50 protein-coding genes (2 of these 50 only partly in view) are annotated in these 57,032 nt (G+C 72.0%); 30 read left to right on the top strand and 20 right to left on the bottom strand.

Going from position 1 to position 57,032, the window contains the following annotated elements; all coding sequences use genetic code 11:
• From ACZ44S_RS01505 to ACZ44S_RS01465, 9 genes are all read right to left on the bottom strand, one after another.
• Positions 1 to 839, bottom strand: the 5' portion of a protein-coding gene (locus ACZ44S_RS01505; RefSeq protein ID WP_466923123.1) for an MFS transporter. Its footprint begins 385 nt before the window's first position; 839 of the gene's 1,224 nt are visible here — the first part of the coding sequence; the start codon lies at positions 837 to 839; its stop codon lies off the left edge, out of view.
• A complete protein-coding gene (locus tag ACZ44S_RS01500; protein WP_466923120.1) occupies positions 830 to 2,074 on the bottom strand; it encodes an ATP-grasp domain-containing protein in 1,245 nt (414 codons plus the stop codon). Before ACZ44S_RS01500 ends, ACZ44S_RS01505 begins: the two co-directional genes overlap by 10 nt.
• Positions 2,075 to 2,084: 10 nt before the next feature.
• Positions 2,085 to 2,861 carry a B3/B4 domain-containing protein gene (locus tag ACZ44S_RS01495; protein WP_466923117.1) on the bottom strand — a complete coding sequence of 259 codons (777 nt, stop codon included), beginning with the start codon at positions 2,859 to 2,861 and terminating at the stop codon, positions 2,085 to 2,087.
• Between the two features lie 521 nt (positions 2,862 to 3,382).
• Complete coding sequence (locus ACZ44S_RS01490) at positions 3,383 to 4,606, bottom strand: MFS transporter (protein ID WP_466923114.1); 1,224 nt, start codon at positions 4,604 to 4,606, stop codon at positions 3,383 to 3,385.
• Positions 4,606 to 5,928 (bottom strand): amidohydrolase family protein, encoded by a 1,323-nt coding sequence (locus ACZ44S_RS01485; protein ID WP_466923111.1) that lies wholly within the window; start codon positions 5,926 to 5,928, stop codon positions 4,606 to 4,608. Before ACZ44S_RS01485 ends, ACZ44S_RS01490 begins: the two co-directional genes overlap by 1 nt.
• An 18-nt stretch (positions 5,929 to 5,946) precedes the next feature.
• The gene (locus ACZ44S_RS01480; protein ID WP_466923108.1) at positions 5,947 to 6,639 is read right to left on the bottom strand and encodes a type 2 periplasmic-binding domain-containing protein; all 693 of its coding nucleotides are present in this window, start codon (positions 6,637 to 6,639) and stop codon (positions 5,947 to 5,949) included.
• A complete protein-coding gene (locus ACZ44S_RS01475; RefSeq protein WP_466923105.1) occupies positions 6,623 to 8,044 on the bottom strand; it encodes a phenylacetate--CoA ligase family protein in 1,422 nt (473 codons plus the stop codon). The genes ACZ44S_RS01480 and ACZ44S_RS01475 overlap by 17 nt, the downstream gene beginning before the upstream one ends.
• Positions 8,045 to 8,143: 99 nt before the next feature.
• Positions 8,144 to 8,731: an anthranilate synthase component II gene (locus tag ACZ44S_RS01470; RefSeq protein WP_466923102.1), complete on the bottom strand. Its 588-nt coding sequence runs from the start codon at positions 8,729 to 8,731 to the stop codon at positions 8,144 to 8,146.
• Entirely contained in the window at positions 8,728 to 10,197 is a 1,470-nt protein-coding gene (locus ACZ44S_RS01465) for an anthranilate synthase component I family protein (protein ID WP_466923099.1), read from the bottom strand. Before ACZ44S_RS01465 ends, ACZ44S_RS01470 begins: the two co-directional genes overlap by 4 nt.
• Before the next feature lie 331 nt (positions 10,198 to 10,528).
• Between ACZ44S_RS01465 and pdxR the strand changes: the two genes are divergently transcribed.
• The 6 genes from pdxR (at position 10,529) to ACZ44S_RS01435 (ending at position 19,229) form a co-directional block, all read left to right on the top strand.
• Positions 10,529 to 11,998: a MocR-like pyridoxine biosynthesis transcription factor PdxR gene (gene pdxR / locus ACZ44S_RS01460; protein WP_466923096.1), complete on the top strand. Its 1,470-nt coding sequence runs from the start codon at positions 10,529 to 10,531 to the stop codon at positions 11,996 to 11,998.
• A gap of 87 nt (positions 11,999 to 12,085) precedes the next feature.
• Positions 12,086 to 13,069 (top strand): hypothetical protein, encoded by a 984-nt coding sequence (locus ACZ44S_RS01455; protein ID WP_466923632.1) that lies wholly within the window; start codon positions 12,086 to 12,088, stop codon positions 13,067 to 13,069.
• A gap of 39 nt (positions 13,070 to 13,108) precedes the next feature.
• Complete coding sequence (locus tag ACZ44S_RS01450; RefSeq protein WP_466923093.1) at positions 13,109 to 14,956, top strand: HSP90 family protein; 1,848 nt, start codon at positions 13,109 to 13,111, stop codon at positions 14,954 to 14,956.
• Positions 14,957 to 14,958: 2 nt separating this feature from the next.
• Positions 14,959 to 18,078 carry a hypothetical protein gene (locus ACZ44S_RS01445; protein ID WP_466923090.1) on the top strand — a complete coding sequence of 1,040 codons (3,120 nt, stop codon included), beginning with the start codon at positions 14,959 to 14,961 and terminating at the stop codon, positions 18,076 to 18,078.
• A gap of 151 nt (positions 18,079 to 18,229) precedes the next feature.
• Positions 18,230 to 19,072, top strand: a complete 843-nt coding sequence (locus ACZ44S_RS01440) for a helix-turn-helix domain-containing protein (RefSeq protein WP_466923087.1) — start codon at positions 18,230 to 18,232, stop codon at positions 19,070 to 19,072.
• The gene (locus ACZ44S_RS01435; protein WP_466923083.1) at positions 19,038 to 19,229 is read left to right on the top strand and encodes a DUF397 domain-containing protein; all 192 of its coding nucleotides are present in this window, start codon (positions 19,038 to 19,040) and stop codon (positions 19,227 to 19,229) included. Before ACZ44S_RS01440 ends, ACZ44S_RS01435 begins: the two co-directional genes overlap by 35 nt.
• A 6-nt stretch (positions 19,230 to 19,235) precedes the next feature.
• Here the strand turns inward: ACZ44S_RS01435 and ACZ44S_RS01430 are convergent, their stop codons facing one another.
• Positions 19,236 to 19,895: a pirin family protein gene (locus tag ACZ44S_RS01430; RefSeq protein WP_466923630.1), complete on the bottom strand. Its 660-nt coding sequence runs from the start codon at positions 19,893 to 19,895 to the stop codon at positions 19,236 to 19,238.
• 62 nt (positions 19,896 to 19,957) lie between these two features.
• On the opposite strand from ACZ44S_RS01430, the gene fasR reads away from it, so the two are divergent.
• The 5 genes from fasR to ACZ44S_RS01405 all read left to right on the top strand — a co-directional run bounded on the left by fasR (position 19,958) and on the right by ACZ44S_RS01405 (position 24,936).
• The gene (gene fasR, locus ACZ44S_RS01425; protein WP_466923080.1) at positions 19,958 to 21,163 is read left to right on the top strand and encodes a fatty acid biosynthesis transcriptional regulator FasR; all 1,206 of its coding nucleotides are present in this window, start codon (positions 19,958 to 19,960) and stop codon (positions 21,161 to 21,163) included.
• Positions 21,164 to 21,252: 89 nt separating this feature from the next.
• Positions 21,253 to 22,176: an ACP S-malonyltransferase gene (locus ACZ44S_RS01420; RefSeq protein ID WP_466923077.1), complete on the top strand. Its 924-nt coding sequence runs from the start codon at positions 21,253 to 21,255 to the stop codon at positions 22,174 to 22,176.
• Between the two features lie 22 nt (positions 22,177 to 22,198).
• On the top strand, positions 22,199 to 23,200 hold the full coding sequence (locus tag ACZ44S_RS01415; protein ID WP_466923074.1) for a beta-ketoacyl-ACP synthase 3: 1,002 nt from the start codon (positions 22,199 to 22,201) through the stop codon (positions 23,198 to 23,200).
• A 102-nt stretch (positions 23,201 to 23,302) separates the two neighbouring features.
• On the top strand, positions 23,303 to 23,551 hold the full coding sequence (locus ACZ44S_RS01410) for an acyl carrier protein (protein WP_100591921.1): 249 nt from the start codon (positions 23,303 to 23,305) through the stop codon (positions 23,549 to 23,551).
• 113 nt (positions 23,552 to 23,664) lie between these two features.
• Positions 23,665 to 24,936 carry a beta-ketoacyl-[acyl-carrier-protein] synthase family protein gene (locus ACZ44S_RS01405; protein WP_466923070.1) on the top strand — a complete coding sequence of 424 codons (1,272 nt, stop codon included), beginning with the start codon at positions 23,665 to 23,667 and terminating at the stop codon, positions 24,934 to 24,936.
• A gap of 199 nt (positions 24,937 to 25,135) precedes the next feature.
• Here ACZ44S_RS01405 and ACZ44S_RS01400 read toward each other — a convergent pair whose 3' ends face one another.
• Positions 25,136 to 25,630: a DUF3145 domain-containing protein gene (locus ACZ44S_RS01400; protein WP_466923067.1), complete on the bottom strand. Its 495-nt coding sequence runs from the start codon at positions 25,628 to 25,630 to the stop codon at positions 25,136 to 25,138.
• Between the two features lie 211 nt (positions 25,631 to 25,841).
• On the opposite strand from ACZ44S_RS01400, the gene ACZ44S_RS01395 reads away from it, so the two are divergent.
• From ACZ44S_RS01395 to ACZ44S_RS01385, 3 genes are all read left to right on the top strand, one after another.
• Complete coding sequence (locus tag ACZ44S_RS01395) at positions 25,842 to 26,753, top strand: SGNH/GDSL hydrolase family protein (protein WP_466923064.1); 912 nt, start codon at positions 25,842 to 25,844, stop codon at positions 26,751 to 26,753.
• 14 nt (positions 26,754 to 26,767) lie between these two features.
• Entirely contained in the window at positions 26,768 to 27,739 is a 972-nt protein-coding gene (locus tag ACZ44S_RS01390; protein ID WP_466923061.1) for an aldose epimerase family protein, read from the top strand.
• A gap of 266 nt (positions 27,740 to 28,005) precedes the next feature.
• Complete coding sequence (locus tag ACZ44S_RS01385) at positions 28,006 to 29,250, top strand: pyroglutamyl-peptidase I (RefSeq protein ID WP_466923058.1); 1,245 nt, start codon at positions 28,006 to 28,008, stop codon at positions 29,248 to 29,250.
• Here the strand turns inward: ACZ44S_RS01385 and ACZ44S_RS01380 are convergent.
• From ACZ44S_RS01380 to ACZ44S_RS01365, 4 genes are all read right to left on the bottom strand, one after another.
• Positions 29,222 to 29,836: a LysE family transporter gene (locus ACZ44S_RS01380; RefSeq protein WP_466923055.1), complete on the bottom strand. Its 615-nt coding sequence runs from the start codon at positions 29,834 to 29,836 to the stop codon at positions 29,222 to 29,224. The two genes, ACZ44S_RS01385 and ACZ44S_RS01380, sit on opposite strands and share 29 nt — an antisense overlap.
• On the bottom strand, positions 29,833 to 30,621 hold the full coding sequence (locus ACZ44S_RS01375; RefSeq protein WP_466923052.1) for an EI24 domain-containing protein: 789 nt from the start codon (positions 30,619 to 30,621) through the stop codon (positions 29,833 to 29,835). The genes ACZ44S_RS01380 and ACZ44S_RS01375 overlap by 4 nt, the downstream gene beginning before the upstream one ends.
• A gap of 304 nt (positions 30,622 to 30,925) precedes the next feature.
• Complete coding sequence (locus ACZ44S_RS01370) at positions 30,926 to 31,345, bottom strand: organic hydroperoxide resistance protein (protein WP_466923049.1); 420 nt, start codon at positions 31,343 to 31,345, stop codon at positions 30,926 to 30,928.
• Positions 31,346 to 31,445: 100 nt separating this feature from the next.
• Complete coding sequence (locus ACZ44S_RS01365; protein ID WP_466923046.1) at positions 31,446 to 32,468, bottom strand: NADP-dependent oxidoreductase; 1,023 nt, start codon at positions 32,466 to 32,468, stop codon at positions 31,446 to 31,448.
• Positions 32,469 to 32,561: 93 nt separating this feature from the next.
• On the opposite strand from ACZ44S_RS01365, the gene ACZ44S_RS01360 reads away from it, so the two are divergent.
• Positions 32,562 to 33,011, top strand: a complete 450-nt coding sequence (locus tag ACZ44S_RS01360) for a MarR family winged helix-turn-helix transcriptional regulator (protein WP_466923043.1) — start codon at positions 32,562 to 32,564, stop codon at positions 33,009 to 33,011.
• 217 nt (positions 33,012 to 33,228) lie between these two features.
• Here ACZ44S_RS01360 and ACZ44S_RS01355 read toward each other — a convergent pair whose 3' ends face one another.
• Complete coding sequence (locus tag ACZ44S_RS01355) at positions 33,229 to 33,975, bottom strand: SCO2400 family protein (RefSeq protein ID WP_466923040.1); 747 nt, start codon at positions 33,973 to 33,975, stop codon at positions 33,229 to 33,231.
• 202 nt (positions 33,976 to 34,177) lie between these two features.
• Between ACZ44S_RS01355 and ACZ44S_RS01350 the strand changes: the two genes are divergently transcribed.
• From ACZ44S_RS01350 to ACZ44S_RS01315, 8 genes are all read left to right on the top strand, one after another.
• Entirely contained in the window at positions 34,178 to 35,341 is a 1,164-nt protein-coding gene (locus ACZ44S_RS01350; RefSeq protein WP_466923037.1) for a mandelate racemase/muconate lactonizing enzyme family protein, read from the top strand.
• Complete coding sequence (locus tag ACZ44S_RS01345) at positions 35,338 to 36,342, top strand: zinc-dependent alcohol dehydrogenase (RefSeq protein ID WP_466923034.1); 1,005 nt, start codon at positions 35,338 to 35,340, stop codon at positions 36,340 to 36,342. Before ACZ44S_RS01350 ends, ACZ44S_RS01345 begins: the two co-directional genes overlap by 4 nt.
• 113 nt (positions 36,343 to 36,455) lie before the next feature.
• Positions 36,456 to 37,424: a hypothetical protein gene (locus ACZ44S_RS01340; protein ID WP_466923031.1), complete on the top strand. Its 969-nt coding sequence runs from the start codon at positions 36,456 to 36,458 to the stop codon at positions 37,422 to 37,424.
• Between the two features lie 139 nt (positions 37,425 to 37,563).
• Complete coding sequence (chvE, locus tag ACZ44S_RS01335) at positions 37,564 to 38,676, top strand: multiple monosaccharide ABC transporter substrate-binding protein (RefSeq protein WP_466923029.1); 1,113 nt, start codon at positions 37,564 to 37,566, stop codon at positions 38,674 to 38,676.
• Positions 38,677 to 38,708: 32 nt separating this feature from the next.
• Complete coding sequence (gene mmsA / locus ACZ44S_RS01330) at positions 38,709 to 40,259, top strand: multiple monosaccharide ABC transporter ATP-binding protein (protein WP_466923026.1); 1,551 nt, start codon at positions 38,709 to 38,711, stop codon at positions 40,257 to 40,259.
• Positions 40,256 to 41,497, top strand: coding sequence for a multiple monosaccharide ABC transporter permease (mmsB, locus tag ACZ44S_RS01325; RefSeq protein WP_466923023.1), 1,242 nt, complete (start codon positions 40,256 to 40,258; stop codon positions 41,495 to 41,497). The genes mmsA and mmsB overlap by 4 nt, the downstream gene beginning before the upstream one ends.
• 53 nt (positions 41,498 to 41,550) lie before the next feature.
• Positions 41,551 to 42,705, top strand: coding sequence for an aldose epimerase family protein (locus ACZ44S_RS01320; protein WP_466923020.1), 1,155 nt, complete (start codon positions 41,551 to 41,553; stop codon positions 42,703 to 42,705).
• A gap of 157 nt (positions 42,706 to 42,862) precedes the next feature.
• Positions 42,863 to 44,632, top strand: coding sequence for a pyridoxal phosphate-dependent aminotransferase (locus ACZ44S_RS01315; RefSeq protein ID WP_466923017.1), 1,770 nt, complete (start codon positions 42,863 to 42,865; stop codon positions 44,630 to 44,632).
• Positions 44,633 to 44,682: 50 nt separating this feature from the next.
• On the opposite strand, the gene ACZ44S_RS01310 is transcribed toward ACZ44S_RS01315, so the two are convergent.
• Positions 44,683 to 45,105: a winged helix-turn-helix transcriptional regulator gene (locus ACZ44S_RS01310; RefSeq protein ID WP_466923014.1), complete on the bottom strand. Its 423-nt coding sequence runs from the start codon at positions 45,103 to 45,105 to the stop codon at positions 44,683 to 44,685.
• Between the two features lie 87 nt (positions 45,106 to 45,192).
• Between ACZ44S_RS01310 and ACZ44S_RS01305 the strand changes: the two genes are divergently transcribed.
• Entirely contained in the window at positions 45,193 to 46,020 is an 828-nt protein-coding gene (locus ACZ44S_RS01305; protein WP_466923011.1) for an NAD(P)H-binding protein, read from the top strand.
• A gap of 36 nt (positions 46,021 to 46,056) precedes the next feature.
• Here ACZ44S_RS01305 and ACZ44S_RS01300 read toward each other — a convergent pair whose 3' ends face one another.
• Together ACZ44S_RS01300 and ACZ44S_RS01295 are read right to left on the bottom strand one after the other, a co-directional pair.
• Complete coding sequence (locus ACZ44S_RS01300) at positions 46,057 to 46,791, bottom strand: PH domain-containing protein (protein WP_466923008.1); 735 nt, start codon at positions 46,789 to 46,791, stop codon at positions 46,057 to 46,059.
• A gap of 161 nt (positions 46,792 to 46,952) precedes the next feature.
• A complete protein-coding gene (locus ACZ44S_RS01295) occupies positions 46,953 to 47,600 on the bottom strand; it encodes a DUF4360 domain-containing protein (RefSeq protein ID WP_466923005.1) in 648 nt (215 codons plus the stop codon).
• A 296-nt stretch (positions 47,601 to 47,896) separates the two neighbouring features.
• On the opposite strand from ACZ44S_RS01295, the gene ACZ44S_RS01290 reads away from it, so the two are divergent.
• Entirely contained in the window at positions 47,897 to 50,653 is a 2,757-nt protein-coding gene (locus ACZ44S_RS01290) for a glycoside hydrolase family 35 protein (RefSeq protein ID WP_466923003.1), read from the top strand.
• Between the two features lie 33 nt (positions 50,654 to 50,686).
• On the opposite strand, the gene arfA is transcribed toward ACZ44S_RS01290, so the two are convergent.
• Positions 50,687 to 52,192 carry an arabinosylfuranosidase ArfA gene (gene arfA / locus ACZ44S_RS01285; protein ID WP_466923000.1) on the bottom strand — a complete coding sequence of 502 codons (1,506 nt, stop codon included), beginning with the start codon at positions 52,190 to 52,192 and terminating at the stop codon, positions 50,687 to 50,689.
• A gap of 221 nt (positions 52,193 to 52,413) precedes the next feature.
• On the opposite strand from arfA, the gene ACZ44S_RS01280 reads away from it, so the two are divergent.
• From ACZ44S_RS01280 to ACZ44S_RS01260, 5 genes are all read left to right on the top strand, one after another.
• Positions 52,414 to 53,649, top strand: coding sequence for an MAB_1171c family putative transporter (locus ACZ44S_RS01280; protein WP_466922997.1), 1,236 nt, complete (start codon positions 52,414 to 52,416; stop codon positions 53,647 to 53,649).
• 91 nt (positions 53,650 to 53,740) lie between these two features.
• On the top strand, positions 53,741 to 54,265 hold the full coding sequence (locus ACZ44S_RS01275; RefSeq protein WP_466922994.1) for a toxin: 525 nt from the start codon (positions 53,741 to 53,743) through the stop codon (positions 54,263 to 54,265).
• On the top strand, positions 54,262 to 55,446 hold the full coding sequence (locus ACZ44S_RS01270) for an MAB_1171c family putative transporter (protein ID WP_466922991.1): 1,185 nt from the start codon (positions 54,262 to 54,264) through the stop codon (positions 55,444 to 55,446). The genes ACZ44S_RS01275 and ACZ44S_RS01270 overlap by 4 nt, the downstream gene beginning before the upstream one ends.
• 31 nt (positions 55,447 to 55,477) lie before the next feature.
• Positions 55,478 to 56,677, top strand: a complete 1,200-nt coding sequence (locus ACZ44S_RS01265; protein ID WP_466922988.1) for an MAB_1171c family putative transporter — start codon at positions 55,478 to 55,480, stop codon at positions 56,675 to 56,677.
• On the top strand, positions 56,667 to 57,032 hold the beginning of the coding sequence (locus tag ACZ44S_RS01260) for an FAD-dependent monooxygenase (RefSeq protein WP_466922985.1). 1,041 nt of this gene lie beyond the right edge of the window; 366 of the gene's 1,407 nt are visible here — the first part of the coding sequence; the start codon lies at positions 56,667 to 56,669; its stop codon lies beyond the right edge, outside the window. The genes ACZ44S_RS01265 and ACZ44S_RS01260 overlap by 11 nt, the downstream gene beginning before the upstream one ends.

Genomic DNA, 57,032 nt, shown 5'->3' with positions numbered 1-57,032 from the left:
ACGAGCAGCAGCAGCTTGGTGCCGCGGCCCCGCATGCGCTTCTCCAGGAACAGCCCGAGGCCGACCACGACGACGCTGTTGATGGTGTAGACGGCGCCGACCAGGCCGGCCGACTGGTCCAGGACCGTGGTGACGGCGAGCGGCAGTGTGTATTCGAGGCCGATCAGCGGCACGACGTAGAAGAAGGAGACGAGCACCACCAGCAGGACGTCGTGGTGGCCGAGCGGCCCCGTGCGCGCCTTGTCCTTGCGGCTCCGGTCCCGGTGGGGACGGTCGCGGGGCACCCACAGGGCGATCAGCACGGCGCACGCCAGGCCGGCGAGGATGTTCCCCGCGAACATGATGTCGTACGAGTACGCCGCCGCGACGCCGCCGAGGAGCGGGCCGATGCCCATGCCGAGGTTGTTGCCGACGTAGTTCACCGTGTAGGCGAACGGCCGCTGTTCGGGCTCGGTCAGATCGGCGACCAGGGTGTTGGCCGCCGGTCCGAACATGCCCATGCCGACGAGGGCGATGAAGAGCAGTCCGGCGTACGTCCACGGGGGGCCGTCCAGCACGGCGAGGCCGAGATACCCCGCGGCGTTCAGCACCAGGGCGCCGAGCAGCGCGGTGCGCCGGCCGCGCAGGTCGCACACCGGCCCGCTCAGCAGGCTGCCCACGAGCAGGCCGGTGCTGCCCACGGAGATCAGCAGCCCGGCCTCGCCGGCGCTGAGGTCCTTGCCGCGCACCAGGTAGACGGCGAGCAGCGGGAAGACGAACATGCCCGCGCGGTTGATGAAGGAGGCGAGGAACAGCACCCGGAGGGCGACCGGGAGCTCCCTCAGCCGCGTCAGCCACATGAGGACGCCTGCCCGTCGTCCGCCGGCACGGTCTCCACGCGGAAGGCGTCCCGTACGGTCTTGAAGCGGGCCCGCACGTCCTCGAAGTCGGTGCCTTCGCACACGTACCAGCCCAGGACGTCGTTGGAGGCGGTCGGCGGGGCCAGGACGTCGCCGACCCCCTTCCACACGTCGGCGTCCAGGACCTTCTCCAGTGCTTTCAGTTCCTCGGGGCCGGTGATGGCGGTGATGCGTCCGTACCGGTCCGAGGCCAGGTACTCGGTGCCGATCTCGGGGCCCAGCCGTGCCTCGGTGCGGTGCGCCGGGTCGAGTTCCAGCCGGCACCACTCACCGGCGAGGTTGATGCCGCGGCCGGCCTCGATCGCGGGGACGATGGAGCCGCCGCCGGCCCGGGCGCCCGCCTCCCCGAAGACGACGTCGCCGTCGTCGAGGAGGAAGAACTCGGCGTGCACCACGCCGGTGCCGAGGCCGAAGCCGCGCAGCACCACGGTGTTGAGGTCGAGGATGCGCCGCTCGGCCGGTGACAGGTCGTACTTGCGGGAGACGGTGCCGCCCGGTTCGTCGCGGTACTCCAGGATGGAGTACGTGTAGCGGGAGAGCTGGGCGAAGACGGGCTCGCCGTCCTTGAAGAGCGAGTCGACGTGGTACTCCGTGCCGCGGACGAACTCCTCGACCCGGTACTCGTGCCGGTCGTCGCCCATCTCGTCCCAGACGCGCTCCAGCGCCTCGGGGCCGTCCACCCGGTAGGTGCGGCCGCAGGCCCATCCCGCGTACGGCTTGACGACGATGGGGTAGCCCACCTCGGCCGCGAACTCGGTGACCGCGCCGACGGTGTCCGGGCGGCAGGACCGGGCGACGCGCACGCCCAGTTCCTCGGCCCGGCGGTGCATCACGTTCTTGTCGCGGAAGTTGAGCGCCTGGTCGGGGGTGAGGCCCGGGATGCCGTGGTCGCGCCGGGCGCGGGCGGCGGGCAGCACATCGCCCTCGAACAGCGGGAAGACGCGCTCGACGCGGTGCTCGGCGACGATGCCGTCGACGGCGGCGCGTACGGCCGCCGGGTCGTCGAGGTCGGCGTGGTACTGCGCGAGGCCGTCGGCCTCCGGTGCCTGCCACCCGGTGGGCAGCAGCACCACGGTGGACACGCCGAGACCGGCGGCGGCCTCCACGACACTGCGGAACTGGGCGGCGTAGCGTCCGGCGGCGGGCCGGTAGACCACCAGGATCGAACGGTTCATGACCTTCTCCTCATCCACGCGTCGCGGTCGAAGGGGCTGCGAACAGCTCCACCCGGGTGGTGGTGCCGTCGAGGATCCGGGGCGGTTCCCAGGCGGCGCCCAGGTCGGTGAGCGCCTCGGTGAGCCGCCCGAGCGTGTCCTCCACCTCGCCCCGGCCGCCCTCGTGCGCGGACTCGACGGTGAGCAGCAGCCTGCGCCGTCCGAGGTCCGTCCTGACCACGTCGCCCTGCCGCCAGTTCCAGCGCCGTGAGTGCGCGCGGTCCCGGGCGTCGGCGTAGACGACCTCGCCGGGCTCGGGGTGCTCGGGGGCGTCGGGCGCGCCGAGCGGCAGATGGACCTCGCCGCCGTGGGCGAGCCGCACGGTCAGCTCGTCCTCGATGTCGCCCACGTCGCAGGAGGCCACGGGGAGCCGGCTCTCCAGGGACACCGCGTTGCACAGGTCCACCAGGGAGTTGATGCGCGGCAGCCGGTCGCCCCTGGCCACCCGGCGCAGCACCGACTCGGCGGCGCAGGGGAACCGGTTGGGGTTGACGCCCATCTCGCGGTAGGCGTAGCGCCAGGCGGCGATGGACACGAGGGCGGAGACGTCCGCCTTGGAGAGCTCCGCGGCGTGCAGGGCGTCCTCGGCGGCGGTCAGCCGGTCCGCCACCTTGGGGGCGTCCGCGACGACGTCGGCGTCCGGTACGGCGATCAGGCCGAGGACGTAGCCGGGCACGCGCTCCCGCAGTCGCGTGTCGACGCCGACGGCGAGGGGGCGGGCATCCGGTTGGGGGCGGTCGCTGTCCATGGGGTGTGGTCCTTCGTTCTCGGAAGTTTCGGAGGCCGGGCCTTTGATGACGGATCGACAGTAGGGAGCGGTCGGGTGGCCGGCGGTGGCCAATTGCGGAGCAAAGCGTGAGGCCACTTGCGGTGCCCGACCTGTGCTCGGACACGGAGTCCCGCACCCGTCACGACCGCCGGACCCGCCGCCACCACCACGCACCGTCACCGCCCCCGCCGCGGCACCGCACACGCCCAGCACACCCGCGTCCCGCCGGGGCGCGGCGGCCCGCCCGTCCGCACCGCGCATCTCCGCCACGGCGGCGAGCCGGCACCGGGACGCCCGCTCCGTACCGGCGCGGAGCTCGTGCCGGTACGGACGCCCGACGCCCGTGCAGCCGGGGCGGCGTGGCCCGGCGCGCGGTCGGCGCCCGCCTGCGAAGCCCGGCGTGCACCCCACCCGCAGCCCGCAGGCGCCGGGCTGCGCCACGCTCCCCGCCCAAGCCCCGCCCCGGGAGCTCAGAGGAACCGGGAGGGCCGTCGTCGCGGTCAACCGGGCTTTCGAGCGGGCTCGGGGGAGGCGCGACCGGTGTCGGTGGAGGGGGAGGGAGACCGGGTGCGGAGTGCGGTCACCGCCGTCAGGAGACCGACCGCCACCAGTGCCGCGCCGAACTGACCGAGGCGGTCCACCCCGTGCGTCTCGCTGTGGCTCAGCACCCGCCCGCCGAGGAAGCCGCCCAGGGAGATCCCGGCGAAGGTCGCCGACGAGTTCAGGGAGAGCAGGAGCGGTCCGGAGGCCGGTGCGATGGTGAACAGCCGGTGCTGCTGCGGCGGCTGGGTGGCCATCGCCGTCACCCCCCACGCCGCCATGGCCACGACGGCCGTGGTCAGGGAGTCCCGGGTCAGCGGCAGTGTCACGAGGACGGCGGCGAGTCCCGCGAGGGCGGCGGCCAGCACCGGGGCCGGGCCCCAGCGGTCCGTGGCGCGCCCGCCGGCCACCGTGCCGCCCACCGCGAAGACGCCGAAGACGAGCAGCAGCAGGGCGAGCACGGTGCCGTCGCCGTCGGTCGCCGGGGCGAGGACGGCGCCGATGTACGTCAGCGCCAGATAGCCGCCCGTCATGAACGCCAGCGTCGTGAGCACCGTGCTCAGCACCCGCGGGTCCCGCACCGGCGCGAGGCGGGCCGCGAGCCCCGGCGCGGCGGGCAGCCGCACGTCGGGCAGCCCGAGGGCCACGGCGACGGCGCACACCGCGCCGAGGCCGGCCAGCAGCCAGAACGTGGCGGCCCAGCCCAGGTCGGCGGCGAGCCAGGTGCCGAACGGCACTCCCGCGAGGGTGGCCGCCGAGAGCCCGCCGAGCACCACCGCCATGGCCCGCCCCCGGCGTTCGGGGGCGGCCAGGGCGGCGGCCGACGCGGAGGCGGCGGGAACGTAGAGGGCGGCCCCGGCCGCGGTCAGGACCCGCGCGGCGAGGAGGGCGCCCAGCCCGTCGGCGAGTGCGGAGGCCGCGTTGCCGACGGCGAACACGGTCAGCGAGACGACCAGGACGCGGCGACGTTCCAGGCGTCCGGTGAGCGCTCCGAGCACGGGCGCGAGGACGGCGTAGGTGAGCGCGAAGAGCGTGCTCACCCAGCCGGCGTCGGCGAGGCTCGCGTCGAGGTCACGGGCGACCTCGGGCAGCACCCCGGACACCACGAAGGTGTCGGTGCCGATGGCGAACGCGCCGACGGCGAGCAGCGGCGTCACGGGCAGCACGGCGCGGGTCCCGGCCATCACGCGGCTCCCGCGGGGGCCGGGGCCCCGTCGACGTCCGTGCCGCGTGCGGCGCCGGTCCGGAAGGGCTCGGCGCTGCCCGCGACCGGTTCCCCGCCGAGCAGCACGAGTTCGATGCCGCCGGGCCGGCTCAGTACGGAGATGTCCTCGGCCGGGTCGTCACCCGTCACGACGAGGTCGGCCAGGCGTCCGGCCTGCACCGTGCCCGCGTCGTCGCCGCGTCCCGCGAGCCGGGCCCCGTTCGCGGTCGCCCAGGTGAGGACGGTCGGTGCCGGGATGCCCGCCATCGTGACGTACAGCTCGAGTTCCTTGGCGTAGGTGCCGTGCGGGGTCCAGGCGAAGCCGAAGTCGTCGCCCGCCACCACCGGGATGCCGCGCTCCGCCATGATCGGCAGGATGCGCAGGGTGTTGGCCACCTCGGCCTCGAACTCCAGCGTCTCCAGGTACTCCGTGGTCTTGCCGTGCCGCGTCCCCGTGGTCAGCAGCATGTGCGGCTGGTAGAGGCTCGGTACGACGAACATCCCGTGCTCGGCGATCGCGTCGAGCGCCGCGTCGTCGGCGTAGGTGGCGTGGTCGATGACGTCGACGCCGGCCGCGATGGCGTTGCGGATGCCCTGGAGTCCCCGGGAGTGGGCGCGGATCCGGGCCCCGTGCTCGTGGGCGGTGCGCGCCGCGATCACCAGTTCCTCGGCGGTGAAGAGGAGTTCGTGCGAGCGGCCGTTGGGGAAGGTGTCGTCGCCCGAGGAGAAGACCTTGACGATCTCCGCGCCCTGCGCGATCTCCCCGGCGACGTACTCCGCCATCTCCTCCGGGGTGTCCGCGAGGCGCATCAGGTCACTCGGGATCCGCTTCCTGACCTCGGGGTTGCGGCGCTCGGGCGGCCCGGACACCATCAGGTCCCGGCTGCACGGGGTGATCCGGGGGCCGCGCAGCTCCCCCGCGTCGACGGCGCGGCGCAGCGCCATGTCGATCCCGGCGACCGAACCGGCGCCCACGAAGGCGGTGTAGCCGAGGGCCAGCAGGTTCTCCGCGTTGCGCGCGGCGGCGAGGGTGACCTCGGGGACCGAGTGCTTGAAGAGCATCTCGCGCCCGTCGAGGATGTTCAGATAGGCGATGTGGGTGTGCCCGAGCGTCATGCCGGGCATCACCGCGCGCCCGTCGAGGTCGAGCACGTCGATGCCGGGGGTGTGCAGCGGGGCGAGTCCTTCGGGCAGTACGGCCTCGATGCGGTCGCCGTCGATCAGCACGCTGTGCCGCGGCAGGGAGGGCCGGCCCAGGCCCTCCTGGACCGTGGCGCGGTGGAGCAGGGTTCTGCGTGACACGTCGAATCTCTCCTGTGTTCAGGGTTGCCGGTTCGCGGTGAACGGCTCCTCGTGCTCCCGGGAGCGTTCGAAGAGCGTCCAGAGGATCTCCGCGCCGGGCCGGGTCGCCACCCAGCGCAGTCCGTGCGCCCGCACTCCGGGGGCGTTGGTCACCGCGAGCCGGGCGCCGCCGCCGGCGACGATCTCGGCCGCGTGCTGGGTGGAGGACGCGTCCACCCAGTGGACGTCCCGGTCCCGCAACGCCGGCGGCACCACCTCGGCGTAGATCCGCCGGACCTCCCACATGGCGGCGACGGACAGCGGTCCGTCACCCGGCGGGACCCGGTCTGCCGCTCCGGCGGCGATGCCGTACTCCGGTGTGGCCCGCGGGAAGAACGCGCGCAGGCGCAGATCCGGGTGCCAGTGGAAGCGGGTGAGGCCCGCGTAGGCGCTGGGTACGAGGGCGAAGTCGAGTCGTCCCTCGAGGAGGTGGTCCAGCACCTCGTCGAAGGTGCGGAACAGCCGCACGCTCAGGCCGTGCCCCGCCGCGAGGAAGCGCGCGGTCAGGTCGCTGGAGGTCCCCTCGGGGCCGAGTGTCCCGAGGACGGCCCCCGGGCGCGCCGCCCATCTCTCGGACAGCTCGCTCCAGCGGGCGGCGTACTCGCTCGCCAGGGTGCGGGGCAGCGGCACCGCCCGGGCGGATCCGGCGGTGAGGTCAGTTCGTGTAGCCACGGTTCGCCGCCATCCGCTGTGCCACCGAGGTCTCGTGGTCGGTCGCCGTGCGCCGGTCCACCACACGGGCGGCCTTCCAGCTCACGAACGCGCCGGTGCTGACGATCGGGTCGAGTCCGTCGCTGAGTTCGACCGTGACGGGCACTCCGAGGGCGTTCGCGGTCCGCGCGCGCACCTCGTCGGCGACCGCCTCGGGGTCGGCGGTGAGAGCCGACAGGAGTTCCAGGCGTACCGTGAGCCGGTCCTGTCCGGTGTCGTCCTGCTCGATGACGACCTGGTACCCGGCGGACCCGGTGACCCCCGTCATCACGGCGGTCTCGATCTGGCCGGCCGTGAACCGCCGGCCGCCGAGGTCGATCCGGTCCAGGGTGCGCCCGACGATCCGTACGAGGTCTCCGGGCATCTCGCAGTCGCAGTCGGACTCCGTCACGGACACCGCGTCACCGGTGCGGTAGCGGACCAGCGGCTTCACCCCGTCCATCAGCATGGTGAGCGTCAACTCGCCCGTTCCTCGGGGGCCGTGGGACTCGCCGGTCTCGGGGTCGACCACCTCGACGACGTAGTTGGTCTGGGAGAGGTGCATGCGCTTGTTGCGGCAGGCGGTCGCGACGACGAACGCCTCCTGGGAGCCGTAGAGGATGTTGTAGACGTCCGCGCCCCAGACCGTCTCCAGGTTGTGCGCGAGGGCGGGCGTGCACATCTCGCCGGTGACGAAGAGCAGCTTGACCGCGAAGTCCCGCCGCAGGTCGTAGCCGTAGTGCTCGGCGGCCTTGGCGAGGGTGAGGGCGACGCCGGGCGTGCAGCAGACGACCTCCAGTTCCAGGTCCTTCATGAGCTGAAGGGCCTTCCGGAAGCCGATGACGGGGGAATAGGGCCAGATCTTGGCGTTCATGGAGCCCGTGTTGCGGGCGATGTCGCCGAGCGTGTCGCCGAACGAGTGCACCTCGGTCGGCCCCATCAGGCCGATCCGCGGGGCGTGCGTGCCGAAGTGGTGCCGGAAGATCGAGGCCCAGGACTCGGTGACGTGGGCGTTGCTGGCGACGATCTCCCGCCCGTCGCGGGGACAGGGCGTGGCGCGGCCCGTGGTGCCGGTCGTCTCGTAGAAGAACAGGGCCTCGGCGAGCGGCCGGCTGAGGACGTCGAGCATCTCCTCGCGCAGGTGGGCCTTGGTGGTGAAGGGCAGGGCCGTGAGGTCGTCCGGGGTGACGGCGGACAGGTCGGCCTGTTTCAGGTGCCGTGCGTAGAACGGTGACCGGGTGCTGACCTGCTCCAGCACCGTGGCCAGCTGGCTGCGGCGCCAGGCGTCGAGGTCCGCCTCGCTCAGGGTGCGGGCGTAGAAGGCGCGGTGCACGGCGAGGTACCGCGCGGCGAACTCGGCCGCGGGTCCGTGCGTGGGAAGCCACATGGGCGTGGGGTCCTTTGCTTGGTTCGATGGTGATGCCGCGCGCGGGCACGCCGGGGCGTCCCAGCGGCCTGCGGGAGTGCGGGTGGTGGGGCGCGGCCCCTAGCGGAGGGCGCCGGCAGCGGCTGCGGCGCGGGTCAGGAAGGTGCCGAAGAGCCGCATCCCGTCCTGGGTCATGACGCTCTCCGGGTGGAACTGCACCCCTTCGACGTCGAGGTCCTGGTGGCGTACGCCCATGACGCAGCCGTCGTCCGTGGAGGTGGCCGTGACCACGAGCGGCGCGGCCGGCCGTGCGATCACCAGGGAGTGGTAGCGGGTGGCCGTCAGCGGGCTCGGCGCCCCGGCGAAGACGCCCTGCCCGTCGTGCTCGACCGGGCTGGTCTTGCCGTGCATCAGCCGCTCGGCGACCGTGATCCGCGCCCCGTAGGCGAGGCCGATGGCCTGGTGCCCCAGGCACACCCCGAGCAGCGGGACGCGCCCGGCGAAGGCGTGCACCAGCTCGACGTGCCCGGAGTCCCGCGGGTGCCCGGGTCCCGGCCCGAGGACCACCGCGTCGGGCGCCGACGCCACCAGCGCCTCGACGGAGCGGGTGCGGGAGCGCACCACGTCGGTCCGTGCGCCGAGGCTGAGCAGGTACTGGTCGATGATGTGGCTGAAGCTGTCGTACGCGTCCACCAGCAGGACCCTCATGCGAGCAACTCCTCGCCGGTCAGTGCCCAGTGGGCGGCGCTCATCTTGGCCAGCGTCTCGCGCCATTCGGCGGCCGGCTCGGAGTCCGCGACCACCCCGGCCGAGGCCTGGGTGCTGTAGCGGTCCCCGTCGTGGACGACGGTGCGGATGCACAGCGCGAGGACCGCGAAGCCGCGTACGTCGACGAGGCCGAGGGCGCCGGCGTAGATGCCGCGCGGCCCGTCCTCGATGTCGTGGATGATCTCCATGGCGCGCAGCTTGGGCGCGCCGGTCATGGTGCCGGCAGGGAAGGTCGCGCAGATGGACGCCCAGACGTCGACGCCGTCACGGATCCGGCCCGAGACCGTCGACACCAAGTGGTGGACGTAGGCGAAGCGTTCCACCTCCATCATCGTGTCGACGCGCAGCGTGTCCGGCTCGCACACCCGTCCGATGTCGTTGCGGCACAGGTCGACGAGCATGACGTGCTCGGCCTGTTCCTTGGCGCTCGCCCGCAGTTCCGCGACCCGGCGGGCGTCCTCGGCGGGGTCGGCCGCCCGGGGCGTGGTGCCCGCGATGGGCCGCATCGAGAGGGTGCCGTCCTGGATGCGCACGAACAGCTCGGGGCTGGCCCCGATGACCGTGCGGCCCGCCCAGGGCACGAGGTACATGTACGGCGAGGGGTTGCGGTGGCTGAGCCGCCGGTAGACCTGGAGGGGCGTCAGCTCGCTCTCCACGTCGATGCGGTGGCCGATCTGGATCTGGTAGCTGTCGCCGACCCCGATGTGCTCCAGGCACCGCCGGGCGCGGCGGGTGAACGTCTCCTCGTCCACCGTGTCGCGCACCGAGCGGGGCTCGGGCGCGTCCGGGACCGCCGCCCGCGCGGCGCCCCGTGCCCGGGCCCGGTCCAGGGCGGCGGGCAGGTCCGGTGCCGGGCCGCCGAGCCGGGGCCCGCGGGCGGCGAGACGGCGGAGTCCGCCGCCGCGCAGGTCGTACCAGAGGGTGTCCTCGAAGAGGGTGAGCGTGCACCGCGGCAGGTCCGCCCCGGGCCGCGGGGCGGGCAGGTCCTCCATGGCCCAGGCCGCCTCGTAGGAGAGGGTCGTGAGGAACCCGAAGGCGAAGGTGCCGGTGGGCACGTCGGTGTCGACGTCGAACACGTCCTGTACGGCACGCAGCACCCGCCACACCGTGTCCGGGCCGGCCAGGGGCCAGCTGCGGATGCCGTCGTCACCGGCCGGCGGGCGGCCGGTGACGGCCGTGACGGCGGCGGTGAGCGCCTCCCCGAGGCCCCCGGACGCCACGAGTTCCACGCGGTCGGCGTGGACCCGCAGTTCGGCCAGCCGTCCGCAGCCGACGGCGGCGAAGTGGCGGTCCTGGTCGGGTCCGTCGAGGCTCTCGAAGAGATAGACGTCGTCCGGTGTCCGAATGGCGGACAATTCCTCGTAGAGATTGAGGGCGTCCACGTAAGGAATTTCGTCGGACGTCACCCGAACCGCGATTTTCTCCGTCCGTGCGGGTGCCGCGCGCCCAGAATGGTTTCCTCCGGATCGGGGTGGTCCCTGCTCGCCCGATTCCTGCGGCAACACCGCGGCCGATTCCACCGATACCAATGACACAACGCTTGCCTTTCGATCGCCAGGATCGCAGGGGGCGTCGAAGAATTGGTCCTCACACACCTGTGGGAGCGCCCCTCCGCCGGGCGCAACACCGCACATCGCACGCTCCGGACGGCATCGTCCGGATCCCCCCTGCCACACCGGCCACCGGACCTGAACCGGCGCCGAATGCGCGTGCGAGGCAACTCCATCAAATGTTTCAATGCCCCGGCCATACCACTTCGTTGCTTCAAGAGGAGACCACTTGTCGCGGCACATCGCGCTCACGGTGGACCGGGATTCGCGGCTTCCCCTGGCCCTGCAGATACGCGACTCACTCCGTGCGTTGGTTGAGAACGGAACTTTAAAGCCTGGAACTCGAATACCCTCCAGCCGTCAGCTCGCCCTCGACATCGGGGTTTCCCGGAGCGTCGTGGTCGAGGCGTACGACCAGCTGACGGCCGAGGGGTATCTGACCGGCCGCCGCGGTTCGGGCACCTCCGTCACCGCGCACACCGGGGCGGACGCGGCCGCCTCCGCCCTCGCCCCGCTCCCCGAGGAACCGGCCCCCGGCGCCCGGTGGGACCTGCGCACCGGCCCCACCGACACCGTGGACTTCCCCCGGACGGAGTGGCTGCGCTGCGCGACCGCCGTGATCGGCGGGGCCGGCCGCCAGGAGCTCGGGTACTCCCCGCTCGCCGGAGTCCCCCACACACGGCGTGTCCTGACCGGATATCTGGGCCGGGTGCGCGGGGTCCGCGGCCGGCCCGAGGATCTGATGATCACCTCCGGTTTCGCCCAGGGCCTGGCGCTGGTCTGCCGGGTGCTGCTCGACCGGGGGCACACCGCGCTGGCGGTCGAGGACCCGGGCCACCCCGGCGAACGCGAGTTCATCGGGCAGTCGGGGCTGCGGCCCGTCGGCATTCCCGTCGACGAGGACGGGCTCGACGTGGAGCGCCTCGAGGCCAGCGGCGCACGGGCCGTGCTGATCACCCCGGCCAACCAGTTCCCGACCGGGGTGCGCCTGAGCCGGGAACGCCGCGAGCGGCTCGTCGCCTGGGCCCGCGAGGTCGACGGCTATGTGCTGGAGGACGACTTCGACACCGGCTTCCTGGATCCCGCCGACCGGCTGCCCGCCCTGCAGAGCCTCGCTCCGGACCGCGTCGTCTACGCGGGCAGCGCCAGCAAGACCCTCGCCCCGGCGTTACGGCTGGGCTGGCTCGCGGGTCCGCCGGAGCTCATGGCCTCGGTCGAACACGTGCGCGCCGGCTGGGACATCGGCTGCTCGGGGCTCGAACAGCTCACGTTCGCGCGTTTCATCGACACCGGCGCCTTCGACCGCCACCAGCGCAGGCTCCGCACCGAGTTCCGCCGCCGTCGCCGCACCGTCCGCGCCCACCTGGACACCCAGCTGCCCGGCGCCTGGCTGCCGGGCGGCGCCGGCGGGCTGCAGGCGTACGTCCGGCTCCCGTCCCACATCGACGAACAGGCCCTCGTCCGCGCCGCCCGCCGCCGCTCGGTCCTGCTGCGCGGCGGACGCGACTACTCCGTGTCCGCCGCCGGGAGTCCGCCGGCCCTCGTCATCGGCTACGCGAAGGCGAACTGCGCGGCCCTGTGCCGCAGCCTCGCGGAGGTGGGCGCGGCGTACCGGGAGCAGGAGCAGCCACCGTATTCCGTGGCCCGGCCGGCATGAACGGCATGTGAAAACTCCGTGGATGCGATGTCGGTGGCGCACCTTATGCTGCACCGGATGATCACGCGGGACCAGGGGAGGCGCGGCATGTTCGACAAGCTGTTCGGCAGGGGTGAGGAGAGACCGGCGGCGCATCCGTACGCTCTTCCGGTCCCCCGCAGGAAGAACGGGATCTACCCGCTCCGCGCGCTCGGGGACACCCGCGTACTCGCGCTCGTGGAGGCGGCCGACGCAGGGGACTGGGAGGCGGTCAAGGCCGCGCTGACCCCCTTCGACCTCGGCCGCGACCATCACGTCCTCGGTGAGCTGGCCGACCTGGACGGGGTGCAGGACTGGATCGGCCGGGCCGTCGAGGAGGACAAGGAGCACCGGGCCGAGGCGCTGCTGATATCCGGGGCGCGACATGTCGTCTGGGGCTGGGAGGCCCGCACCGCCGAGCGTGCCGTGAACGTCACGCAGGAGCAGTGGAGGATCTTCCGCGAGCGGCTGCACATCGCCGAGGAGCATCTGTTCGAGGCCGCCGAGCTGCGGCCGGAGTGGGTCACACCGTGGCGCCGGCTCCTCACCTCCGCCCGCGGTATGTCGCTGGCCCGGGCCGTCAAGGAGACCCGGCTGGACGCCGCCCTGCGCCGCGACCCGCTGGACCTGGAGAGCCACCTCGAGTGGGTCTCGCAGTTGCAGCCGCGCTGGAGCGGGGAGCCCGGTCAGGCCCTCGCGTTCGCCCGTGAGGCGTTCGCCGGCGCGCCCGAGGGGCATCGCCTCGGCTGTGTGATCGCCATGGCACACATCGAGGACTGGGTGGAGTCGGACGACTGGGACTGCCTCGACACACCCGCCGTCCAGGACGAGTTGAGGGAGGCCGCCCGGCGCAGCATCCTGCACCCCGCCTACGAGCGGCGCCCGGGCTGGCAGCACGACTTCCACATGTTCGCCATGGCCCTGTCGCTGGCCCAGGAAAGCACGGTCGCCCGGCGCGTCTTCCACGAACTGGACGGCGCCTACACCTCGTGGCCCTGGACCTACTTCGGCGATCCCGAGAAGCAGTTCGCCCGCAGACAGCGCCGCGCCTGAGCCGCCTCCCTTCCCTCCCCCTCACCTCCGGACCGTCCCATGACTCTGCCCGACACCAGCCCGCACCCGGCCGGCGCCGACCGCACCTTCCAGGTGGATCTGCGCGGCCTCGTCGATCTCCTCTCCCACCACCTCTACTCCAGCCCCCGTGTCTACCTGCGCGAACTGCTGCAGAACGCGGTGGACGCGCTGACCGCCCGGCACGCCCTCGAACCGGCCGCCCCCGCCGGCTCCTTCGGCATCCGGCTCTACGCCGACGGCTCCGCGGTGCGCGTCGAGGACGACGGCGTCGGTCTCACCGAGGCCGACGTCCACACCTTCCTCGCCACGATCGGCCGCAGCAGCAAGCGTGCGGAGCATGTCGCCGAGCAACGCGCAGATTTCATCGGCCAGTTCGGCATCGGTCTGCTCTCGTGCTTCCTGGTCGCGGACGAGATCCACGTCGTCAGCCGGTCCGCCCGTACGCCCGAAGCGCCCGCCGTGGAGTGGCGGGGTCGCGGCGACGGCAGCTACACCGTCCGTGCACTGCCCGCCTCCGCCCGCCCCCGGCCCGGCACCACCGTCACGCTGACGCCGCGCGCCGACGCGGGCGAGTGGACCCGGCCGGCGCAGGTGCACGCTCTGGCACGGCACTTCGGGTCCCTGCTGCGGCATCCGGTGACCTTCGACGACGGCACGGGCGGCGCGGGTGCCCAGGTCAACCCGGAGGCCGCGCCCTGGGAGCGCACGTACCCGACCCCGGGGGCCCGTTCCCGAGCGCTGGCCGCTTACGGCGAGGAGGTGTTCGGGTTCGCGCCACTGGACACCATCGAGCTGGACCTGCCGGCCGTAGGCCTCAAGGGCATCGCGTGCGTGCTGCCCGAGGCGGTGCCGGCCGGGCGCCGCCACGGCCACCGGGTGCACGTCAAGGGCATGCTGCTGTCCGAGCAGGCCGAGGAGATCCTGCCCGAGTGGGCGTTCTTCGTGCGCTGCGTCGTCGACGCCGAGAGCCTGCGCCCGACCGCGTCCCGCGAGTCCCTGTACGAGGACGACACCCTCGCCGCAGTGCGCGACGCCCTCGCCGAGCGGCTGCGCGCGTGGATCGCCCGCGCCGCCGCCAGCGACCCGGATCTGCTCGGCCGCTTCCTCAGGACCCACCATCTGGCCGTGAAGTCGCTCGCGGTGCACGATGACGAGATCCTGCGGATGCTGCTGCGGTGGCTGCCGTTCGAGACCACCGACGGACACTGCGCCCTCGACGAGTTCGCGCGCACCCACCGCACCGTGCTCGTGACCTCGAGCGTGGAGGAGTTCCGGCAGGTCGCGGCGATCGCCTCGGCCGCCGGGCTCGGCGTCGTCAACGGCGGCTACACCTACGACCGTGAACTGGTCCACCGGCTGCCCGAGATCAGGCCCGAGGTCACCGTCGCCGACCTGGACCCGGCGACCCTCACCGCCCACCTCGACCCCGTCGACCGGGAGACGGAGCTGGCCGCCGCGGCCTATCTCGCCCAGGCCCGTGACGCCCTCGCCGTCTTCGACTGCGACGTCGCCCTGCGCACCTTCCAGCCCGCCTCCGCGCCCGCGCTCCTGGTCGACAGCCGGGAGGCACGGCACGAACGCACCCGCTCCCAGCTCGCGCGCGAGCAGGAGGGCGGCCTGTGGGGCGACATCCTCGGCGCCCTGCGCCAGGAGGCACCGCGGGCCCAGCTCATCCTCAACCAGCTCAACCCGCTGGTCCGCACCGCCGTCGCCATCGACGAGCCCGAGCTGGCCCGCACCAGCGCCGAAGCGCTCTACGGGCAGGCCGCGCTGCTGTCCCGCCGTCCGCTCAGGCCCGCCGAGTCGAGCCTCATCAACCGCTCCTTCCTCGACCTTCTCGCCCACGCCCTCCGCAAGGACAGCTGACGATGCCGACGACCGCACCCCAGACCACCGACGAGCTGTACCAGGCGCTCCAGGCGAACGACGAGCGCCCCTACGGCCGCACCCGCACCATCACCGCCGAGGAGCTCGTCGACGCGGCCGAGCAGTTCGAGGAGACCGTCCCGCTCGTCCACGCGTTGCTCGAACTCCAGGAGGCGTACACCTACGGCTCCGAGCCGCGGAAGTCTCCCGTCGTCTTCGCCCGGCTGCTCACGCTCTTCGACGAGCGGCCCGACGTCTTCGACGAGCGCCTGCGCCACCAGCTGTTCTGGCGTTTCAAGTGGGTTGCCAACGCCCTGCGCGCACTGCCCGAGATACCGCTGGCGAGCCTGCGCACGTGGCTGACGGAGATGCGCGACCGGTACGAGAAGGCCGGCCTGGACCTCCAGCCCTACTACGGGCAGGCGTACCAGCTCGCCGCCCACGTCGGCGAGGACACCGCGCTCGCCTACGAGTTGTGGGCGGGCCGCTCCCGCAGCCGGCTCAGCGACTGCGAGGCCTGTGAGACGTGCGAGCGTGCCCTGTACCACCTCGCGGCGGGTGACGACGAGCGGGCGCTGCGCGCCTGGGAGCCGGTCCTGGCCGGGAAGGAGTCCTGCCAGGAGGAGCCGGCCCGCTCCGTGTCGTACGCGCTGCTGCCCCTGGTGCGGGCCGGCCGCGCCGACGAGGCACGCGGACTGCACCTCGCCGGCTACCGCGGCTGCCGTCGCAACCCCTCGATGTGCGGGGAGGTCGGCCGGCACCTGGAGTTCTGCGCGCTGACGGGCAACGAGGCACGAGGCCTGGAACTGCTCGCCGAGAACCGGAACCTGTTCGACGAGGTGGACTCGCCCCGGGACCTGTTCGACTTCCTCACCGGCGTGGAGGTCCTGCTCCAGCGCGTCGAGAAGCTCGGCCACGGTGAGCTGCCCGCCGCCGGGTTCGCGGGGCGCGCCTGGACGGCGGCCGGACTGCGCGCCGAGGTGCGGGAGCGCGCCGAAGACCTCGCCGCCCGTTTCGACGCCCGCAACGGCACGACGGCTCACGCCGACCGCCGCCGGGCCCGCCTCGACCGCGCCCCACTCCTGGACGCCCTGGAGCTGACCCTGCGCACCCGGGGCCTGGCCGACGTGGCCCCGGCGGCACCGGTCGCCGCACCGACCTCCGGCGCTCCCGAGACACTGCCGGAACTGATCACCAGGGCACGCGAGTTGAGCGAGCAGGGCCATCCGGACTCCCGGTCCCGCTGGGCCCACCTGCGCACACTCGTCACCGCCCGCGACTACAGCCACCCCGACGACCCGGCCGTGGGCCCGCTCGTCCAGCTCCGCGCGGACCTGCTGTCCGACGAGGCGAGCCGGGCGGGCGAGCGGGACGACTTCGCCGAGGCGGCCGCCCTCCACGAGGAAGCCGCGGCCCTCTACGACGACTCCGCCAAGCCGGGCCACGCCACCCTGTCCCGCGCCCACGCCCTCCTGGCCACGGCAGAACTCCCGGCACAGGGGGGCGCCGATGCCCCTGGAGCACAGGGCACCACCGCCGGAACGCAAGGTGACGCCGCCGGGACGGCGGAGGGCGGCGCCGTCTCCTCCCGGACACACAGCCCTGGCGCCACTGGCGCGAGCGGCACCGACGCGCACGGCGCGAACGCCTCCGCCGCCGCGGAAGCGGAGGACGCCGGCGCCGCACAGGCGCAGAGCGACGCCGCCGCCGAGGCGAAGGCGGCCGCGTTGGGTGCCGCACACTCCGGCATGGTTCGGCTGCACGAGGAGGCGTCGGGGCTCGCGCCGGAGCAGGAAGCCCGGCTGCTGCGGCTGCGGGCGACCGCTCTCGGGCTGCGTCTGCAGGCGTCGGGGAGCGAGGAGCACGTCGCACCGGTCCTCGCCGAAGCGGATCTGCTGCTGTCCTTCGCCACCCGGCACGACATCGCCGCCCAGATCTCCGGGGCCCTGCTGCTGCGGGCCACGACACTCGCCCTCTCCGGCGACCTGCCGGGCGCGCTCACCGAAACCGAAGCCGTCCTCGAACGGCTGAGGGCCCACGGCCCGGCCTGGCACCTGCCCCGTGCGCTGGCCCTGCGCGCCCGGCTGCACTTCGCCCGCCAGGACGCGCAGGCCGCGTACACGGACCTGTCCGAAGGCCTGCGGCTGGCCGCCGCATGGCCGGCCGACGTGGTCGACGCCTCCCGTCTCCACGCCGGTCTTGCCGAGGCCTGCATGCGCCTGGGCCGGCCCGACGAGGCGCTGCGGCACATGACGCGTTCGGCGGAGCTGGACCTGCGCCACGGCAGCAGATTCGACGCGTTCTGCTCCTACAGCCAGGCGGCCCAGCTCAGCCTCGACCTCGGCCGTGTCGAGGAGTGCATAGCGCTGCTGGACTCCCTCCTCACCGAACCGGACGTCACCGACGAAATGCTGGACGACCGGCTCGTCGCCCAGCTGCGCCTGACCCGCGCCCGCGCACTGCACGCCGGGGAGGACCTCAAGGCCGCCACAGCGGAGTTCGTCGCCCTCGCCGCCGAGTCGGCGGGCTGGGACGACGACCCGGGCAGCCACGCCATGATCGCCGCGGAGACGGCCGTACTCCTCGGTGAGTCCGGTGAGTTCGGCCGCGCCCGCAAGGCCGTGGACCAGGCCGTCGCCGCCCACGCCCGCGACCCGCGCTACGAGAACCTCAGCAACGCCCTGCGCGAACTGGCCCGTCTCCAGGCCCATCAGCAGGGCCCGGAGGGGCTCTCCGGCGCCCTCGCCTTCCTCAGCGACGCGGGCGCCATCGCCGACGAGGCCCGCGCAGCCGGGTACGAGGCCCAGGGCCGCCCACTGGATCCCGCGCTGGCCTACGAGTACGGCAGGGTCAACGCGTACTGCGGCGCCTACGAGGCCGCCCTGACCGCGCTGGACAAGGCCCTCACCCTGCTCGGCGCCCCGGACCCCGGCCCGGACCGGGCCGGCGAGTGGGCCGAGTGCGTACGCCTCGCAGCCGCTGTGGAGGGCATCTACCTGGAACGCCCGGCCCCCGCCCTCGCCCGCCTCGACACGGCCGTCTCCCGCCTGGCCGCACTCGGCCACACCGAGGAGACCGAGTCACTGACAGCGCTGGCGGAACAGCTGCGCGACGAGGGCTGACGCGGTCGCCCTGCGGTGCCGTGCGGCGACGAACCGCACGGCACCGCGTGCTGACCAGTTGCGTCATTCACCCCACTGCTGGACAACGCTGCGCTTACGCTCGACCACGGAACGAAACGGACGCCGTGAGGCGTTGAAGCGAGGTGCCGCCGTGGTCAACATCCAGTCGCTCGACCCCACCGCTTCCCCGCTCGACTACTACGGCTGGGAACTGCGCCGCCAACGCGAGGCACACGGCCTCAAACAGAGCCAGCTCGGCGACATCATCTTCTGCACCGGGTCGTTGATCTGCCAGATCGAGACCACGAAGAAGGTCCCGACCCGCGACTTCTCCGAACGCGTGGACGCGGCGCTCGGCACGGACGGCCTGTTCTCCCGCCTGATCGGCCTGGTGCTGCGCAGCCAACTTCCCACGTGGTTCCAGCCGTACGCGGAGATGGAGGCGAAGGCGGCATACATCTCGACGTATCAGGCGCAGTTGGTCTACGGGCTGTTGCAGACGGAGGAGTACGCGCGGGCGGTGCTGGCTACGGGCAAGCCGGAGCAGCTCGACAGTCTGTTGGGCGCCCGGCTGGAACGTCAGCGCATCCTGGGCTGGGAGAAGCCGCCCCTGACGTTGGTGATCCTCGATGAGGCCGTGCTGCACCGACCGATTGGCGGAGAAGACGTCATGCGGCGCCAACTGGGACACCTGTTGAAGTTCACCACCCATCGCTGGATGCGCATCCAGGTGCTGCCGCTGTCCAGCGGCGAACATCCCGCGCTCGCTGGAGCGTTCAACATCCTGCGCTTCGATGACCACCCCGACGTCTTCTACACGGAGGACATGATGTCCGGCCACATGACGGCCAACCCGGAGACCATCAAAGAGGCCAATCTCAATTACGCTCACCTGCAAGCGGCTGCCCTGTCCGTGAAGGACTCGGCCGCGCTGATCGCCCGCGTAATGGAGGAACGCTATGCAGACCGGACCGAGCGAGACCCAGTGGCGTAAGTCCAGCTATAGCGGTCCCAACGGCGGCGACTGCGTCGAGGTCGCCGACGGGTGCCCCACCGGTGCCGTCCCCGTCCGTGACGGCAAGAACCCCTCCGGGCCGGTCGTGACCGTCGGTGCCGGCGCCTGGCAGGCGTTCGTCGACGGTCTGCGGTAGCCGCGGTCACCGGTCCCGCATCTCCCACAGCAGCAGTTCCGCCGGGGCGTTCACGGCCACCGCATCGACGCCCTGCGCGTCCGTGATGCGGGCCGCGTCGCCCGGGGCCAGTGGCTCGCCGTCCAGTGCCACCTCACCGCGTACGACGTGGGCGTACACGTACGCCCCGTCCGGCACCGCCGTCCGCTCCCCCGGCGCCAGGCGGCGGACGTGGAGCATCGCGCCGGCCTCCGGGAGGGCGTACGGGGTGGAGTCGGCTATGCCCCGGACGACCTCGTAGGAGGGGTCGCCGCCGGGCTCGAGCGGAGCCAGCCACATCTGGAGGAAGGTGAGGGGGGCCGGGCCGGCGTTGCGTTCCACGTGGCGGACGCCGGACGCGGCGCTCAGGCGCTGGACGTCGCCGGGGCGGATCACCGTCTCGTGGCCCGTGGAGTCGCGGTGGGTCAGCTCGCCCTCCACCACCCACGTGACGATCTCGGTGTGGCTGTGCGGATGCTCGTCGAAGCCGGCGCCGGGGGCGAGGCGCTCCTCGTTGCAGGCGATCACCGCGCCGAAGCGGAGGTTGCCGGGGTCGTAGTGGGGGCCGAAGGAGAAGGCGTGGCGGGTCTCGATTCCGGCCGCCGGATCGCCGCCCTGATAGCGCTCGCGAGCGCGCCGTACGTCCATCACATGGACCACGGTAGGCCCTGGGGCACGCCCTCCCGTCCGGATAAGGCAGTCTTGTCCCCGTGCCCGAACCCGAAACCAGCACCAACGAAGCCTCCGCACGCCCCGCCCATCCGCATGCCGCGACGCTGAAGCGGCTGGAGCGGTCGTCCGGCAGCCTCGCCGCGCAGGCGATCGCGCGGATGGACGAGACGCTGCCCTGGTACCGGGCCATGCCCCCGGAGAACCGTTCCTGGATCGGCCTGGTCGCGCAGGCGGGCATCGCCGCGTTCACCGAGTGGTTCCGGCGCCCCGACGCCCCGCAGGCCATCTCCACCGACGTCTTCGGCACCGCGCCGCGTGAGCTGACCCGGGCGATCACGCTGCGGCAGACCGTGGAGATGGTGCGCACCACCATCGAGGTGATGGAGTCCGCCATCGACGAGGTGGCGGCGCCCGGCGACGAGAACGTGCTGCGTGAGGCGCTGCTGGTGTACGCGCGGGAGATCGCCTTCGCCACGGCCCAGGTGTACGCGCAGGCCGCCGAGGCACGGGGTGCCTGGGACGCGCGCCTGGAGTCCCTGGTCGTGAACGCCGTGCTCAGCGGCGAGGCCGACGAGGGGGCCGTGTCGCGGGCCGCCGCGCTGGGCTGGAACTCGCCCGAGCATGTGTGCGTGGTGCTGGGGACCGCCCCCGACGGTGACTCGGAACTGACCGTGGAGGCGATCCGGCGGGCGGCACGGCACGCCAAGCTGCAGGTGCTGACCGGGGTGCTCGGGGACCGGCTCGTGGTGATCGCGGGCGGCAGCGACAATCCGCTGGGAGTCGCGAAGTCGCTGATCGGACCGTATGCGGCGGGACCGGTGGTGGCCGGTCCCGTGGTGCCGGACCTGCTGGCCGCGACCCGGTCCGCGCAGGCCGCCGCGGCGGGCCTCAAGGCGTGTTCCGCGTGGCAGGACGCCCCGCGCCCGGTGCTGGCGGACGATCTGCTTCCGGAGCGTGCGATCGCCGGAGACCCGTCCGCGCGTGAGCAGTTGGTGGAGGAGATCTACAGACCGCTGGAGGAGGCCGGGGCCGCCCTGCTGGAGACGCTCAGTGTGTATCTGGAACAGGCGAGCAGTCTCGAGGGCGCGGCGCGCATGCTGTTCGTGCATCCCAACACCGTTCGTTACCGGCTTCGACGTGTGACAGACGTCACCGGATGGTCACCCTCCGATGTACGCTCTGCCTTCACGCTGCGGATCGCGCTGATCCTGGGGCGTCTGGTCGATGGCGATCTTCAGCCCTAGCGTTTTGTCGAGGCCCCACAAAACCCCCCTCCGTTCTTCGTCCTTGTCCTCACGGGCGGCCGTGGCCGTCCCCAAGAGAGAGTGTGAGAGTGCTCGTACTCGTCGCTCCCGGCCAGGGCGCCCAGACGCCCGGCTTCCTGACTGAATGGCTCGAACTCACCGGTGCCGCGGACCGCGTCGCCGCGTGGTCCGACGTCATCGGACTCGACCTCGTCCACTACGGCACCAAGGCCGACGCGGACGCGATCCGTGACACGGCCGTGGCGCAGCCGCTGCTGGTCGCGGCCGGGCTGCTGTCCGCCTCGGCACTCGGTGCCATCACGGACGTCGCGCCCGGGGCCGTCGCCGGTCACAGCGTCGGTGAGATCACCGCCGCCGCCTTCGCGGGCGTCCTCGACGAGACCGCCGCACTGTCCCTGGTCCGCAAGCGGGGTCTGGCCATGGCCGATGCCGCCGCGATCACGGAGACCGGCATGGCGGCGCTGCTCGGCGGCGACCCCGAGGTGACCCTGCCGCATCTGGAGAAGCTGGGCCTGACCCCGGCGAACATCAACGGCGCGGGCCAGATCGTCGCGGCCGGCACCAAGGAGCAGCTCGCCGCGCTGGAGGCGGACAAGCCCGAGGGTGTGCGCCGGGTGGTCCTGCTCAAGGTCGCCGGCGCCTTCCACACCCCCCACATGGGCCCGGCGGTCGACGCGCTGGCGACGGCCGCCGAGGCGCTGACGCCCGGCGACCCGAAGATCACCTACGTGTCGAACAAGGACGGCGAGGCCGTCACCTCCGGCACCGAGGTGCTGCAGCGCCTGGTCGGCCAGGTCGCCAACCCGGTCCGCTGGGACCTGTGCATGGAGACCTTCAAGGAGCTCGGCGTCACCGCCCTCCTCGAGGTCTGCCCCGGCGGCACCCTGACCGGCCTCGCCAAGCGCGCGCTGCCCGGCGTCAGGACGCTGGCTCTGAAGACCCCCGCCGACCTCGACGCGGCCCGCGAGCTCATCGCCGAGCACGCCGCCTGACCGCCCTAAGGAGCCGACCCGCATGGCGAAGATCAAGCCCAGCAAGGGCGCCCCGTACGCGCGCATCCTCGGCGTGGGCGGCTACCGGCCCACCCGGATCGTGCCGAACGAGGTGATCCTGGAGACGATCGACTCGTCCGACGAGTGGATCCGTTCCCGCTCCGGCATCGAGACCCGGCACTGGGCCTCGCCCGACGAGACGGTCGCGGCGATGTCCATCGAGGCGTCCGGCAAGGCGATCGCGGACGCCGGGATCGACGCCTCGCAGATCGGCGCCGTCGTCGTCTCGACCGTCTCGCACTTCAGCCAGACCCCGGCCGTCGCGACGGAGATCGCCGACAAGCTGGGCACGGACAGGGCCGCCGCCTTCGACATCTCGGCCGGCTGCGCGGGCTTCGGCTACGGGCTCACGCTGGCCAAGGGCATGGTGGTCGAGGGGTCGGCGGAGTACGTCCTGGTCATCGGCGTGGAGCGGCTGAGCGACCTGACCGACCTGGAGGACCGGGCCACCGCCTTCCTGTTCGGTGACGGCGCCGGCGCGGTGGTCGTCGGCCCGTCCAAGGAGCCCGCGATCGGCCCGACCGTGTGGGGCTCGGAGGGCGACAAGTCCGAGACCATCAAGCAGACGGTGCCGTGGACGGACTACCGCGACGGGACCGTCGAGAAGTTCCCCGCGATCACGCAGGAGGGCCAGGCGGTGTTCCGCTGGGCCGTGTTCGAGATGGCGAAGGTCGCCCAGCAGGCGCTGGACGCGGCCGGGATCACCGCGGACGACCTGGACGTCTTCATCCCGCACCAGGCCAACGTGCGGATCATCGACTCGATGGTGAAGACCCTGAAACTGCCGGAGCACGTCATGGTCGCCCGTGACATCCGCACCACCGGCAACACCTCGGCCGCCTCGATCCCGCTCGCGATGGAGCGGCTCCTGGCGACCGGCGAGGCGAAGAGCGGCGACACCGCGCTCGTCATCGGCTTCGGGGCGGGTCTCGTCTACGCCGCAACGGTCGTTACCCTCCCCTAGGCACTCCGTGCCGGATGATCGGATCCGTCACGGGCACCGCAGAACCCGCCGCCCACGCGGCACGCACCACAACCGCTGGAATCACAACGAAGGAGCGCCACCATGGCCGCCACTCAGGAAGAGATCGTCGCCGGTCTCGCGGAGATCGTGAACGAGATCGCCGGCATCCCGGTTGAGGACGTCCAGCTGGACAAGTCCTTCACCGACGACCTGGACGTCGACTCGCTGTCCATGGTCGAGGTCGTCGTCGCCGCCGAAGAGCGCTTCGACGTCAAGATCCCGGACGACGACGTCAAGAACCTCAAGACGGTCGGCGACGCGACCGACTACATCGTCAAGCACCAGGCCTGAGCCCTGCCGGGCCTTCCGTCCGTACGGGAGGCCCGTCGGCCGGGCACCCCGGCCCCGCCACCCGGCGGTGGCGCCGTACGAATCCTCGTAGATCCGTTGGAGAAAGCATTCCGATGAGCCCGACCAATCGCACCGTGGTCGTCACCGGTATCGGCGCAACCACACCGCTGGGTGGCGACGCAGCCTCTACCTGGGAGGGACTGGTCGCCGGGCGTTCCGGCGTCAAGGCCCTGGAGCAGGAGTGGGCCGCCGAGCAGGCGGTCCGTATCGCGGCACCGGTGGCCGTGGAACCCACCGAGGTCATCCCCCGGCCGCAGGCCCGCCGCCTGGACCGCTCCGCGCAGTTCGCGCTGGTCGCGGCCAAGGAGGCGTGGGCCGACGCCGGTTTCGAAGCCAAGGCCGGCGAGGACCCGAGCATCGACCCGGACCGGCTGGGCGCGGTCATCGCCTCCGGCATCGGCGGTGTGACGACCCTGCTGGACCAGTACGACGTGCTGAAGGAGAAGGGCGTACGCCGCGTCTCCCCGCACACCGTCCCCATGCTGATGCCGAACGGCCCCTCGGCGAACGTGGGCCTGGCCGTGGGCGCCCGGGCGGGCGTGCACACCCCGGTCTCGGCCTGCGCGTCCGGCGCGGAGGCCATCGGCTACGCGATCGAGATGATCCGCACCGGCCGCGCCGACGTCGTCGTCGCGGGTGGCACGGAGGCGGCGATCCACCCGCTGCCCATCGCCGCGTTCGGCAACATGATGGCGATGTCCAAGAACAACGACGACCCGCAGGGCGCCTCGCGTCCCTACGACGTCGCCCGCGACGGCTTCGTCATGGGCGAGGGCGCGGGCGTGATCGTCCTGGAGTCCGCCGAGCACGCCGCGGCGCGCGGCGCCCGCGTCTACGCGGAGGCGGTCGGCCAGGGCATCTCCGCCGACTCCCACGACATCGTGCAGCCGGAGCCGGAGGGGCGCGGCATCTCGCACGCCCTGCAGAACCTGATGGACCGGACCGATCTGGACCCGGCCGAGATCGTGCACGTCAACGCGCACGCGACGTCCACCCCGGCGGGTGACATCGCCGAGCTCAAGGCGCTGCGGAAGGTGTTCGGGGACGACGCGGACCACTTCGCGGTCTCCGCGACCAAGTCGATGACGGGTCATCTGCTCGGTGGCGCGGGTGGTGTGGAGTCGGTGGCGACGGTGCTGGCGCTGTACCACCGGGTGGCTCCGCCGACGATCAACGTCGAGAACCTCGATCCGGAGGCGGAGGCGAACGCGGATGTCGTCCGTGGCGAGGCGCGGAAGCTGCCCGTGGACGGGCGGATCGCGGCGTTGAACGACTCGTTCGGGTTCGGTGGGCACAACGTGGTGCTGGCGTTCCGGTCCGTGTGACCGGGGTCGAGTGAGGGAGGGCCCCCGCCTGGGTCGGCGGGGGTCCTTTCTTGTGCGGTGGGGGTGCGCACGGCTCTTTTCGCCCCCGCCGCCCCTTCCCGTCCCGTCCCTGGGGGCTTCGCCCCCAGACCCCCTTTTGCGCCCACGCGGCGGAGCCGCATGTCGATACAGCCTCGCGCCCCTGTTCCCCTGACGCTTCTCAGACGACCTGGTGGAGCCAGCGGACCGGGGCGCCTTCTCCCGCGTATCTGAAGGGTTCCAGTTCGTCGTCCCAGGGCTTGCCGAGGAGTTTGGCGATCTCGGCTTCCAGGTCGGTCTCTTCCGTCTGGGAGCGGACCAGGGCGGCGCGCAGGCGGTCCTCGGGGATGAGGATGTCGCCGTGAATGCCGGTGACGGCGTGGAAGATGCCGAGGTCGGGGGTGCAGCTGTAGCGCTCGCCCTCGACGGTGGCGCTGGGCTCGGCGGTGACCTCGAAGCGGAGCATCTGCCAGCCGCGCAGCGCGGAGGCGAGCTTGGAGGCGGTGCCGGGCCGGGCCTGCCAGGAGAACTCCGAGCGCCAGGTGCCGGGGGCGGCCGGCTGGCGGATCCAGTCCAGGCTGACGCGCGTGCCGAGCACTCCGGCGACGGCCCACTCGACGTGCGGGCACAGCGCGCGGGGCGCGGAGTGCACGTACAGAACTCCACGAGTCGTCACCGGAACCTCCGGGCTGAGCGGGTCGTCTTGAGGGCGAGGCTACCGTGCGACAGGGCAAGGAGTGTGACGTACCGTCCGTCACGGTGCCGGGAAACCTCCGCCATTCACCCGGCAGGACGCCTGTGCGGGTGCGGGAAGTTGCCGTGGACGGGCGGGAACTCCCGTGCGTTGTTAAAGGTTGGGGGGACACCGACACGCGGGGAGGCGACGGATGGAGCAGGCGACGCGGAGGGGGACGCGCCGTTCACGGGCCGTGCTCGCCGTGGTGACGGCCGCCGCGCTGGGCGTGGCGGGCTGTGACGCCGTCGGCGGCGACTCCCCCGCCCCGTCCGGCACGGAGGCGAAGCACGGGCGGCCGTCCCCGAAGCCCACCCCCGTGTGGGACACCTCCCCGGACTCGGTCGCCGCGGTGGGCGACTCCATCACGCGGGGCTTCGACGCCTGCTCGGTGCTGTCGGACTGTCCCGAGGTGTCGTGGGCGACGGGCGGCAGCGAGGAGGTCGACAGTCTCGCCGTACGGCTGCTGGGACGGGCGGGGGCCGCCGAGCGGAGCTGGAACCTCGCGGTGACCGGCGCCCGGATGGCGGATCTGCCGGGCCAGATGGCGCGGGCGGTGGAGCGCTCCCCGGAGCTGGTGGCGGTGATGGCCGGGGCGAACGACGCCTGCCGGGACACCACGTCGGCGATGACGCCGGTGGCCGACTTCCGTGCCGACTTCCGGGCGGCGATGCGCATGCTGCGCGAGGCGCTGCCCAAGGCGCAGGTGTATGTGGCGAGTGTGCCGGATCTGAAGCGGCTGTGGTCGCAGGGGCGGACCAACGCGCTGGGCAAGCAGGTGTGGAAGCTGGGCATCTGCCCGTCGATGCTGGGCGACGCGGACGCGCTGGACGCGGCGGCCACGCAGCGGCGCGAGACGGTGCAGAACCGGGTGGAGGACTACAACAAGGTGCTGGAGGAGGTGTGCGCCGAGGACCGCCGCTGCCGCTTCGACGGGGGCGCGGTGTACGAGTACCGCTTCGGCACCGAGCAGCTGAGCCGCTGGGACTGGTTCCACCCCAGCGTCGACGGACAGGCCAGGCTGGCCGAGATCGCGTACCGGACGGTCACGGCTCCGAAGTGGTGACTATTGTTTCGCACATGAACGAACTCTTCGGCACACTTCCCAACGGCACGCCGGTGCACCGTTGGACCCTGCAGCGGGCGGGCGTACGGGTGAGGATCCTGTCGTACGGCGGGATCGTCCAGGACGTCGAGGTGCCGGACCGGGACGGGCGGACCGGGAACGTGGTGCTGGGGTTCTCCGACCTGGACGGCTATCTCCGGCATCCGGAACCCTTCCTGGGCGCCCTCATCGGCCGGTACGCCAACCGGATCGCCGGCGCCCGCTTCCCGCTCGACGGGGTCACCCACACCCTGGAGCCGAACGACGGTCCGAACTCGTTGCACGGCGGTGCGCGCGGCTTCGACAAGCGCGTGTGGGCCGCCGACCCGGTGGAGCACGGGCTGCGCCTCTCCCTGGTCGCCGAGCACGGGGAGGAGGGCTTCCCGGGCCGGCTGGAGGTCTCGGTCACGTACACGCTCGACGAGCGGGGCGCGCTGGGGATCGCCTACGAGGCGGTGACGGACGCTCCGACCCATGTGAACCTGACGAACCACTCGTACTGGAACCTGGCGGGCTCCGGCAGCGCGTCCGGGCACGAGCTGCGGCTCGCGGCCTCCCGCTACACGCCGTCCGATGCGGAGCTGATCCCGACCGGCGAGCTCGCCGACGTCTCCGGCACCCGCTTCGACTTCCGCGAGGCCCGCAAGGCGGGCACCGGGTACGACGACAACTTCGTGCTCGACAAGGGGGTCACGGCGACGCCCGTGGACGTGGCCGAGCTGTACGACCCGGCGACCGGCCGCGTGCTGACGGTGGCGACCACGGAGCCCGGGATGCAGCTCTACACCGCGGACCACATCGGGGAGCCCTTCACCCCCGGGGCGGGCATCGCGCTGGAGACGCAGCACTTCCCCGACTCGCCGAACCGGCCGGAGTTCCCGAGCACGGTGCTGCGGCCGGGTGAGGTGTTCCGTTCCGGGACGGTGTACGGCTTCGCCGTGCGGTAGCCCGCCAGCCGCCGCACACATGAGCCCCGGTCCGGGGTCAGGGTCCCGGGCCGGGGCTGCTCATGTGGGCACTGCCCGAACCGACGGTAATCGCTTCCGCCGGCCCGCGGCCCCTGATCAAGCTGCCCGCTTGAATCCCGTACGAACCCTTCACATCCATTCCGTCCGTCCGGTCCGAGGGCGCCCATGGCGTGGACCACTCCCCTCACGCGATACTGCGGCCTCCGGCATCCGGTACCCCACGACGACGGAAGGCCCCAACCCCCTTGACTTCGCTACGTGTTCGCATCGGTGTCCTCGGCCTGGCCCTGCTGACCGGTCTCGCCGCCCCCACCACCGCAGCGGCCGGCACAGCCGCTCCCCCCACCGTCGAGGAACGCCGCCTCGACGGGGCCGCCCCGCAGGAGATACTCCGCCGTTCCGGATTCGCCGACGCTGCTCCGGACCTCGCCCGCGCCCTCGACCGCGCACGCTCCTACGCCCAGGCCCGGCGCGCCGTCGACCGGGAGGGGACGCAGCTGTGGCGCAGAGCCGTCGACCGGGCGCAGGGGCGCGGGCCGGCGGGCGGTGACCTCAGCCGGGACGACGACCGGCCGCTGTACTGGGCGCGGCTCGGCATGACCCGGGAGCTGCGCACCTGGCAGCCGGACTTCCGGCTCGGCGACGAGCAGCGGGCGCGGCTGCTCGACGCGCTGGAGCGGACCTCACGCGGTCAGACCGCCGTCCACTACCCCCACCGCACGGGAACGAAGCGGATCCTCGTGACCGGCTTCGACCCGTTCACCCTGGACCGCGACATCCGCATCTCCAACCCGTCGGGCGCGGTCGCGCTCGCCCTCGACGGCACGGTGATCGAGACTCCGCAGGGCCCTGCGCGCATCGAGACGGCGGTGTTCCCGGTGCGCTGGCGGGACTTCACCGAGGGCACGGTGGAGCGGGCCCTGCGGCCGCACCTGCCGAAGGTCGACCTGTTCACCACCGTGAGCCAGGGCCGGGTGGGCCGCTTCGACATCGAGCGGACCAACGGGGCCTGGCGGGGCGGCTTCGGGGACAACGAGAACACCGGCCGCACGGAGACGATCCCGGTCGCCGACCCGGCCACACAGCCGCAGTGGACGTCGACCACGCTGCCGTACGCGGAGATCGTCGCCGCGGACACCGGGCGCTTCCCGGTGTACGACAACACGAGCGTGACCGAGATCCCGGCGGGCGGCACGGAGGCGGTGGTCCGTCCCGAAGGGCCGACTCCCGGCTCCACCGCCCGTGCCGGTGGGGGCGGGGACTACCTCTCCAACGAGATCGCCTACCGGGCGACCCTGCTGCGGGACCGTCTCGGCCTGCACACCGCACTGCCGGGCGGCCACGTACACACGCCCGTCCTTCAGTTCGGCGCCGGCAACACCACGGAGATCACCGACCCCGAGTTCGTACGGAACCGGCTCGACATCATCGACCAGGTGCGGTCGATCGTGACCGTCGCGATCAGTGCGACGGAGCGAACGCGAGGCTGACGCCGAGGCCGGCCAGAGCGGTCCCGATCACCTTGTTGAGGACCTTCTGGCCGCGCAGCATCAGGCCGCGCATCCGGTCGTGGGAGAAGAACACCGCGACCACGCCGAACCACAGCAGGTGGGCCAGCGACATGAACAGGCCGTAGCCCACCTGCTGGGGCACCGGGGTACCCGGGCTGACGACCTGGGCGAAGGTCGAGACGACGAAGAGGGTCGTCTTCGGGTTGAGCACGTTGGTCAGGAAGCCGGTGCGCAGGGCCGCGGAAGGAGTCAGGCCGGTCCCGTTCTCCAGGTCGACGGTGACCTCGCCCCGAGCGCGGAAGGTGCGCACGCCGATGTACACGAGGTAGGCCGCGCCGGCCAGCTTGATGACGGTGAAGAGAAAGGCGGAGGAGGCGATCAGCAGCCCCACGCCGAGCATGGTGTATGTGACGTGCACCAGGACTCCGGCGGCGACTCCGAGGGCGCCGAGGAGTCCGGTGCGCCGGCCGTACAGGTAGCTGTTGCGGACGACCATGGCGAAGTCGGCGCCCGGGGCGATCACGGCCAGGACGGTGATGACGGCGACGGCGAGGACCTCGCTCACGAGGTGACGTCCTCGGACTCCTCGGAGCCGTCCCCGGCCGTCTCCTCCCCGAGCAGGTCGCGCGCCATCAGCGTGGCCCCGGCGACCGCGCCCGGCATCAGGAACACGGCGACGAACGGGATGATGAACGCCACCGCCAGGGGTGTGCCGAAGCCCCAGACGAGGGTCTTGCGGGAACGCAGCAGTGCGAGCCGCTCCCGCGCCTCGACCGCGCGCCGCTGGAGGGCGACGGAGGTGAGCTCCTCGGTCAGGAAGAACCCGGTGACGAAGAAGCCGACCACCGGTACGACGGTCTGCCCCACCACCGGGACGAACCCGAGCGCGAACAGCAGCACGCCCCAGACCAGGGCACGCGCAACGATGCGGAGGCTGTCGCGCGCGGAGATCCACAGCTCGCGCATCAGCGGCAGACCGGACACGGGCGCGGTGCCGTCGGGCGAGACGTCGCGGTCGACCTTCTCGGAGAGGTTCTCGTAGAACGGCTGCCCGACAAGGAGGGTCACCGCGGTGAACGTGACGACGGACATCAGCAGTCCGAGGGCGAACAGGACGGCGGTGAGAAAGCCGCGGAACAGGCCTGACCAGGGGCTGGACCAATCATCGGCGAAGGGCGTCGCCCAGGTAACAAACTCCGCACCCCACAGAGCCAGTGCGACCAGTGCGGCCGCGTAGAGGACCAGGGTGATCAGCCCGGGAAGCAGTCCGAACCCGAACTGCCTGCCATGCCGGCCGACCCACTGCTGGCCCTTCACGAGGTACCGGAAACCCACCCCAAGATCGCGCATGGGTGCACCCTATCGGGGCCGGCGTGAACGGCCGCCGACGGCGGGGAGGGGACGGGGCGGGGGTGCCCGCCCTCAGCGACTGGCGCGTCCGCACCCTTGCCCTCTCCAGGCGACCCCATCGCGCCGATCCGAGGACGGACACCCCCGCCCCGGCCCCGCACCACCCACCGGCCGTGGGCACTACGCACACCCCCACCGCACCCGCAGTGGCGCCGCAGGCATACGACCACCGGACCGCGGCCGACGGACAAGGGCCGCACCCCACGTCCAAGGATGCGGCCCTCCGCCTGCGCAACGACGCGGGTCAGCTCAGCGTCACGGTGATGTTGCCGCGGGTCGCCTTCGAGTACGGGCACACCTGGTGCGCCTTCTCGACGAGGCCGCGCGCGGTGGCGGCGTCCGTGTCCGGGATGGTCGCCACGATCTCGACGATGATCCCGAAGCCGTCCGCGTTCTTGCCGATGCCGACCTTCGCGGTGACCGTCGATCCGGTGATGTCGGCCCCCTCCTGGCGTGCGACCACGCCGAGGGCGCCCTGGAAGCAGGCGCTGTAACCGGCGGCGAACAGCTGCTCCGGGTTGGTCCCGGCGCCGCTGCCGCCCATCTCCTTCGGCGGGGCGACCACCAGGTCGAGCGTGCCGTCATCGGTGGCCACACGTCCGTCGCGACCGTTCTCGGCGGTCGCGACGGCGGTGTACAGGACGTCGGTCTGCTGGATGGGCATACAGTGCGTTCCTCCTCGGTCCGCCGCGACTCGCGCCCACGATCGCGACAGCTTCGGAAGAAAGTTACCGCATGACGGAAAGTCCGGGAAGCGGGTGTCGTCAGAGCTTGACGATCATCTTTCCGGTGTTGTCGCCGCGCAGGACCCCGAGGAACGCCTCGAGGTTGTTCTCGATGCCCTCCACGACGGTCTCCCGGTACTTGAGCTCGCCCGAGCGCACCCAGGGCCCGACCTCCCGCACGAACTGCGGCTGGAGGTCGTAGTGGTCGCCGACGAGGAAGCCCTCGATGCGACCCCGGGTCTGGATCAGCCGGGCGAGGTTGCGCGGGCCGGGGGCGGGCTCGGTGTTGTTGTAGACCGAGATCATTCCGCAGACCGCGATACGGCCGTCCCGGTTGAGGCTGCCGATGGCCGCCTCCAGGTGGTCGCCGCCGACGTTGTCGAAGTAGACGTCGATCCCGTCCGGGGCGGCTGCGCGCAGCTGCTCGCTCACGGGGCCGTTCTTGTAGTTGAACGCGGCGTCGAAGCCGTACTCCTCGACGAGGAGCTTCACCTTCTCGTCGGAGCCGGCGGAGCCGATCACCCGCGAGGCACCCTTGAGCTTGGCGAGCTGCCCGACCTGGCTGCCGACGGCGCCCGCGGCACCGGACACGAAGACGGAGTCGCCCTCCTTGAAGGAGGCGGTGCGCAGCAGTCCCGCGTAGGCGGTGAGGCCGGTCATGCCCAGCACGCCGAGGTACGCGGAGAGGGGCGCGGCGTCGGGGTCCACCTTGACGGCGTTCTTCGCGTCCACGACGGCGTACTCGCGCCAGCCGAAGAAGTGCAGGACGTGGTCGCCGACGGCGATCCCCTCGGCGTTCGAGGCGACGACCTCGCCGACGGCGCCGCCCTGCATGACCTTGCCCAGCTCGAACGGGGCGACGTAGGACTTGGCGGCACTCATCCGGCCGCGCATGTACGGGTCGACGGAGAGGTACGCGTTCCGTACGAGCACCTGACCCTCGGCCGGGGCGGGGATCTCCGTCTCGACGAGGGCGAAGTCCTCGGGCTTCGGCCAGCCGACGGGCCGGCTGAGCAGATGCCACTCGCGGCCGGTGGTGGGGGGCGTGGGGGCGTCGGACATGACCTGGCACCTTTCCTCGGGATACTTCAGCACCTGAAACAACCATGCGACTGAACATTTCAGGATGTCAAGTAAGCGGGTACCCTGGAGAGCATGGCCACACCACCGCACACCGCACCCAGCCGCCGTCCTGACGCGCTCACCCTCGAGGTCGTCGAGCTCATCGGCTCCGTGGTGGCCCGGTACCACGAGGAGTACGAGGAGGCGGCGGCGGGTCATGCGCTGACGGGTGCCCAGGCGAGGCTGCTGAGCCTGCTGTCCCTGGAGCCGCTGCCCATGCGGAAGCTGGCCCAGCGGTTGAAGTGCGAGCCGTCGAACGTCACCGGCATCGTCGACCGGCTGGAGTCGCGGGGGCTGGCGGAACGGCGGCCGGACCCCGCGGACCGACGCGTGAAGCTGGCGGCCGCGACGGCTGAGGGGCGGCGGGTGGCGCGGAGCCTGCAGGAGTCCCTGCGGTTCGCCCGCGAGCCGCTTGCGGGGCTGTCGGAGGGGGAGCGGGTGGCGCTGCGGGACGCCTTGCGCCGCATGCTGGCAGCGGACTGAATGCCTGCGGCGCAGCTCTCCCTCCGGTGGGTGCTTGGGTAGCGCCCACGGTAGGTGGGTGGTGCGGGGGCTCTCCGCCGCTTCCGCGGGCAGTCGTGCCGCTGGGGCGGCACGGGTGGGCGCGACGGCACCCCGCCTGCGCCGGGCTGCGCAAACACCCCCCGGCCCACACCCACGCGGCCAGCGTTCAGGCGCCGGGCGCGCTAACCACGTCGGCTCACGTGCACCACCACAGGAACCGGTCGCACGTCTCCGTCGGCTCGGGGTCCGGCTCGGGCTCCTTCGTCGTCGGGTCCGGCTCCGGCGTCTCCGGTTCCGACGGAGGCTCCGCCGGAGGGGGCGTCGTCGGGGAGTCGGGCGACGGCACGTTCGCGGGTGCGGTCGTGGAGTCCGCGTCCGCTTCCTCTTCCGTCTCCGCCTCCCCCGACTCCTCCGGGGACGCGGAAGCCGACGCCGAGTCGGACGCGTCGGCACTCGGCGACGTCACCGGCGTCTTCGCGGCCGCGACACCGCTCGCCGACCCGGACGGCTCCACCTTCGTCGCGCCGCCGTCCGGTGATTCCCCGGCCACCGCCGGCTCCGGCTTCGATCCGGGCGCGTCCAGTCCGAGTTCCGCGAGGCTCAGTCCGCCGGCGGCGAGGACGAAGCCCGCCGCGACGAGCAGGGTGCGGTTCCGCCGACGGCGGTGGGCCGCGGCCTTGCGGTCGCGGCGGCTCTGCCCCGCGGCGGGGTCGTCGCCCTCCGCCTCGCCCCCACGGCGCCGGGCCGCCCGCCGTCCACGCGGCGCCGCTTCCTCCGACTCCTCGTCAGGCTCGCCACGCCGCTCGGCGTCGTCCTCGACCGGGGCCGTACTCGCGGCAGGTTCCTGCGGCCGACGGGCGCTGAGCGTCTCGACGGGCGTACCGCAGCCGGGGCAGGCCAGGGCGCCATTCAGGTGCCGTTGGCACGGGTGGCAAAAGTCCATGACGCGGGAAGGTTAGGTTCCGCTCGGGTTCGGTTCATAGGCCTTGCTGTGAAGGTTTGGTGCGGACCATTGCCCATAGGTTTCGAAACTGTCGAAACCGTTATGCGCGCGACCCATTGACACCCCCACCACCCCGTCCTTACTGTCACGCCAGCATTTCGAACGCGTGACGAAATATCGAACAGGCGAGGGGCGAACTGTCGTGCGCATCACCGGAATCAGCACACACGTGGTCGGGACGCCGTGGCGCAACCTGACGTACGTACAGGTGCACACCGACGAGGGCATCACCGGAGTCGGCGAGACCCGGATGCTGGGCCACACCGACGCCCTGCTGGGCTATCTGAAGGAAGCCGAGGTCAACCACATTCTCGGCTCCGACCCGTTCGCTGTCGAGGACCTCGTCCGCCGGATGAAGTACGGCGACTACGGCCGCGCCGGCGAGATCGTGATGTCCGGTGTCGCCGTGGTCGAGATGGCCTGCTGGGACATCAAGGGCAAGGCCCTCGGGGTTCCGGTGTGGCAGCTGCTCGGCGGCAAGGTCACCGACAAGGTCAAGGCGTACGCCAACGGCTGGTACACCACCGAGCGCACCCCGGAGGCGTACCACAAGGCCGCGCAGACGGTGATGGAGCGCGGGTACCGGGCGCTGAAGATCGACCCGTTCGGCACCGGTCACTTCGAACTCGACCACCAGCAGACCCTGTACGCGGTCTCCCTGATCGAGGCCGTGCGGGACGCCATCGGCCCCGACGCCGAGCTGATGCTGGAGATGCACGGCCGCTTCTCCCCCGCCACCGCCGTGCGGCTGGCCAAGGAGCTCGCGCCGTTCAAGCCGGCGTGGCTGGAGGAGCCGGTGCCGCCGGAGAACCTCAAGGCGCTGGAGAAGGTCGCCGCGAAGGTCGACATGCCGGTCGCCACCGGTGAACGCATCCATGACCGCATCGAGTTCCGGGAGCTGTTCGAGAGCCAGGCCGTGGACATCCTGCAGCCGGACGTCGGTCATATCGGCGGCATCTGGGAGACGCGCAAGCTCGCGGCGACCGCGGAGACGCACTACATGCTGGTCGCCCCGCACAACGTCGGCGGCCCGGTGCTGACCGCCGCGTCCCTCCAGGTCGGCTTCACCTCCCCGAACTTCAAGATCCTCGAGCACTTCAACGACTTCGCGGACGCGGAAATCAAGAAGGTCGTCAAGGGCGCGCCGCAGGTGAACCCGGAGGACGGCTGCTTCCACCTCTCCGACGCGCCCGGTCTGGGCGTGGAGCTGGACGTCGACGCGGCGGCCGAGTTCCCGCAGCAGCAGGCCCGGTTCGACCTCTGGGCCGAGGGCTGGGAGCAGCGCAAGCCCAAGGGGTCGCAGTGAGCACCGCCGTCGTCGTGGAGGGCCCCGGCGAGCACCGGCTCGTCCCGCACGAGCCGCGCGAGCCCGCGCCGGGCGAGGCGCTCGTCCGTGTGCACGCCGCCGGCATCTGCGGCAGCGACCGCGAGGTGTACCAGGGCAACCGGCCCGAGGGATACGTGCGTTATCCGCTGACGCCGGGTCATGAGTGGTCCGGCACCGTGCAGCGGGTGGGCGCGGGCGTGCCGGAGTCGCTCGTCGGCCGCAAGGTGGTCGGTGAGGGATTCCGCAACTGCCAGGTCTGCGACCGCTGTCACGCCGGTGAGACGACGCTGTGCTCGGCGGGGTACGAGGAGACCGGCTTCACCCAGCCGGGCGCCATGGCGGCCACGCTGACCCTGCCGGCCCGGCTGCTGCACGTCCTCCCGGACGACGCCGACCTGAGCGCCGCCGCACTGCTGGAGCCGGCGGCCTGCGTCGCCGCCGCCGCGCTGAAGGCGCACGCCGTGCCCGGTGAGCGGGTGGCGGTGGTCGGCACCGGCACGCTCGGGATGTTCGCCGTGCAGTTCCTGCGGGCCAACTCCCCGTCCGAGCTGCTGGTGGTGGGCTCCCGGGGCGACCGGGAGGCGCTGTCCCGGCAGTACGGGGCCACCGACTTCCGTACCAAGGACCAGCCGCTCCCGGACGACTTCGACGTGGTGATCGAGACCGCCGGGTCCGCGGACGCGGCCCGTACGGCCGCCTCGCTGCTGCGGCGCGGCGGACGGCTGGTGCTGACCGGCATTCCGGCGCCGGGCGCCGACGGGCTGGACCCCACGGATCTGGTCGTACGGCAGCTGGAGCTGCACACCGTCTTCGGGGCACCGCCGGACGCCTGGGCGCACACCGTGCGGGTGTTCGCCGCCGGGCTGCTCGATCCGCTGCCGCTGGTGACCCATGAACTGCCGCTCGCGGAGTTCCCGGACGCCATCGCGCTGGTGGGGTCCGGCGATCCGAAGGTGGGCAAGGTCCTGCTGCGTCCCTAGGCCGTGCGCCGGTACGGGGGCGACCTGACGGTCCCCGCACCGGCGCACCTCTCCACCGACCCGTACCCCAAGCCGCGAACCTCGTCCGGTATATCGAACACAAAGGACAACCCGTGACCGACGCTTCCGCCCAGGCGCCCCGCCGGCCCGGTGAGCAGGCGCTCACCGCGCTCGGACTGGGCGCGCCCGCCCTCGACCCCGCCGACGCCTCCCCGTACACCTTCCCCGGCGGCGGCCGCTGGCGCACCGAGATTCCCTCGTGCGAGGGGCCCGAGGCGCTGGCGGTGGTGCTGAAGGAGGCCTCGCGCCTCGATGTGCCGATCCACCGGATCAGCCAGGGCAGCGGCGTGTGGATGCTGACCGACGCCGAGATCACCGAGATGGTCGAGGCCACCGAGGAACGGGACATCGAGCTCTGCCTGTTCACCGGTCCGCGCGGCACCTGGGACATCGGCGGCTCCGTCCGCACCGACTCGCACGGCGGCGGGCTGCGCGCCCGCGGCCATGACGCGGTGGCCGGCTGTGTCGAGGACGCGGTGCGGGCCACGGAGCTGGGCGTCAGATGCCTGCTCGTCGCCGACGAGGGCGTGCTGTGGACGCTGCACCGCGCACGGGCGGCCGGCATCCTGCCGTCCGACACCACCCTGAAGGTCTCGGCGCTCGTCGGGCCGGTCAACCCGGCCTCGTTCGCGGTCCACGAGCGGCTCGGCGCGGACTCGATCAACGTGCCCAGCGATCTGACGCTCGCTCATCTCACCGAGATACGACGGGTTTCGGCCGCCCCGATGGACATGTACATCGAGGCCCCGGACGACCTGGGCGGTTATGTGCGGATGTACGAGGTCGCCGAGCTCATCCGGCGCGCCGCCCCGCTGTATCTGAAGTTCGGCCTGGCGAAGGCGCCGGGGATCTACCCGTACGGACACCAGCTGCGCGAGCTCACCCTGGCGACCGCCAAGGAGCGGGTGCGGCGCGGCCGGCTGGCGCTGGACCTGCTCGCCCGGCACGGCGCGGACCGCGACATGGCCCCGCTCGGAACCCGGCTTCCGGGCGATCTGAGCCGGTTCGACATTCCGTCATAACGTTCCGGAAACTCGGCTTCACAGAAGTAGACACAGCCGCGCACAATCCCACACATCCGTTCCCGGTCTCCTGGTCCCCTCCCCGGAAAGCACCGCGCTCGTCCGGTCCGACACCGCCCACACAACAAGGATGATGATCATGCGTAACCGCAGAGCCGCACTCGCCGCCATAGCCGGAGCCGCCTCCCTCGCCCTCACCCTGTCCGCCTGCGGCCAGAGCAGTGAGGGCGGCAGCGAGGACGACAAGGGAGGCTCCGAGGGAGCCACCATCGGCATCGCCATGCCGACCAAGTCCTCCGAGCGCTGGATCGCCGACGGCGACAACGTCAAGAAGCTCCTGGAGGACAAGGGCTACAAGACGAAGCTGGTCTTCGGCGAGGACGACCCCGACCAGCAGGTCGCGCAGATCGAGAACATGATCACGCAGGGCGTGGAGGCCCTGATCGTCGCGGCCATCGACAACAAGTCGCTGAACAACGTCATGCAGCAGGCCAAGGACGCCGACATCCCGGTGATCTCCTACGACCGCCTGATCCTCGGCACGGAGAACGTCGACTACTACGCCTCCTTCGACAACGAGAAGGTCGGCGAGCTCCAGGGCACCTACATCGTCGAGAAGCTCGGCCTGAAGGACGGCAGCAAGAAGGGCCCCTTCAACATCGAGCTGTTCGCCGGCTCCAACGACGACAACAACACCCGCTACTTCTTCCAGGGCGCCATGAACGTCCTGAAGCCCTACATCGACAAGAAGCAGCTCGTCGTCAAGTCCGGTCAGACGGAGCTGAACCAGGTCACCACCCTGCGCTGGGACGGCGGCACCGCCCAGAAGCGCATGGACGACATCCTCACCTCGGCCTACCGCAGCGACCGGGTGGACGCGGTGCTCTCGCCGTACGACGGCATCTCCATCGGCATCCTGTCCGCCCTCAAGTCGGACGGCTACGGCAGCAAGGACAAGCCGCTGCCGGTCGTCACCGGCCAGGACGCCGAGGTGGCCTCGGTGAAGTCGATCATCTCCGGCCAGCAGTCGATGACCGTCTTCAAGGACCTCCGCGAACTCGCCAAGGTGGCCACCGACATGGTCGACGCGCTGCTCAACGACAAGAAGCCCGAGACCAACGACACCAAGACCTACGACAACGGCGCCAAGGTCGTCCCCGCCTACCTGCTGGAGCCGGTCGCGGTGGACAAGGAGAACTACCAGAAGGCCCTCGTCGACTCCGGCTACATCAAGCAGAGCGACCTCGACTGACCGCCGGCACACACGGATTGGAAGGCACGACCATGGCGGGACCCGTCCTGGAAATGCGCTCGATCGTCAAGACCTTTCCCGGCGTCAAGGCGCTGTCGGACGTCAGCCTGACCGTCCAGCGGGGCGAGGTCCACGCCATCTGCGGCGAGAACGGCGCCGGCAAGTCGACCCTGATGAAGGTTCTCTCCGGCGTCCACCCGCACGGCACCTACGAGGGGGAGATCCTCTTCGAGGAGGAGGTCTGCCGGTTCAAGGACATCCGGGCCAGCGAACAGCACGGCATCGTGATCATCCACCAGGAGCTGGCCCTGGTGCCCTATCTCTCCATCGCCGAGAACATCTTCCTCGGCAACGAACACGCCACCCGCGGCTTCATCAACTGGAACGAGACCCTCAGGCACGCCACCGAGCTGCTGCGCCGGGTCGGGCTCGACGAACACCCGGAGACCCGCGTCGCCGACATCGGCGTGGGCAAGCAGCAACTGGTGGAGATAGCCAAGGCGCTGTCGAAGAAGGTGAAGCTGCTCATCCTCGACGAGCCGACCGCGGCGCTCAACGACGAGGACAGCGGCAAACTCCTCGACCTGATCCTGCAGTTGAAGGAACAGGGCATCACCGCGATCATCATCTCCCACAAGCTGAACGAGATCCGCAGGGTCGCCGACTCGGTGACGATCCTGCGGGACGGGCGGACCATCGAGACGCTCGACGTGAAGGCCGCGGAGACCAGCGAGGACCGGATCATCAGCGGGATGGTCGGCCGCGACCTGGAGCACCGTTTCCCGGAGCGCACCCCGCACCACCCGGAGGAGGGCACCGCCCCCGCCCTGGAGATCCGCAACTGGACCGTGCACCACCCGATCGACCAGCAGCGCAAGGTCGTCGACGACGTGTCGCTGACCGTCCGGCGCGGCGAGATCGTCGGGATCGCCGGTCTGATGGGCGCCGGCCGCACCGAGCTCGCGATGAGCGTCTTCGGCCGCACCTACGGCCGCCACGCGGGCGGCACGGTCCTCAAGGACGGCAAGGAGATCCGTACCAGGACCGTCCCCGAGGCGGTGGGACACGGCATCGCCTACGTCACCGAGGACCGCAAGCACTACGGCCTGAACCTCATCGACACCATCAACCGCAACATCTCGCTCAGCGCCCTCGGCAAGGTCGCCAAGCGCGGTGTGGTGGACGAGCACCAGGAGCGTCAGGTCGCCGAGGGCTTCCGGACGTCCATGAACATCAAGGCGCCGACGGTGTTCGAGCCGGTGGGCAAGCTGTCCGGCGGCAACCAGCAGAAGGTCGTACTCAGCAAGTGGATCTTCGCCGGTCCCGATGTGCTGATCCTCGACGAACCGACCCGCGGCATCGACGTCGGCGCCAAGTACGAGATCTACACGGTCATCGACAAGCTGGCCGCCGAGGGCAAGGCGGTCGTCTTCATCTCCTCCGAACTGCCCGAGCTGCTCGGCATGTGCGACCGCATCTACACGATGGCCGCAGGACGGCTGACCGGTGAGTTCTCGCGGGCCGAGGCCTCCCAGGAATCGCTGATGCGTCAGATGACGAAGGACAAAGAGGTATCCCGATGAGCACAGTCACCGACAAGACCCCGGCATCCGCGCCACCGGGCAAGAACGGGGCGGGCGGCGGTGACGGCCTGCTCCAGCTGGTGCTGGACGGCATGCGCCGCAACATGCGGCAGTACGGCATGCTGATGGCGCTCGGTCTGATCGTGGCGCTGTTCGCGGTGTGGACCGACGGCGACCTGCTGCTGCCGCGCAACGTCTCCAACCTGGTGCTGCAGAACAGCTACATCCTGATCCTCGCGATCGGCATGATGCTGGTCATCATCTCCGGGCACATCGACCTGTCGGTCGGCTCACTGACGGCGTTCGTCGGCTCCATGGCCGCGGTGTTCATGGTCAGGAACGATCTGCCCTGGCCGGTCGCCGTGGTGCTGTGCCTGGCGGTGGGCGCCATCGCGGGCGCCGTGCAGGGGTGGTTCATCGCCTACGGCGGCATACCGTCGTTCATCGTGACCCTCGCGGGCATGCTGACCTTCCGCGGGCTCACCGAGATCTTCCTGGAGGGCCAGACCCTCGGCCCGTTCCCCAGAGGGCTGCAGAAGGTCGCCAACGGCTTCATGCCCGAGGTCGGGCCGGAGACCAACTATCACAACCTCACCCTGCTCCTCGGTCTCGCGCTGATCGCCCTCGTCGTTCTCCAGGAGGTGCGCGACCGCAGGCGGCAGAAGGAGTTCGACCTCGACGTCCTGCCCGCCAAGCTGTTCCTGCTGAAGCTCGTCGCGCTCGCCGCGGCCGTCCTCGTGGTGACGATGCTGCTGGCCAGCTACAAGGGCGCCCCGATCGTGCTGCTGATCCTCGGCGCGCTGCTGGTCGGGTTCGGCTACATGATGCGCAACGCCGTCATCGGCCGCCACATCTACGCCATCGGCGGCAACCTGCCCGCGGCCAAGCTGTCGGGCGTGCGGGACAAGAAGGTCACCTTCCTGGTCTTCCTGAACATGGGCATGCTCGCGGCCCTGGCGGGTCTGGTGTTCGCCGCCCGCTTCAACGCGGCCTCTCCCAAGGCCGGCCTCAACTTCGAGCTGGAGGCGATCGCCGCCGCGTTCATCGGCGGCGCGTCGATGGCCGGCGGTGTCGGCACCGTGCTCGGCGCCATCATCGGCGGTCTGGTCCTGGGCGTGCTGAACAACGGCATGAACCTCGTCGGCGTCGGCACCGACTGGCAGCAGGTCATCAAGGGCCTGGTGCTGCTGGCGGCGGTCGGCTTCGACGTGTGGAACAAGCGCAAGGTCGGTTCGTAAGTCAGCTCGGGCCCCGCCGGAAGGCGGGGCCCCTTCCCTTTCGGGAGCCGCACATGGAACTGAGCAGACGCACGGTCATGGCAGGAGCGGCAGCGGCCGGCGTGGCCGCCGGCACCGCCCTCGGCGGGACGGCGCACGCCTCGCCGGGCAGGGGGAAGCCGGTGAGGAGGCTCTTCGGCCGCCTCGCGGACGGCACCAAGGTGCACAGCTGGTCGCTGGAGAACGGCGGGACCCGGATGGAGGTCCTCTCCTACGGCGGCATCGTCCGCTCCCTGGAGATCCCCGACCGCCGCGGCCGGCGCGCCAACGTCTCCCTGGGCTTCGCCACCCTGGAGGAGTACGTCGCCTCCAGCCCGTACTTCGGCGCGCTGATCGGCCGCTACGGCAACCGCATCGCCCAGGGCCGGTTCACCCTCGACGGCACCCCCTACCAGCTCTCCGTCAACGACGGCGAGAACAGCCTGCACGGCGGTGCCCAGGGCTTCGACAAACGGGTCTGGGACGTCGAGCCCTTCACCCGGGGCTCGGACGTCGGGCTGTACCTGTACTACACCGCCGTCGACGGCGAGATGGGCTACCCGGGCACCCTGCGGGTGAAGGTCACCTACACCCTCACCCGCGACGGAGACTGGCGCATCGACTACGAGGCGACCACCGACAAGGCCACCGTCGTCAACCTCACCAGCCACGTCTACTGGAACCTGGCCGGCGAGGGCAGCGGCTCGGTGTACGACCACGAGCTGTCCATCGCCGCCTCCCGCTTCACGCCGGTCGACTCGGGGCTGATCCCCACGGGCGAACTGGCGCGGGTCGCGGGCACGCCGTTCGACTTCCGGCGGGCCAAGCCGATCGGCCGGGACATCCGCACCGCGCACCAGCAGGTGCTGTACGGACAGGGTTTCGACCACAACTGGGCGCTCGACAAGGGCATCACCCGTCGCCCGGAGCATGCCGCTGTCCTGCGTGACCCGTCCTCCGGCCGCACCCTGCGCATCGCCACCAACGAGCCGGGACTGCAGTTCTACTCCGGCAACTTCCTCGACGGCACCCTCGTCGGCTCCGGCGGCCGGGTCCACCGGCAGGGCGACGGGCTGTGCCTGGAGACGCAGCACTTCCCGGACTCGCCGAACCAGCCGTCGTTCCCGTCGACCGTGCTGCGGCCGGGAGAGACCTACCGGACGACGACGGTGCACTCGTTCGGCGCCTGAGTCCCGGCCGGCTCCGGCAGTCACATTTTCCTCACATGAGCTGAACGGCCCCGTGCCCGGCTCCGTACTCCTGGGTGGCCCGTGCTCCCCCGCGCGGGCCACCCAGGCATGACGGGTCCGTTACGTCCCCGGCGGACCCGCCGTACACGGAGGTTCCATGGCCGACAACGTCACCTCGCTGTTCCGCAGCACCGCGGCACACAGCCCGTCGATGGCGGCGCTGACGCGGGAGAGCGACGGGGCCGGTCCGGTGGACTTCTGCATTCCCTGCAATCCGTACTTCCCCACCCCGGCCATGTTCGAGGAGATGGCCGGCCGGCTGCGCGACATCATCACGTACTACCCGAGCAGCGCCGACACCATCACGGCCGAGCTGTGCAGTCTGCTCCAACTCCCGCCCCAGTGCGTGGCGATGGGCAACGGCTCGACGGAGCTCATCACCTGGATCGACCATCTCCTGGTCCGTGAGTCGCTCGCCGTCCCCGTCCCCACCTTCGGCCGCTGGACCGACCAGCCCATGGAGACCGGCAAGCGGGTCGACATGTTCCCGCTCCAGGAGTCCAGCGGCTTCGCCCTCGACCTGGCGCAGTACGCGGAGTTCATCCGGGCGCGCGGCACCCGGGTCGCCGTCATCTGCAACCCGAACAACCCCGACGGCGGGTTCCTGCACAAGCACGCGATCGTGCAGTTCATGGACGCCATGGCGGATCTGGACCTGGTCGTGATCGACGAGTCGTTCCTGGAGTTCGCCGACGCGGAGAACGAACCGAGCGTGGTGCAGGAGGCGATGCTGCGGCCCAACGTCATCGTGCTGCGCAGCCTCGGCAAGAACTTCGGCCTGCACGGCATCCGCTTCGGCTACCTGGTCGCCAACCCGGCGCTGGCGGGACGGGTGAGGTCCATGCTCCCCAAGTGGAACCTCAACTCCTTCGCCGAGCACGTGGTGTTCATGCTGAAGGAGCACGGTGCCGAGTACGCCCAGAGCCTCCACCAGGTCCGCCGCGACCGGATGGACATGTCCGGCCAGCTCTCCTCGCTGCCCGGGCTGACGGTCTACCCGTCCCAGGGCAACTTCCTCTTCGTCCGCCTTCCCGTGGGCGCCGAAGGGACCGTGGTCAGGGACCGGATGCTCACCGAGCACCGGATCCTGGTCCGTGAGTGCGGCAACAAGATCGGCTCGTCCAGCCGCTTCCTGCGTCTCGTGGTGCGCCCCCAGGTGGACGTGCGTCGCCTGGTGTCCGGCCTGGAACAGGTGCTCTACGGGACGTCCAGGAGGGGAGCCGCCGTGCCCGAGCAGGCTACCGGGACCAGCTACAGCTCGGGCACGGCGGCAGTGGACCGCCTGGTGAGCGAGACCAACGGGTCGGGCATGCGGGGGCTCGCCGCTCAGACCGCCGGTGCCGGCGCCCCGGGGCTCGCCGCCGCTCCGTCCGCCGGCACCGGCATGCCGCTCCCCGCCGCCGCGTCCACCGTGATGGCGGACCCGGCCGGCGGGATGCCGGTGCCGGCCGCGGCGCCGGCGGGGACGCAGGGTGTGCCCCAGCCCGTTCCCCAGCCGTTCGCCCAGCCCGCACCACAGCCCGCACCACAGCCCGCGCCCCCTCCGGCCCCTCCGTCCCCGCAGCCGGTCCCCCAGCCGGTGCCGGTTCCCGTTCCGGAGCCGGTCCCGCAGCCCGCCCCGATGCCGGCCGCCGCCCAGCCGCTCGCCCCTGCGGCACAGGCGCCGATGCCGGCGGCGTACCCGGCGCCGGTGCCGTCCCAGGTGCCGCCCCCCACCGGCCTCACCCCGCCCGGCGTCCCGGCCCGCGGGGGCCTGACGGCCGCGCAGGTCAGGGGCACCAACGGCCTCTCCACGGCCCCGGCGACGGGCTGGCCGGGCCCACAGGCCGCCTGGCCCGAGGCGGCGGGGATGGGCCAGGCGGGCTGAGGAACGTCGGTGAGCGACGGGCCGGCCGCTGCGCGCGGCGTCCCCGGACGTCAGTGGATGTCGTGGTCCGGGTGGGTCCGGTCGTATGCGGCGCGGGCCTCGGCGATGGCGGTGCGGTGGGAAAGTGACCAGTCGGCGAGGGCCTTGACCAGGTGGGTGAGGCCGGCGCCGGTGGCGGTCAGGCGGTAGTCGACGCGGGCCGGGACGGTGGGGTACACGGTGCGCAGCACGAGGCCGTCGCGCTCCAGCCTGCGCACCGTGAGGGTGAGCATGCGCTGGGAGATGCCGTCGATCGCGCGCTGCAGCTCGCGGAACCGTCGCGGTCCGCCCGCGAGTTCGACGATGACCAGCACGGACCACTTGTCCCCGATGCGGTCCAGGACGTCGCGGATGCCGCAGTCGGGGTGGCCGGCGCTTCCGCAGGGTTCCAGTTCGGCGGGGGAGGCGGTTACTTCCGTGTGCGTGGGTGACATCGAACTGCCTTCTTGTGGCCGGTGGTTGCGCGGTCGAGGATCAAGCGTAGTGACGGGGGAGAACCACGACGGAGGACTGCGACCGACATGATTGTGGTGACCGGAGCGAACGGGCATCTCGGCTCGGCCACTCTCGCGGCGCTCCGCGCTCGCGGCCGCGCCGCGACGGGGGGCAGCCGCACCCCTGACGGGGGAATGCGGCGCGTGGACTTCGACGACCCGGGGAGCCTGGATCTCGCCGGTGTCTCCACGCTGGTGCTGGTCTCCGCCGGGTACGCCGAGGACGACCGGGTCGTCGGGCGGCACGCGGCGGTCGTGGAGGCGGCGGTCCGCGACGGCGTCGGTCATGTCGTCTACACGAGTCTCACCGGTGCGGGCGACCACCTCGCCTTCGCACTCGCCCACCGCGCGACCGAACGCCTCGTGCGGGCGAGCGGACTGCGGTGGACGATCCTGCGCAACGGCCTCTACGCCGAACTGTTCGGGGGTCTTCTGATGTGGGCCCGCGCGGGCGACGCCCTGGAGTCCGCCTTCGGCGACGGCGCCCTGGCCGCGGTCGCGCGAGCGGATCTCGCCGAGGCCGCGGCGATCGTCGCGGCGGATCCCGCACCGTACGACGGGCGCGTGCTCGACCTCGTCGGCACGCCGATCACGGCGGGGCAGGTGGCCGAGCGGGTGGGTGTCCCGCACCGCACCATCGGTCTGGGCGAGTACCGGGACAGGCTCCTGGGCGACGTACCGGGCCTGCTGCCGTTCCAGCCGCCGATGCTCGCCTCGATCGCCACCGGCATCCGGCACGGCTTCCTGGAGAGCTCCGGCCCGGATCTCGCGGACCTCCTGGCCCGTCCGGTCCGCGACCCGCTGCGGCCAGCCGTCGCGGCCGCCTCCGCCGCGAGACCCGCGCCCGGCGCCTGACGGGGCGGCAGCGGCGGGACGCTCCTCCCATGGAGGTCAGTCCTCCCCGGCCAGGAGGCGCAGGTGCTTCCGGTAGGACAGCGTCATCCCGAGGGCGAACGCCGCGGGAAGGCCGACGCCCATGACGAGGAAGGGCCACCACGAGGTGTCCAGGGCGTCGGGGAGGTCCGTGAAGAGGGGCAGCAGCATGAGCGCGACCAGCGGGAGGAAGGACAGCATCGCCCAGGCGAGCCCGGCCATGGCGGCCAGCCGCCGGGCTTCGCCCCGTTCGATGCGGCGGGCGATGTCCACCGACTGCGTCCAGTCCTCGCCGCGCAGTTCCTCCCAGGCGGCGCGCAGCACGGCGACCTCGCGCTCCAGGTTCACGGTCGCGTCGTCCAGGTACATCAGCTGCAGCCGCTTGCCGTCGGCCCGGTAGGCGTAGGAGACGAAGTTCGGCTGTGCCGCGTTCTCCTGGAGCACCGCGCCGGGGTTGATCTCGACCCGGATGTCCTGGATCTCCGGCCAGGACAGCCGCCGGGTGCCGAGGAAGCCGCGGATGCGGATGCCCTTGAGGTCCGCGGTGGTACGGGCGCGGGTGGAGGCGGTGACGAGCCAGGCGAAGAGCGCGAGCAGGGGGAGGAGGACCGACCACTTCACCGCGGCGGAGAAGTCGTCGGTGAGCAGGAGGGCGAGCACCCCGGGTACGCAGGCGAGGGACACGGCGACCACGATGCCGGTGGTCCTCCCCCGGCCGATCCGGTACTCCCGCGGCAATGAACCGGCACTCATGCGGACACCCCCGATGCCTGCGGCACAGACCGCCGCGCGCGGCTCTGCGCGATGGATTGTGAGGCCCCGACTACGCCCTGGGCCAGGGTTGTCGGGAGTCGGAGTGGAAGCGGGCGGGCCTGCGCTCCCCGCGTCGGGCCCGCCCGCTCCTCAGGGACGGGTCAGTCGTCCGGGCACTCCTTCCAGGCGAGGTGGTACACCGTGCTGATGTCTCCGTCCGTGGAGTCCATCGTCATGAAGCTGACCTCGTCGGACGAGGTCCCGGCGCTCACCCGCAGCTCGGTGTTGATGTTGAAGTTGCGCTGGACCCCGCAGGGTGCGTAGACCAGCTGGGCCCAGTCGGTCTCGTCCGTGGCCTGCCAGTTGTCGTCGTACGGGCCCGCGAACGGGTGCGAGCGGTACTCCGTGTTCGGGGAGCCCTGGAAGTAGTACGACGCTCTCTGCGTACCCCTCGCGCCCGGCTGGAGCGAGGCGAAGCCCCGGTAGTCCGCGCTGGCGATGGCGTAGGTGAAGCCGTGGGGCACGTGGACGAGCAGGCTGAGCTGGCAGTTCTTGCGGAACGCCGTGGGGTCGGAGTTGCCGCCGGCCTGGGCGAGATAGTCGCTGTAGGTCACGGTGAACGCGGTGTTGTCGGCCGAGACGGCGACGGCCGCCGTGCCCTGGGGGCATCCGGATCCGTTCACTGTGGCGACCTTGATGACGATCTTGTCCGGCGGCGGGTCGTCGAAGCCGGTCGACGGGTTGTGCGCGGGTAACGCGGCGGTGAGGAGCGCTGCGACCGCGGCGCCCATGAGCAGGCCACCAGCCATGGTTCTCCGTCCTTCCGTGGGGGGTGATGGTTGAAGCGTCATGCACATGCCAATAGCGCAGGCGCATGAGCTCCCGGCTTCGTGAAGGAGGCATGGAGGTGCGGTGAAGGCCGGGAGCGCTCGCATCGTATGGAGCGCCGCGACCCCCGGACAGAGCGAACTCCGGCCATTCACTTCCGCCATGACCCGACGGGACACAAGGGACGTACCGGGACCGTCCTGTGAACGACGGGGTTCTCTTTCGTAGACAATGACCCACCAGCACGGCGTGTGGCACCACAACAGGAGGCGCTCCCTTGGAGCTCAGCAGGCGTACCTTCACCGCCCTGGCCGGCACGGCGGCGCTCGGTCTCGCGCTGGCCGGCAGCGGCGGGGCGGCGACCGGCACGCACGGACCGCGCGGCGTGCCGACCGGCCCGCCGCCCCCTCCGCCGCGCGCGGACGGAAGGCGGCACCGGGTCGGCTCCGACGGGTACTCGCTGCTGGTGGACGGCCGGCGGCTGGTGCTCTGGTCCGCCGAGATGCACCCCTACCGGCTGCCCAGCCCCTCCCTGTGGCGGGACGTCCTGCAGAAGCTGCGCGCCCACGGGCACAACGCGGTGAGCGTCCCCGTGCCCTGGAACGTCCACTCCCCCGCGCCCGGCAGGCACGACTTCACCGGGGTGCGGGATCTGAACCTGTTCCTCGACACGGCCGCCGAGGAGCGGCTGTACGTCATCCTGCGCCCGGGTCCGTACATCGGCGCCGATGTGGACGCCGGAGGTCTCCCCGGGTGGCTGACGGCCGTCGACGGCACCGCGCGGACCGACGACCCGGAGTATCTGCGGCATGCCGACGCCTGGCTGACCGCCGTCAACTCCATCGCCGTGCGGCACCTGTTCACCGCGGGCGGCGGCACGGTGCTGCTGTACCGGCTCGAGGACGACAGCGGGATCCCCGCCGACCATCCGGCCCGGCGCGCCCACCTGGCCCGCCTGTACGCCAAGGTGCGCGCCGACCGCATCGACGTACCGGTGTTCCACGGTGACGGGCGGTTCGGCGTCCACGCGGGCGGTCCGCGGACTCCGGGTTTCCGCTGGGACGCCGGACACGAGCGGAGCGGTCACCTCACCGACCTCGCCCGGGGGATCACCGCGCACAGCGTCCGTACGGTGTTCGCCGGGACGTCGTGGGGCTGGCTGCCCGGGTCGGGCCTCCCCGCCCCACACGGTTCCGGGGCGCCGATCGACGAGGGCCGCAGGCCCACCCCGGACATGGCCCCGCTCCAGCAGTTCGGGCATCTGGTGCGGACCGTGCCCGACCTCGCCCGGCTGGATCCGGTCGGCGAGAAGCGGGCGGCGGACGGGCGGCTGACGGTCCGCCGGCTGGCCAACCCCGACACCGGCGCCCAGGTGTACGTCGTGCGCAACGACTCCGACGAGCAGGTCCGCTCGATGCTGCCGGACACCGGAGTCGAGGTGCCGGTCACCGTGGCCCCGCACGACGCCAAGCTGCTCGTCTCCGGGCTGCGGCTGGGCCGGCGGAAGCTCGCGTACACCACCGCGCAGCCCCTGCTGAGCATGGCCGCCGGACGGATGGACGTCGCCGTGTTCACCGGCCGCAGCGGTGAGAAGGCACAGCTCGCGCTGGACTGCGACACCCAGCCGGAGGTCCTGCGCGCGGACACCGAACCCGCGTGGTCCTACGACCGGGGCCGGCTGAACGTCGTCGCGCCGCTCGGCGTGGGCGGGCTGAGCAGGGTCCTCGTCCAGGGCGGGGACTCCGACGTCCCCCTGGTCCTGCTGTTCGCCGACGACGCGACCGCGCTGCGCCTGTGGCCGTACGAGACCCCGTCCGGCTCCCTGCTGGTCTACGGCCCGGCGATGCTGCGCTCGGCCGCCCTGCGCGGCTCCACCGTCCACCTGACCGGCGACGTCGTGATCGAGACCGGCGTGGAGGTGTGGGCGCCGCGCGGGATCACCTCCGTGACCTGGAACGGGCAGCCGGTGCCCACGTACCTCGGCCGGGCCGGGAGCCTGGTGATGCAGGGGATGATGCCGGACGCGCCCACGGTCACGCTGCCCGAGCTGGGCGGCTGGCGGCGGCGGGGCGGCAGCCCGGAGTCCGAACCGGACTTCGACGACTCGGCGTGGGCGGTGGCCGACCGCACGTCGTCCCACAGCACCACGCCCGCGCCCGAGGACGGCCCCGTCCTGTTCGCGGACGACTACGGCTTCCACTACGGCGACGTCTGGTACCGGGGGCGGCTGACGGACACGCGCGGCATCACCTCGGTGTCGCTGTCCTACCGCACCGGGACGCACGGGCTGCTGATGGCCTGGCTGGACGGGCGGCCCCTGGGGGCCCACCGCATGCCGGCGCCGGACGAGGACACGGCGGCACGGGGCACCTGGACGGCCACGGCCGTCCTCGACGTCCCGGAAGGGCTGCGCACGGAGGGGCGGCATGTGCTGTCCGTGCTCGTACGGCCCATGCAGCACGACGGGGACGAGGCGGCGCGGGACCCGCACAAGGCCGCGCGCGGGCTCACGGCCCTCGGCCTCGGGGGCGGATCGCGCGAGGTGGAGTGGCGGATCCAGGGGGCGGTGGCGCCGGACCGGGTGCGCGGACCGCTCAACAGCGGCGGGCTGCACGGCGAGCGGCACGGCTGGCATCTGCCGGGGCACGACGACCGGGACTGGCGCGCCGTGGACTTCCCGCGCGCGGAGCGGCGGCAGGGCGTGGCCTGGTACCGGACCACGTTCCGCCTCGACGTCGATCCGGACCTCGACGCGTCGGTCGGGCTGACGCTCGACGACGACCCCGGGCGCGCCTACCGCGTCCAGGTCTTCCTCAACGGCTGGAACATGGGCCAGTACGTCAGTGAGGCGGGTCCGCGGCGCACCTTCGTCCTGCCGAACGGGATCCTGCGCACCCGGGGGACCAACACACTGGCCCTGGCCGTGCTGTCCGACAGGACCACGCTCTCGGGGCCGGGCGACGTCCGGCTGACGCTGCTCGGCGTGGCACGGGGCGGGGTCCCGGTGCGGGCGGTGGAATCACCGGGGAAGTGAGTCCACCGCCGGTGCGGCCCCGTGCCGGCCGGATCACGCCAGCCGGATCACGTTCCAGGACAGCGGCTCCAGTACGGCGGTGAGGCGGCCGCCGTCCAGGGTGGTGCCCCCGGCCGTGTGCGGGACCACCCGCCCGGGCTCGGCGAGGGTGTTGCGGGCGTCGGGGTCGGCGTCGGAGAGGACGCTGTGCTCGACGACGGAGGTCACTTCGAGGCCGCCCACCGTCACCTCCAGGGGCAGCGGACCGGTGCGGTCGCGGTTCACGGCGAAGACGGTGACCGTGCCGTCCTCGGCGCGTACGGCGGTGGCGTGCAGCAGGTCGGCCTCCCCGTACTTCTTCGTCTCGTACGTCGGTGAGTCCACCCGGACGTCGAGGACCTCGCCGCGGCCGTACCTCGACGCCTGGGCGAACGGGAAGAAGGTCGTCTGCCGCCACGCCGGGCCGCCGGGCTCGGTCATGATCGGGGCGATCACGTTGACGAGCTGGGCGAGGCAGGCGACGGTCACGCGGTCGGCGTGCCGGAGCAGCGCGATGAGCAGCGAACCGAGGACGACGGCGTCGGTGACGCTGTAGCTGTCCTCGAGGATGCGGGGGGCCTCCGGCCAGTCCAGGGCGCCGACCTGGGCCTCGGTCCGGGACATGTACCAGACGTTCCACTCGTCGAAGGAGAGACCGATCCTCTTCTTCGACTTGAGGCGGGCGCCGACGTGGTCGCAGGTGGCGACCACGTTCTCGATGAAGGACTCCATGTCCACGGCGGAGGCCAGGAAGGAGTCCACGTCGCCGTCGAGCGGCTCGTAGTAGGCGTGCAGGGAGATGTGGTCGACGAGGTCGTAGGTCTCCTTGAGGACCGTCGCCTCCCACTCGGCGAAGGTCTCCATGGACTGGCCGGAGGAGCCACAGGCGACGAGTTCCACCCCGGGGTCGAACTGGCGCATGGCGCGGGCGGTCTCGGCGGCCAGACGGCCGTACTCCTCGGCGGTCTTGTGGCCGGTCTGCCAGGGGCCGTCCATCTCGTTGCCGAGGCACCAGAGCCGGATGCCGAAGGGGTCCTTGTCGCCGTGTTCGGCGCGCAGGTCCGAAAGGGCCGTGCCGGAGGGGTGGTTGGCGTACTCCTGGAGCTCCAGGGCCTCGGCGACACCCCGGGTGCCGAGGTTGACGGCCATCATGGGTTCCGTGTGCGGGCCGAGCTTCCTGAGGAACGCGATGTACTCGGAGAGGCCGAAGCGGTTGGTCTCCGTGGAGCGCCAGGCGAGGTCGAGGCGGCGGGGCCGGTCCTCCACGGGGCCGACGGAGTCCTCCCACTTGTAGCCGGAGACGAAGTTGCCGCCGGGGTAGCGGACGGCGGTGACGCCGAGTTCCCTGACGAGGTCGAGGACGTCGGTGCGCAGGCCGTCCGCGTCCGCGGCGGGGTGGCCCGGCTCGAAGACGCCGGTGTACACGCAGCGGCCCAGGTGTTCCACGAACGATCCGAAGAGGCGGGGGTTCACTTCACCCACGGTGAAGGCGGGGTCCAGGGTGAATCGGGCGGTGCGCAATGTGGTCCTTTCGGGGTTGCTCAGACCCACTGTTCGATACTTCGAATGACGCTCGTAACTGCGAACGGGACCGTAAGGGGGATGCGCGGGCGCGTCAATGGGCCGGGCGGGAACCCGGCCGGGACCTCGCTCTCGTCCACGTTCTCGCATGACGCGGACACATCCATCCGCGTAGGCTCGAACGGCCTTGAGTACGGCGGCCGATGAGAACGGAGGGCGCGATGGGGTCGGCGGACGCGGCCATGGGCCCGGCCTCACTCCTCAGCGAGCTCTACACGTCCTTCTGGTGGATCCCGGCCGTCGTGCTGGCCGCCGCCCTGGCCATCAAACTGCCGACGATCATCAGGCTCTGGAACGACCCCCTGCTGCGCGCGGTCGGCGGTCTGCTGCTGCTCGCCTGCGCGGTGTTCGTGTTCGTCGCGCCCTCGACGATCGTCTGGGTGAACCGCGTCACCGGCGTGCCCAACATCTCGGCACCCTGGGTGTACTCACTCCTCACCGCGTTCTGCGGGTCCTGTCTGGTGCTGATCATCGCCTGGCGCGACGGCCCGTCCGAGCGCTCGGCCGCCACCCGCCGGGCCACCCGCCGGGTGATCTACGCCTACGGGAGTGTGATCGTCCTGCTGTGGGTGCTGTTCGCCCTCGCGGACGTGCCCGTGGAGCGGACCCGGGACCTGGACACCTACTACGCCACGACGCCGTTCATGCGCGAGGAGATCCTGCTGTACCTCCTGGCGCACACCGTCGCCGGCCTCATCACCTCGAAGCTGATCTGGAACTGGATCCGCACCGACGGGCTCGACGCCTGGCTGCGCTGGGGTCTGAAGTTCCTGGGCATCGGTTACGCGCTCAACCTCGCTTTCGACGCCGCCAAGCTCACCGCGGTCGTGGCCCGCTGGACCGGGAACGACCTGGACCGGCTCAGTCTCGACGTGGCGCCGGCACTGGCGTGTCTGTCGGCCGTGTCGATCGCGGTCGGCTTCATCCTGCCGCACGCCGGGCAGTACCTGCACGAGCGCTGGCGGATCCGCCGCGCCCACCGGCGGCTGCGGCCCCTGTACCTGCTGATGCGGACCGTGCACGGCTCCGGCCTGCCGTTCGTGCTGCGCGCCGGCCCCGAACTGCGCCTGACCCGGCGGGAGACGTTCATCCGCGACGTGCTGCTGCCGCTGGCCCGGCGCACCGACGAGCGGCTGCGCGAGCGGTCGTACGCCGCCGCCCTGGGCCTGGGCTTCTCGCCGCAGCGGGCGAGGGCGCTCGCGGCCGCCGTCGTGATCCTCGACGCGGTCGGGACCACGACGCGCGACGGCGACGGTGCCGGCGGCCACGACCCCGACACCACGGAGCTGCTCCACGAGATCGGGGCCGTCTCACGCGCCCTGCGCCACCCCGACGTGATCCGGGAGGTCCGCGCCCGCGCGGTGGCACCCGGGGACACCGTGGCGGTCACGGAGTGACCGTGCGGCACGTGCAACTGGCCGGGAGGGCCCCCGCCTTGGCATATTGCACAGGTGACCGAGCGACGCCCAGGGGAACAGGGAGACAGCGGTGCGTACCAGGAAGGAGATGCGTCGTCTCGCTGACGCCCTCATCGACCCCATCCGGGTGGACGTGCCCGCGGATCCCGAGGTGCTGTTCGAAGCGCTCGTCGACTCCGTCAGCGCCTGGCGGGGACGTGAGGTGCTCGTCCACCGGGCGGCGTTCCCGCCGCACACCGCCAGCGGGCTGTGGCTGGAGCGCGAGGGCCACGACGACGTGGTGGTGGACGAGCGGGCCGCCGTGTGGCACCAGATCGTCATCTTCTGCCACGAGGTCTGGCACATGAGCCGCCGGGAGCCGGACACGGGAAGCACCGGCCGGCCCCTGCCCGTCGCCGCACGCACCGACTTCAGCCTGGCGGAGGAGCAGGAGGCCGACCGCTTCGGCATGCTGATGGGCCGCCGGCTGCGCACCTGGCTGGAGGTCCCCGCCGGCTCGGTGTACGCCCCGGAGGGCGGCACCGGTTCCGCGGACCCGCAGGACCTCGCCGGCCGTATCGGGGCCGCGCTCAACTACCGCGGGACGAAGAGATGAACGGCCTCATCAACTACGTGAGCTGCGGGGTGCTGTGGCTCGGGCTGCTGGTGAAGGCGCCCGATCTGCTGCGGCACCGGCGCGATCCGTATCTGCGGGCGATCTGCGCGGTGCTGGGCCTCGCCGGGCTGTGCTTCTTCCTCGGGGCGCCGCCGACGGTGGGCGCCGTCAACCGGCTCGGCGGGGTGCCGAACCTGGCGGCGCCGGTCACCTATGTGGCGATCACCGGATACTGCGCCGCCTCGCAGGTGCTCATCGTCCACTGGCGGGGCGGGCCCCGGGTGCGGCGCACCGCGCGCCGCTGGATGCTCGCCTACGCCGCCGTCGTCCTCGGCATCGCGGCGACGTTCACCCTCGGTGACGCGCCCGTGGAGCGCCGGACCGATCTGGACACGTACTACGCGACGACCCCGTACATCGCCCAGATGATCGTGTTGTACCTGCTCGCGCACCTCATCACCGTGACGGTCACCGCGGTGTCGTCGCTGCGCTGGGCGTGCCGGGTGCGGGGCGGGCTGCGCACGGGGCTGGTCCTGCTCGGGACCGGTTCGCTGTGCGGGGCCGGCTACAGCGTGGCCAAGCTGGTGGCGGTGGGGGCCCGCTGGTCCGGGCGGGACTGGTCGGCGCTGGGCACCACCGTCTCACCGGCCGCCGCCGGGCTCGGTGCCCTGCTGACGGTCGTCGGCGTGCTGGTGCCGCTGACGGCGCCCCGGGTCGGCGAGTGGCGGCGGGCGCGCCGGACGTACGCCCGGCTCGTGCCGCTGGAGCGGGAGCTGGACGATCTCCTCACCCGCCGGACGCTGCGGCTGCCGCGGCCCAGGTTCGCCTCCCCCACCACGCGGCTGATGTGGCGCCAGACCAGCATCCACAACGCGCTGAGCCATCTGGACGCCTACTTCGACCAGGACCTGTACGACCGCACCCGGGAGGACGTGCTGGCGGCGACGGGCGACCCGGAGCGGTCCGAGGCCGCCGCGTGGGCCGCGGTGATCACCGCGGCGGTACGGCAGGAGGCGGACCCGGAACGGCCGGCCCCGCCGCCCGGCGCCGGCGGCCGGTTCCTCGACCGGGTGCCCGGTCCTGCCGTGCTCGCCCGGATCGCCGACACCCTGGCCGACACCGGCCCGGTGCCCGCGGCCCCCGCCGTGCCGAGCGGTACGACGACGGCGGGGACCGCGTGAACCAGGGTTCGTACGTGAGGAGTTGGCCGACGTGAGCCTCGTCGTCTATCTGGCGGCCTTCGTCTTCGGGATGACCTCCGTCCTGCTGTTCCGCCGCCCACGCAGAGCCATGCGGAACCCGCTGACGGTCTCCACCTGCGCGGCGATCGTGCTCGGGGCGCTGGTCTTCGTGTGCGCCGCCCCGGCCACCCTGGCCACCGTCAACGAGCTCACCGGCGTCCCCAACTTCGGGGCGCCGCTGACCTACGGCATGCTCTCCGCCTACAGCTGCGCGGTGCTGGTGCTGCTGATCAACTGGCGGGGCGGCCCCCGTGAGCGGGTGCGGCGCAGGGTGCTGCGCACCATCGCCGCCTACGGTCTGCTGGTGGTGGCGATCGTCGTGCTGTTCGTGCTCGCCGAGGCGGACACCGAGCGGCTGACGGACCTCGACACGTACTACGCCGGCACGCCGTTCATGCGGGAGATGATCCTGCTGTACCTGGTCGGGCACAGCGCGGCGATGCTGGTGATGTGCGCCGTCTGCCTCAAGTGGGGGCGCGAGGTCGGCGGGCCGCTGCGGACCGGGCTGCGGCTGATCCTGGTGGGCGCGCTGCTGGACGTGCTGGGGTTCCAGGTGTCCAAGTACGCGGCGGTCGTGGCCGTCTGGACCGGCCACGACCTCGACTTCCTGTCCACCACGGTCGCCCCGCCGATGGCCTCGCTGGCCGCGCTGCTGTGTTCGGCGGGGTATCTGCTGCCGTCCGCGGTCGCCCAGTGGCGGGCGCTGGGCGACCACCGGCGGCTGGCCCCGCTGTGGTCCCTGGTGAGGTCGGCGTCCACCGCGCCCAAGCCGCCGACCGACTGGTGGCAGCTGCCGCAGGCGCGGCTGCAGTGGCGCGAGGTGTCGATCCACGACGCGCTGCTGGCGCTGGCACCGTACTTCGACCACCGGGTCCGCGAGCGGGTGCGGGACTCCGCCCTGCGCGCGGGCCGCTCCCCCCACGAGTCGCGGCTCGCGGCGGAGGCCGCCATGCTCGCCGACGCGGCGCGGCGGGCCGCCGCCCGCGAGGAACCGCCCCAGACGGGCGGCACGTACCGGCTGCACGCCACCGAGGTCTCCGGCACCGGCGGACTGGTGGAGCTGGCCGAGGCGCTGCACCGGCCGCCCGGCGCGGGTGCCGCGTCCGGCGGTGCGGCGCCGTCTTCCCTGACCGGATCCAGGACCGAACCCGAGGAGCCCCATGTCGCGTAGAGCTGTCGTCATCGGTGCCGGTCTCGCCGGCATGCTGGCCGCGGCCGTCCTGTCCGCCGCGGGGGCGGACGAGGTGATCGTGCTGGACCGGGACGAGCTGCCCGAGGGGCCCGAGCACCGCAGGGGGCTGCCGCAGGGGCGGCACGCGCATCTGCTCATGGCGGGCGGCATGGACGCCATGGAGGAGCTGCTGCCGGCCGCGGGGCTGCGCAAGCGGCTGCTCGCCGCCGGAGCGCACGAGATACCGCTCAGCTCGGGCATGCTCGCCCTCACACCCGACGGCTGGCTGCGGCGCTGGCGGCGTGCGGGTCCGGCCATGCTGACGTGCAGCCGCGCGCTGGTGGACTGGGTGGTG

It is taken from the genome of Streptomyces malachitofuscus, from assembly GCF_055571035.1.
The sequence above is the reverse complement of the archived record's forward strand: the minus strand, read 5'-3'. Positions and strand labels throughout refer to the sequence as shown.

What these genes read in the sequence shown, in the direction of transcription:
- ACZ44S_RS01450 (WP_466923093.1), top strand. Translation starts at nt 13,109, where the DNA reads ATGACTCTGCCCGACACCAGCCCGCACCCGGCCGGCGCCGACCGCACC.
- ACZ44S_RS01495 (WP_466923117.1), bottom strand. Translation starts at nt 2,861, where the DNA reads ATGGACAGCGACCGCCCCCAACCGGATGCCCGCCCCCTCGCCGTCGGC.
- ACZ44S_RS01395 (WP_466923064.1), top strand. Translation starts at nt 25,842, where the DNA reads ATGGAGCAGGCGACGCGGAGGGGGACGCGCCGTTCACGGGCCGTGCTC.
- ACZ44S_RS01390 (WP_466923061.1), top strand. Translation starts at nt 26,768, where the DNA reads ATGAACGAACTCTTCGGCACACTTCCCAACGGCACGCCGGTGCACCGT.
- ACZ44S_RS01355 (WP_466923040.1), bottom strand. Translation starts at nt 33,975, where the DNA reads ATGGACTTTTGCCACCCGTGCCAACGGCACCTGAATGGCGCCCTGGCC.
- ACZ44S_RS01315 (WP_466923017.1), top strand. Translation starts at nt 42,863, where the DNA reads ATGGCCGACAACGTCACCTCGCTGTTCCGCAGCACCGCGGCACACAGC.
- ACZ44S_RS01455 (WP_466923632.1), top strand. Translation starts at nt 12,086, where the DNA reads ATGTTCGACAAGCTGTTCGGCAGGGGTGAGGAGAGACCGGCGGCGCAT.
- ACZ44S_RS01295 (WP_466923005.1), bottom strand. Translation starts at nt 47,600, where the DNA reads ATGGCTGGTGGCCTGCTCATGGGCGCCGCGGTCGCAGCGCTCCTCACC.
- chvE (WP_466923029.1), top strand. Translation starts at nt 37,564, where the DNA reads ATGCGTAACCGCAGAGCCGCACTCGCCGCCATAGCCGGAGCCGCCTCC.
- ACZ44S_RS01435 (WP_466923083.1), top strand. Translation starts at nt 19,038, where the DNA reads ATGCAGACCGGACCGAGCGAGACCCAGTGGCGTAAGTCCAGCTATAGC.
- ACZ44S_RS01405 (WP_466923070.1), top strand. Translation starts at nt 23,665, where the DNA reads ATGAGCCCGACCAATCGCACCGTGGTCGTCACCGGTATCGGCGCAACC.
- ACZ44S_RS01360 (WP_466923043.1), top strand. Translation starts at nt 32,562, where the DNA reads ATGGCCACACCACCGCACACCGCACCCAGCCGCCGTCCTGACGCGCTC.
- ACZ44S_RS01270 (WP_466922991.1), top strand. Translation starts at nt 54,262, where the DNA reads ATGAACGGCCTCATCAACTACGTGAGCTGCGGGGTGCTGTGGCTCGGG.
- ACZ44S_RS01310 (WP_466923014.1), bottom strand. Translation starts at nt 45,105, where the DNA reads ATGTCACCCACGCACACGGAAGTAACCGCCTCCCCCGCCGAACTGGAA.
- ACZ44S_RS01415 (WP_466923074.1), top strand. Translation starts at nt 22,199, where the DNA reads ATGGCGAAGATCAAGCCCAGCAAGGGCGCCCCGTACGCGCGCATCCTC.
- ACZ44S_RS01445 (WP_466923090.1), top strand. Translation starts at nt 14,959, where the DNA reads ATGCCGACGACCGCACCCCAGACCACCGACGAGCTGTACCAGGCGCTC.
- ACZ44S_RS01370 (WP_466923049.1), bottom strand. Translation starts at nt 31,345, where the DNA reads ATGCCCATCCAGCAGACCGACGTCCTGTACACCGCCGTCGCGACCGCC.
- ACZ44S_RS01280 (WP_466922997.1), top strand. Translation starts at nt 52,414, where the DNA reads ATGGGGTCGGCGGACGCGGCCATGGGCCCGGCCTCACTCCTCAGCGAG.
- ACZ44S_RS01470 (WP_466923102.1), bottom strand. Translation starts at nt 8,731, where the DNA reads ATGAGGGTCCTGCTGGTGGACGCGTACGACAGCTTCAGCCACATCATC.
- ACZ44S_RS01500 (WP_466923120.1), bottom strand. Translation starts at nt 2,074, where the DNA reads ATGAACCGTTCGATCCTGGTGGTCTACCGGCCCGCCGCCGGACGCTAC.
- ACZ44S_RS01490 (WP_466923114.1), bottom strand. Translation starts at nt 4,606, where the DNA reads ATGGCCGGGACCCGCGCCGTGCTGCCCGTGACGCCGCTGCTCGCCGTC.
- ACZ44S_RS01300 (WP_466923008.1), bottom strand. Translation starts at nt 46,791, where the DNA reads ATGAGTGCCGGTTCATTGCCGCGGGAGTACCGGATCGGCCGGGGGAGG.
- ACZ44S_RS01375 (WP_466923052.1), bottom strand. Translation starts at nt 30,621, where the DNA reads ATGCGCGATCTTGGGGTGGGTTTCCGGTACCTCGTGAAGGGCCAGCAG.
- ACZ44S_RS01365 (WP_466923046.1), bottom strand. Translation starts at nt 32,468, where the DNA reads ATGTCCGACGCCCCCACGCCCCCCACCACCGGCCGCGAGTGGCATCTG.
- mmsA (WP_466923026.1), top strand. Translation starts at nt 38,709, where the DNA reads ATGGCGGGACCCGTCCTGGAAATGCGCTCGATCGTCAAGACCTTTCCC.
- ACZ44S_RS01410 (WP_100591921.1), top strand. Translation starts at nt 23,303, where the DNA reads ATGGCCGCCACTCAGGAAGAGATCGTCGCCGGTCTCGCGGAGATCGTG.
- mmsB (WP_466923023.1), top strand. Translation starts at nt 40,256, where the DNA reads ATGAGCACAGTCACCGACAAGACCCCGGCATCCGCGCCACCGGGCAAG.
- pdxR (WP_466923096.1), top strand. Translation starts at nt 10,529, where the DNA reads ATGCCCCGGCCATACCACTTCGTTGCTTCAAGAGGAGACCACTTGTCG.
- ACZ44S_RS01475 (WP_466923105.1), bottom strand. Translation starts at nt 8,044, where the DNA reads ATGTGGCTTCCCACGCACGGACCCGCGGCCGAGTTCGCCGCGCGGTAC.
- ACZ44S_RS01430 (WP_466923630.1), bottom strand. Translation starts at nt 19,895, where the DNA reads ATGGACGTACGGCGCGCTCGCGAGCGCTATCAGGGCGGCGATCCGGCG.
- ACZ44S_RS01320 (WP_466923020.1), top strand. Translation starts at nt 41,551, where the DNA reads ATGGAACTGAGCAGACGCACGGTCATGGCAGGAGCGGCAGCGGCCGGC.
- ACZ44S_RS01305 (WP_466923011.1), top strand. Translation starts at nt 45,193, where the DNA reads ATGATTGTGGTGACCGGAGCGAACGGGCATCTCGGCTCGGCCACTCTC.